Below are 52,740 nucleotides of genomic sequence, written 5' to 3'. Positions count from 1 at the left end.
TGGGCGGCGGCTTCCAGCTGACACTGGGGGCCGACATGCGGTTCGTGGCGCCCGACGCCAAGCTGGCGGTGCTGGAGATCAAGTGGGGCCTGGTGCCCGACATGGCCGGCATGGCCCTGCTACGCGGCCTGGTCCGCGACGACATCGCCCGCGACCTGGCCTACACCGGCCGGATCTTCTCGGGCGAGGAAGCCGCGCAATACGGCATCGCCACCCGCCTCTGCGCCGACCCCCGCGCCGAGGCCCTGGAAGCCGCCCGCGAGATCGCCGGCAAGAACCCCGCCGCCATCCGCGCCAACAAGCGGCTGCTCAACCTCATGGCCGATGGCGACCAGCACGCCATCCTGCTGGCCGAGAGCGTCGAGCAGGGCGCCTTGATCGGCTCGCCGGGCAATGTCGAGGCCGTGATGGCCAACATGGAAAAGCGCGCGCCGGTCTTCCAGGACTGATCTACACTGAGCCGGAATCGGGCCAGTCACGAACGGGCATGCGCACTTCCGAACTGAAGACCGCCGCCCTGGCCATGGCTCCCACCGTCTCGGCGGCGGCGGCTCTGGTCGGGGGCGGCCTGTTACTGGCCTCGGGCGCCACCCCGACCGATCCGGAACGGGTGGCCCTGCTGCTGCGCATCGGCGCCCCGGCGGTGGTCGAGGCCAGCCACTTCGTGTCGTCCCTGCTCGGGATCCTGTTGATCCTGCTGGCGTTCGGCCTGCGCGCCCGCCTCGGCGCCGCCTGGGCCGCCGCCGTCTGTTGCCTGGCGCTGGCGGCGGCGTTGGCTCCGTTCAAGGGCATCAACCTGGAGGAAACGGCGGTCCTGGTCGTCCTCCTGGCCCTGGTCGCCCCGTTCCGCGAAGCCTTCCCGCGCACCGCCCGCCTCAGCCGGATGGAGATCACCCCCGGCTGGCTGCTCTCCGCCGCCGCCGCGATCGGCGGCGCGGCCCTGCTGGGATGGTGGTCGTTCCGCAACACCGGCTACGGCGAGGGTCAGGTCTGGCGCGCCCTGTTCGACGCGGATGTGGAGCGGGCTATCCGCTCCTCGATCGGGGCGGGGGTGCTGCTGCTGGGCGTTGGCGTCTGGCGCCTGTTGGCCACCCCGGCCACGCCCGGCGTCGCGGGTGAGGACGACCCGGATTTCGCCCGCGTCCGCCACATCCTGGCCCATGCCGAGAGCGCCGAGCCGGAGTCCAACCTGGCCCTGCTGGGCGACAAGCGGTTCCTGTTCTCCGAAAGCGGCGAGAGCTTCCTGATGTTCGGTGTCCGGGGCAAAAGCTGGGTGTCGATGGGCCCGCCCGTGGGCCGCCGCGACGAGCACCTGGAGCTGCTCTGGCGGTTCCGCGAGATGGCCGACGCCCACGCCGCCCGTCCCGGTCTTTACGGCCTGGAACCGGAGGATTTGGCCGACGTCATCGAGCTCGGCTTCTTCATCCAGAAGACCGGCGAAAGCGCCCAGCTGCCGCTCGAAGGCTTCTCCCTGGCCGGCCGCCGGCGCGAGGTGCTGCGCCGCAATTGGCGCAAGGCCGGCGAGGCGGGGGCGACGTTCGAGGTCGTGCCGCCCGGCACGGCGCCGATGGACGAACTGCAGCGGATCTCCGACGCCTGGCTGGCAGACCACTCCGGCGGCGAGAAGAGCTTCTCCCTCGGCGGCTTCATTCCCCGCTATGTGGCCGAGTTCCCCATCGCCCTGGTTCGCGCCGAGGGCCGCATCGTCGCCTTCGCCACACTCTGGCCGACAGCGGCAAAGACCAGCCTGTCGATGGACCTGATGCGCTATGGCGCTGACGCGCCCAAGAACATCATGGATTTCCTGTTCGTCGAACTGCTGAACTGGGGCAAGGAGCAGGGCTACCTGGCCTTCGACTTCGGGGTCGCGCCTCTGGCCGGGCTCGACGACCGGCCGCTGGCGCCGATCATGAGCCGGGTCGGCCGGCTGCTCTTCGAGCGGGGCGAGGACTTCTACAATTTCCGTGGGGTGCGCCGGTACAAGGACAAGTACGACCCGCTATGGCGCCCGCGCTACGTGGCCTGTCCGCACAAGTGGCAGGCGCCCTTCCTGCTGGCCGATATCGGGCTGCTGTCCTCGGGCGGCCTGGTCGGCTTCACCCGTCGCCCGAGGCGGGAGGTCAACGACTGACCACGCCGCCGATCAGTGTCGCCAGATGCACGGCCATCATGGCCACCCCGGCCGCCGAAACGACCATGATGACCCGCCAGGGGATCATCCGCGGACCCTTCACCAGGTTCGGCGGCAACGAGCCCCGCCAGCCGGCGAAGAGGGTCATGGCGGCCAGTCCGGCCAGCAGCGACAGGGTCAGGGTCATCGACATGGGCCGCATGTGTAGCGGCCCGAGCCGCTACGCAAGGGGAGGGCGGCGATCGGCCTCGGCCCGGTGTTTTCAGGCCACGGTGCGACGCTCCGCCATCCGTCCGATCAACGATTTGTTAACCATGCCGGAGCGGAAGTTAACGGATGGGCGGCCCCTGCGGCCATCCGTCCACAGGATATCGCTGGCGACGCAAGATATAGCGTTAACCTCGCGTTTACACACAACGGCTCGCTGGCTAGCGTCCGAGTTCAGAGTGCCGGGAGATCGATTCGAATGACGGCGGGGGCGCCTTGGAGCGTTAAGGGCATCGACCCCAAAGCGCGCGAGATCGCCAAGGATCTCGCGCGTCGCTCCGGCATGACGCTCGGCGAATGGCTCAATCACATGATCGTTGAGGGCGAGCCGCCCGAGGCGGAGTCGTTCACGGAAGACTCCGGCGTCATTACCTACCCGCGCCAGGACGCGCCGCCACGGTACGAGGCCGTCCACCACCCCGCTGACGAGGTCGGCAAGGTGACCGAGGCCATCGAGCGGCTGACCGCCCGCATCGAGGCGGCCGAGCAGCGCTCGACCCTGGCCATCACCGGCATCGACCAGTCGGTGCGCGGGGCGCTGAGCCGGCTGGAGGGCGCCGAGCGTGAGCAGATCTCGGTGGCCGCCCGGTTCGAGGGCGCGGTCGATGAACTGCGCACCGAACAGGCTCGCGCGATCGAACGCCTGCGCCGCATTGAAGCGGAGTCCGCCGGGCCGCGCTCCGCCGAGGCCCTGCGTGCGCTGGAGGGCTCGGTCGGCAAGGTCGCCAATCAGGTCTATGACACCGAGGCCCGCAGCCGCGAGGCCATCGCCGCCCTGGAGGCCAAGGTCGCGGCGCTGGAAGCCGGTGGCGCGGCGCCCGACACCGCCGCCCTGGCCGACGAGGTCGCCGCCCGGGTCCTGGGCCGGCTGGAAGCCGCCGAGGCCCAGACCACCGAGGCCGTCCGCGATCTCGGCTTGAGCTTCGTCAAGCTCGACTCCCGCCTGCGCAAGGTCGAGGGGGCCGACAACACCGCGGCGCTGCAGACCCTGTCCCACAGCCTCAACAGCCGGCTCGAGCGGGTGCGCCAGGAGATGGCCGAGAGCCTGCGTCGCGCCTCGGACGGCGGCTTCGGCCGCGTCGAGCAGAAGCTTTCTGAGATGACCGCTCACGTCCATGCCGCCGAGCAGCGCTCGGCCATGGCGATCGAGCGGATGGGGCGGGAGATGGTCAGCATGGCCGACAATCTCAGTCGCCGGGTGCAGTCGGTAGAGGGGCGGAGTGCTCAGGCCGTCGAGCACGTCGGCAGCGAGGTTTCGCGCATCGCCGGTCTGGTCGAGCAACGGCTGGCCCACAACGACGGCAGCCAGGCTCAGGCGCTGGAACGCCTGGGGACCGAGATCGCCCGCATCACCGAGCGGCTGGCCGAGCGTATCGCCAATTCTGAGCGCCGCAGCGCCCAGGCCATCGACGATGTCGGCGAACAGGTCGCCCGTGTCACCGAGCGGATCAGCCAGCGCCAGGAGCGCGTCTCGACCGATCTCGCCGAGCGGATCCGCCAGAGCGAGGAGCGCACCGCCCGCCTGCTCGACGAGGCGCGCGAGAAGATCGACGCCAGCATGACCACCGCCACCCGGCGGATCGCCGACCAGGTGGCCCAGGCCCCCGCGCCGGCCGCGGCCCGCTGGGCCGAGCCGGCGATGGACCCCTTCGCGCCCGATCCTTTCCCGACCCGCGGCCAGGCCATCCCGGAAGAGACCTTCGAGCCGCGCGCCTTCGGCGCCCGCTTCGCCGGCCCGGCCGAACCGGGCTTCGAGACCCCCAAGTTCGATTCCGGCGACTTCCCGGCCCGGACCGAAAGCCCGGCGGTCTTCTCCGACCGCGACTTCGAGGCGGCCGACGGCTTTGACCCCGTCGACGATTTCCAGGCGAGCGACAACTTCGCGCCTCTGCACGACGAGGACGAGGAGGTCCCGGAGGCCCCCGAGCCGGTGTTCGACGCCGACCTCAACCGGGCGCTCAGCACCCGCGAGGTGATCGAGCAGGCCCGGGCCGCGGCCCGCAGCTCCGGCTCTCCCGAAGCCAAGCCGCCCCGCAAGGGCGGCCTGTTCGGCGGTCGCGCCAAGGCCCCGAAGAAGAAGGCCAGCTCGGCCATGGTCACCACCCTGGGCATCACCGCCCTGCTGGCCTGTGGCAGTCTGGTGGCGGTCGGCATGATCACCGGCGCTCCGGGCGGCGGCGAGATGGCCGAGCGGATCTCTCGCGGTCTGCAGATCCAGCAGGCTGACGAGAAGGAGATCATGACGGCCGAGGCGGACACCACGCCCGGCCTGCCTGCCGAACCTCGCGTGTCGATGGCCGTCGCCCCCGACATGGCCGGCGCGGCGACTGCGCCCGCTGCGACCGCGACGCCGTCGGCCGCGCCCGCCACGGCGGCCGAGCTGTTCAAGGATGCGGTCAAGCGGGTCGAGGCCCGCGATCCTTCGGGCCTGACCGACCTGCGCAAGGCGGCCAACCAGGGCCACGCCCCGGCCCAGTTCTACTTGGCCAAGCTGTACGAGAACGGCGAAGGCGGGGTCGCCAAGGACCTGGCGGCGGCCCGCCAGTGGACGGAGCGCGCGGCCCAGGGTGGCGACCGCCGCGCGATGCACAACCTCGGCCTTTTCTATTTCGAGGGGCAGGGCGGGGCGAAGAACCTGACCACGGCGGCCCAGTGGTTTCGCCGCGCGGCGGACCTGGGCCTGACCGACAGCCAATACAATCTCGGCATGATCTACGAGGAAGGTTTCGGGGTCACCCAGAACAACGCCGAGGCCTACAAGTGGTATCTGATCGCCGGCAAGGGCGGCGACGCCGAGGCCCGCAACAGCGCCGAACGCATCCGCGGCGCCCTGAGCCCCGAAGCCCGCAGTGGCGCCGAGCGGTCGGCCGGCGGTTACAGGGCGGCGGCGCCCAACCCCTCGGCCCAGAGCAAGCTGGCCGGCGGCCCGGCGGTCGGTTCGGCGGCCCAGGCGCAGCGGGCCCTCTCGCGTCTCGGCTATTACCAGGGGCCGCAGGACGGTAAGGCTTCGCCCGCCCTCGACGGCGCCGTGCGCGCCTACCAGCGTGACCAGGGCTTGGCGATCACCGGCCAGATGGACGCCCAGACGACGGCCCGACTGGCCATCTACGCCCAATAGTTCAATCGCCGCCCAGCATCGCCCAACTGAGCGGGTGCGCCCGATCCTTGCCAAGCGCCACGGCCAGGGGCGGGCGGGCAAATAGGCCGGCATAGGCGCGGTCGCGCAGGTTCAGGCCACCTGCATAGGCCCCGAAGGCCGGCAGGATGAGCCGCTCCCCATCGGTGGCGAAACAGCGCCGCCGCACAGCGCGGCCCCGGCCCACCAGGCGGGCGCAGGGGTGCAGGTGGCCGGCGACCTCTCCGGGTTGCTGGCCAGGCTCGGGTTCGTGGCGCAGGATCAGGGTTCCCACGGTCAGTTCGTCGGCCAACTCACCAGGCAGGGCGCGGGGCCCGTCGGCGTCGTGATTGCCGACCGCCCAGATCAGGGTGCGCCCGGTCGCCAGGGCGGCGATGCGATCGGCGTAGGACAGAGACAGGCGATCCTCGGCCTGACCATCGTGGAAACTGTCGCCGAGAAAGACCAAGGTCGCGGGCGAAACGGAGGCGACCTCCGCTTCCAGCCGGGTCAGGGTCTCGCCGGTGTCGTAGGGCGGCAGCAGCTGGCCGCGGGCGGCATAGGCGCTGCCCTTCTCGAAATGGAGGTCGGCCACGACCAGCATTCGCTCAACAGGCAGCCACAGGGCGCCGCTGTGCCGCATCACCACCGGATGGCCGTTGATCGCCATGGCGACCCCGCCGCAGGGGCTGGTGGCGAACAGCCGTTCCTTCAAGGCCTGGGCGTTCACGACAGGGCCTCGGCGATCAATTCGTCGGCGGCCTCGGCCAGGATCATGTCGGCGGCGTCCCCGCCGACCCGCTCCTTGCCGATCTCCAGCATGATGGGCACGGCGAAGGGCGAGACATGGTCGAGGCGCGAATGCAGGATGCTGCCCTTGATCCGCGTCAGCATCTGGCCGACGCGGGCGACGTCGATCATGCCGCTGGCGGCGTCGATCCGCGCGGTGCGCAGCAGCAGATGGTCGGGTTGGTGTCGGCGCAGCACGTCGTAGATCAGGTCAGTCGAAAAGGTCACCTGCCGCCCGGTCTTCTCTCCGCCGGGCATGCGTCGTTCGATGAGGCCGGAGATAAGGGCGCAGCCCTTGAACGACCGCTTCATCATGAAGCTCTCGTCCAGCCAGGCTTCGAGGTCGTCTCCGAGCATGTCCTCATCGAAGAGTGAGTCGAAATCGAGGTCATCCATCGGTTTCAGCGACCAGATCGCCAGGGCGTAGTCGTTGACCACGAACCCCAGCGGTCCGACCCGCATCCGGTCCAAACGCCGGGTCAGCAGCATGGCCAGGGTGGTATGGGCCAGGCGGCCGTCGAAGGGATAGCAGACCAGGAAGTGGCGCTTTCCGCGCGGATAGGTCTCCAACAGCATCTGGTCAGGTGTGGGGATCAGCGACTTGTCCTGCTGCACCGTCAGCCATTCGCAGACATCTGTCGGCAGGCTGGGCCAGGTCTCCGGATCGGACATCATCCGCCGCACCTTGGCGGCCAGGAAGGTGGAGATGGCGAACTTCGATCCGCCCCAGCTGGGAAGCTTGGGGTCCTTGTTTGGGGCGGGCGAAACCAGAGCGTCGGTGGCCGTGACGGCCTGCAGCTTCCACACCCCGCCGGCGAAGATGAAGGTGTCGCCGGGCTCCAGCATCTCCAGATAGCCCTCCTCGACCTCGCCGATCTTGCGGCCGGCCGTCCCGCCGCGTCCGGCCAGGCGGATGGCCAGCACGGCGGGAGAGACGATGGCCCCGACGTTCATCCGATGGCGCTGGGCGGTCTGGGCGTTGCGGACTGTCCAGCGGCCGTCCGCGTTTTTCACGATCCGGCGGAAGCGGTCGTAGGTGCGCAGGGCATAGCCGCCGGTCGAGACGAACTCGACCACCGCCTCGAAATCCTCCCAGGACAGGTCGCGGTAGGGGCCGGCGCTGCGGACCTCGTCATAGAGCTCCAGCATGTCGAACGGCTCGGACACCGCGCAGCCCATGACATGCTGGGCCAGCACATCGAGCGCGCCGATGCGTTGCGGCTCAGGGTCGAAGGCGTTCTCGGCAATGGCCTCGCGGGCCGCCTGGCACTCCAGCACCTCGAAACGGTTGGCCGGCACGAAGATGGCCTTGGAGGGCTCATCCAGCCGGTGGTTGGCCCGTCCGATCCGCTGTACCATCCGCGAGGCGCCCTTGGGCGCGGCCAGCTGGATGACGAGATCGACGTCGCCCCAGTCGATGCCGAGGTCGAGGGTGGAGGTGCACACCACGGCCCGCAGGTCGCCCCGCGCCATGGCCGACTCCACTTTGCGCCGCTGCTCCGCGGCGAGCGAGCCGTGGTGCAGGGCGATGGCCAGGCCGTCGTCGTTGAGCTTCCACAGTTCCTGGAAGGCGAACTCGGCCTGGAAGCGGGTGTTGACGAAGATCAGCGTGGTGTTGTGACGCTTGATGACCTCATAGACCTCGGCCATCGCATGCTGCGCTGTATGGCCCGCCCAGGGGACGCGGTCCTCAGAGATCAGGACTTCGACCTGGGGCAACGGGCCGGGAGGACCGCGTACCAACCGCACGGCCTCCGCGTCGGTCGGCGATAGCCAGCCGCGGATCATGTCCGGATCGTCGACCGTCGCCGACAGCCCGACCCGCCGCATCGCCGGGGCGAACTGCTGTAACCGCGCCAGATCGAGGGCCAGCAGGTCCCCGCGCTTGGACGGCCAGAGGGTGTGGATCTCGTCGAGCACCACGCAGCGCAGATCCTCGAAATACCGCCGCGCCCCTTCCCAGGCGCAGAATAGCGCCAGCTGCTCGGGCGTGGTCAGCAGGACGTCTGGCGGCTTGGCCCGCTGGCGCTGTTTGCGCGCCTCGCCGGTGTCACCGGTGCGGGACTCGGCGGTGATGTTCAGCCCCATCTGGGCGATGGGTGTCATCAGGTTGCGCTCGACATCCACCGCCAGCGCCTTCAGTGGCGAGATGTACAGGGTGTGCACCCCGCGCGGGCTGTTGGCCGGCGGCCGCTCGGTCAGCTCGATCAGGCTGGGCAGAAACCCGGCCAGCGTCTTGCCTCCGCCGGTCGGTGCGATCAGCAGGCTGTGCTGCCCCGCCCGCCCGGCCTCGACCATTTCGAGCTGATGCGCGCGCGGCGCCCAGCCGCGTGAGGCGAACCAGGCTTCAAAACGATCGGGGAGCGCGGTCAGCGCGGCGGCGGCCATCCAGACCCTATAGCATGTTCCCGTTCTGTTTCGAGAGGGCGTGATACTCAGCAGCGCGGGAGGGAATCATGGACAGGTTCGACGAAATTGCGGGCGAGACCGTGCTGTTCGCCGCCGCTGATGGCTCGCCGATCGCAGGCCCGACTGATGTGGCAGACCTTATCGGGGAGGCCTTCTCTCGGGAGGCGCGGACGATCGTGCTTCCAGTCGCGCGGCTTGATCCCCGGTTTCTAGTGCTGTCGAGCCGGATTGCCGGGGAGGTCATTCAGAAGTTCACCAACTATGGCTTTCGAGTGGTGATCCTCGGCGATGTCTCCACCGCGGCCGCCGGGAGCGAGCCGTTGCAGGCCTTCATCCGCGAGTCCAACCGCGGCGAGGGGCTGTGGTTCTTGGATGATGAGGCCGGCCTTCGCGCGAGACTGGAGCGATAGGGACGCGGAACCCTCCGTTCCGCTTTTGTTTACGGCCGAAACCCTCTAGAAAAACGCAGTGAACGCCCACTCCCCAATCCTCGATCTGGCGCCAGCGCTCGTGGTTCTGCCTGGGCCGCGTTGCGCCGTGGCCGATGCCGCCGGCGCGCGGGACCTGCGCGCTCCTGCGGCGCGGAATCTGGCGGAGGCCGGGCCGGTTCTGGTGGTGCACGCCGGGATCACGGCCAAGCGGTTGGGGCTGAACACGCCGCCTCGGGCGCGGGGCGTGTTCGATGCGCTGGAGCTGTTCGCCTTCGTGCGGCCGGCCCGGTTCACGGCGCCCTCGGCGGTGGGGCTGGCGCAGGCGCTGGGCCTGTCGGAGCCGAAGGGGGCGGCCGAGCAGGCGAGCACGCTGCGCGAGGCTTCTTCGATGCTGCTGGCGGAGCTGGGCGAACGGCCCTGGCCGTCGCGGGAGGAGGCGCTGAACCTGGCCGAGACCATGGACCGGGCCGGCTGGCCGAGCTGCTGCGTCAGTCGGGGCTGGACGAGGCGCGGCCGATGCAGGCGGTCTACGCCGCCGAGACCGCCCACGCCTTTGCGCCTCGCGAACATGAGGGCGAGCCGCGCATGGTGCTGGCCGAGGCGGGCACCGGCGTCGGCAAGACCCTGGGCTATCTGGCCCCCGCCTCCCTGTGGGCGCAGGAGAACGGGCCGGCGGTGTGGATCAGCACCTACACCCGCGCCCTGCAGCGGCAGATCGAGCGGGAGAGCGCGGCGGTCTATCCCGACCCGGCGGTGCGGGCCCGCAAGGCCGTGGTCCGCAAGGGTCGGGAGAACTACCTCTGTCTGCTGAATTTCCAGGAGATGGTTCAGACTGCGCAGCTGGGGAACGGCGACCTGATCGGCATGGGCCTAGCCGCCCGTTGGGTGCGGGCGACGCGGGACGGGGACATGACCGGCGGCGACTTTCCCGCCTGGCTGCCCAACCTGTTCGCCATCGCCCCGTCGGCCCAGGCCAGCGCCGCCAACCTGGTCGACCGGCGGGGCGAGTGCGTTCACGCCGCCTGTGGCCACTACCGCGCCTGTTATGTGGAAAAGGCCATCCGGGGGAGCCGCCGGGCCGACCTGGTGATCGCAAACCACGCCCTAGTGCTGACCCAGGCCGCGTTCGACGGGGCGCGGCGGGCGCGGGGCGGCAAGGCGGACGTCGAGACCGCGTCCCTGCGCCGCATCGTCTTCGACGAGGGCCACCACCTGTTCGACGCCGCCGACAGCGCCTTTTCGGCGGCGCTCAGCGGGGCGGAGGCGGCGGAGCTGCGCCGCTGGATCCGCGGGCCGGAGTCGCGTGGGCGGCGGGGCAGGGGGCTTGAGCATCGGCTGATGGACGTGCTCGGCGACCGGGAGGATGCGCGGCGGGCGTTGCAGGATGTGACCCGCGCAGCCGCCGTGCTGCCGGGCGAGGGCTGGTCGGGCCGGATCGCCCCGCCGAACGGGGAGATCAACCCCATCGGCCCGGTCGAGGCCTTCCTGGCGGCGGTGCTGGAGCAGCTGCGGGCCCGCAATAGCGAGCGGGGCGGGGCCGATATCGGCATGGAGTGCCAGGCCCGGCCGGCCATCGACAAGGTGCGCCAGACAGCGTCGGACGCGGCCTCGGCGCTGGCCAGCGTGGAGGCGCCGCTGCTGGCCCTGGCCAGGCACCTGGAGGATGTGCTCGACGCGGACGCCGACGAGCTGGGGACCGGCGAGCGGGCGCGGATCGAGGGGGCCTTGCGGGGGCTGGACCGGCGGGCGCGGATGACCCTTCCGGCCTGGCGCTCGATGCTGAAGGCCATCGAGGAGGACGCCGAGGACGACCCCGATTTCGTCGACTGGTTCGAGGCCACCTTCCTGTACGGCCGGGTCGTCGACGCCTCCAGCCGCCGCCACTGGGTGGACCCGACCGAGCCGCTGACCGCCGCCGTGCTGGCCCCGGCACACGGGGTGCTGGTGACCAGCGCCACCCTCACCGACCCGGCCTCGGACGACCCCTTCGCCCTGGCCGAGATGCGCACCGGCGGCGCCCGCCTGCCCGAACGGCCCAAGACGATCAAGGTCGCCTCGCCCTTCGACTACGCCAGCCAGGCGCGGGCCTTCGTGGTCACCGACGTGGCCAAGGACGACGCCCGCCAGGTGGCCGCCGCCATGCGCGAACTGTTCCTGGCGGCCGGCGGCGGCGGGGTGGGCCTGTTCACCGCCATCCGCCGGCTGCGCGCGGTGCACGACCTGATCGCCGGCCCGCTGGCCGACAAGGGCCTGGCCCTCTACGCCCAACACGTCGATCCCATCGAGGTCGGCGGACTGGTCGACATCTTCCGGGCCGAGCGCGACGCCTGCCTGCTGGGCACCGACGCGGTGCGGGACGGGGTGGACGTGCCCGGCCGCTCGCTGCGGCTGCTGGTCTTTGACCGCGCGCCATGGCCCAGGCCCGACATCCTGCACAAGGTGCGCCGCGCCCGGTTCGGCGGCAAGGGCTACGACGACGCGGTGGCGCGGAACCGCATAGCCCAGGCCTTCGGCCGCCTGATCCGCCGGGCCGACGACAAGGGCGTGTTCGTGATGTTGGATGCGGCTTCGCCGACCCGGCTGTTCGCGGGCTTGCCCGAGGGGGTGGAAATCCAGCGGGTCGGGCTGGTCGAGGCCATCGAAGCGACGACCGAGTTTCTGAAGGAATAGGCAAGCCGCCCCTCTAACTCCTCTCCCGAGAGGGAGAGGAGGGGGCCCGCGCCAAAGGCGTGGGAAGGAGAGGGTTTAGGGACGGTCAGGGATTGGCCACCAGCGTAAACCCTCTCCCTCCCACGCTGCTTCGCAACGCGGGCCCCTCCCTCTCCCTCAGGGAGAGGGACTATGTTGGGCCGACAACAGCTTTTCGGAGAGAGTCGTGACCCAGGACAGCTGGAACGCGGTGGACGCCTATTTCAACGGCGTGCTCGGGGCCGATGATGAGGCGCTGACCCACGCGCTGGAGGCCAGCCGCGCCGCTGGGTTGCCTGCCATCGCGGTGGCCCCCAACCAGGGAAAGTTGCTGATGATCCTGGCGCGCACGATCGGCGCCAAGGCGATCCTCGAGGTGGGAACGCTGGGCGGTTACAGCACCATCTGGCTGGCGCGGGGCCTGGGCAAGGGCGGCAGTGTCGTCAGCCTTGAGATCGATCCGCACCACGCGCAGGTGGCGCGAGACAGTATTACCTTCGCCGGTCTTTCCGAAGTGGTCGAGGTGCGGCAGGGGCCGGCGCTTGAGCTGCTGCCGCTGCTGGAGGCCGAGAGCGGGCCGCCGTTCGACCTGGTGTTCATCGACGCCGACAAGCCGTCCAACCCGGACTATTTCGCCTGGGCCCTGAAGATGACCCGGCCGGGCGGGCTGATCGTCGTGGACAATGTGGTGCGCGGCGGCGCGGTCGTGGACCCGGCCGGTGACGCGTCCGTCCAGGGTGTGCGGCGCCTCGCCGAAGCGGTGGCGGCGGAACCTCGGGTGACCGCCACGGCGCTGCAGACGTTAGGCGACAAGGGCTATGACGGGTTGATGGTCATCCGCGTCGAAACCTGAATGTCAGTGCAAAGACAAAGCGCCAAGTCTTTGACTCAAAACGGTCGTCATCCCGCGACGCTCCGCCGCTAGACCTCTCGCCGGGGCTGGAATCAGGAGAGACGCCATGGGACTGCCGCTGATCCATCCCGATCTGCCGATCGACGCCACGGCCGCGCCCGACGGCGCGCTCTGCGCCCGCGCAATGGTCCAGCGAGTGCGCTGGGGCACCGGCCTGACCCAGGAAGCCTTCGCCCGCACCTTCCGGCTGGACGCAGAGTCTCTGTGCGAGATCGAGGCCGGGCGAGCGCTGCCCGACGCGGCTCTGCTGGCCTATCTCCAGGTCATCGAATGGCGGCCCGAGGCGGTGCTGGACGCGCTGGACCAGGAGAGCCGGCCGACCTGAGCCGACGGTTGACATGCAACCAAATGGTTGCCTATAGTCCGCCTCGATGGAGACGGACGCAGTCTTTCGTGCCTTGGCCGACGCCAGTCGGCGGGCCTTGCTGGACCGGCTGTTTGCCCGCAACGGACAGACGCTGATGGAGCTCTGCGACGGCCTGGCGATGACCCGCCAGGCGGTCAGCAAGCATCTCGGCATCCTTGAGGAGGCCAACCTGGTCACCGCCGTCAAGCGGGGCAGGGAGAAGCTGCACTACCTCAACCCCGTCCCCATCGCGGAGATCGCCGATCGCTGGATCGGCAAGTTCGAGCGCGCCCAGGTCGTCGACCTGGTGGCGTTCAAGACCCAACTCGAGCGCCCGGAAGGGGAGACAGAATGAGCGACCCGGCCTTCGTCTATGTCATCTATATCCGCACCACGCCGCAGAAGCTGTGGGACGCCCTGATGGACCCCGACCTGCGTCCGAAATTCTGGTTCGGCCGGCGCTCGGAGAGCGACTGGAAGACCGGCTCCAAACATGTGCTCTACGCGCCGGACGGCAGTGTCGATTTTCAGGGCGAGGTGCTGGAGAGCGACCCGCCACGCCTGTTGCGCTACACCTTCGAGACGGCCTCGCCGACCACCACGGTGACCTATCTGCTGGAGCCGGTGCAGGACAGCGTGCGTTTGACGGTCACTCACGACGGCTTCCCGGACAACAGCCAGCAGCGCAAGGGCGTCAGCAACGGCTGGCCGTCGATCCTGTCGGCGCTGAAGAGCCTGCTGGAAACCGGCGAGCCGACGCCGCAGATCACTGGCTAGAGGAGGACGAGATGGTCGAGGTAAAGGCGCAGACGATGATCCGGGCTCCGGCCGATAAGGTTTTCGAGGCCTTCGTCGATCCCGAAGTCACCACCAGGTTCTGGTTCAGCAAGGCCAGCGGCCGGCTGGAGTCCGGCGCCGTGGTGCGGTGGGAATGGGAGATGTACGGCGCGGCGGACGACATCCACGTGCGGTCGCTTGAGCCCGGCAAGTCGCTGGTCTTCGACTGGGGCGGCGAGGATGGGCTGACCCGCGTCGAATGCACCCTCACCGAACTGGGCGATGGCCAGACCTTCGTCGAGGTGACCAACATCGGCTTCAAAGGCGACGCCGACTCCGTGATCGCCCAGGCGCTGGACAGCAACGGCGGCTTCACCACCGTGCTGTGCGCCGCCAAGGTTTGGCTGGAACACGGCATCAACGCCCGCCTGATCGAGGACAAGTATCCTCAGGCGTTGAGCGCCGATTGGAAAGGGCGGTAGGGGACAGGTTGCGCGCGAGCGCGCTACCTGTCCCCGGTTTGCGGAGGGTGTTGAAACATCCGCGCTCCAGCCGCCTGGAACGCTGGTGCTTCCGCCGGCGGCGCTGACCGGGGACAGGTAGCCCGTGCCGGGCAACCTGTCCCCCGCTTCACCCCTTCACACACACCACCTGCCGAAGCGTGTGGACGATTTCCACCAGGTCCGACTGCGCGGCCATGACGGCGTCGATGTCCTTGTAGGCCATCGGCGTCTCATCGATCACGCCTTCGTCCTTGCGGCACTCGACCCCGGCGGTCGCCTGGATGTGGTCGTCCAGGGTGAACCGCCGCTTGGCCTCGGCCCGGCTCATGGTCCGGCCCGCGCCGTGCGAGCAGCTGCAGAAGCTGTCCGGGTTACCCTTCCCCCGCACGATGAAGGATTTCGCCCCCATCGAACCGGGAATGATCCCCAGGTCGCCCTCCCGCGCCCGCACGGCGCCCTTGCGGGTCAGCCAGACGGTGTCGCCGAAGTGAGTCTCCTGTTCCACGTAGTTGTGGTGGCAGTTGACCGCGAGCTTCCCAAGCTGGAAGGCCGGCAGCTGTTCGCGCAAGGCGATCAGCACCCGGTCCATCATCAGCTGCCGGTTGGCCCGGGCGTAGTCCTGGGCCCACAGCACCGCCTCGACATAGTCGTCGAACAGGGGCTCGCCCTCCATGAAGAAGGCCAGGTCCTTGTCCGGCACCGCGTAGCCCAGTTCCCGCCGGGCGAGCTCCTCGCGGGCCCGCTCGATGAAGTACTGGCCAATGATGTTGCCGGTCCCCCGCGAGCCGGAGTGCAGCATCACCCAGACGGTGTCAGCCTCGTCGAGGCAGAGCTCGATGAAGTGGTTCCCGCCCCCCAGGGTCCCGAGCTGCCGCAGCAGCTTGTCGCCCCGGATCTTCGGGTGCTTGGCCAGGATGCGCTCCAGCCGCTCGGCCAAGCCCGAGGTGCGCAGCGCGGTCGAGGCGCTGGTCGGGCTGTCCTTGAAGTCCCCGCCCGGACCGTTGCCGACCGGCACCCGCCGCTCGATCTCCCGCCGCACAACGGCCAGGCTGTCGGGCAGCTGGTGGGCTTTCAGGCTGGTCTGCACCGCCATCATCCCGCAGCCGATATCGACCCCCACGGCCGCCGGGATGATCGCCCCCTTGGTGGGGATGACCGAACCCACGGTCGCGCCCCGACCGAAGTGGACGTCGGGCATGACGGCGATGTGGCTGTGGATGAACGGCAGGCTGGCGACATTGCGCAGCTGGTTGGCCGCGGCATGCTCCAGCGGCACCCCCGAGATCCAGGCCTTGATGGGCGAAGCCGCCCCTTCGATGTGTTCGAACCCGCTCATGGGGTTCTCCTCTTCTCGTTACGCTCCCTCCCGGCAGCGGCGCGAAGCGGTCTCCGGATACGAAGAACCCCTCCAGGCCGCGCCGGGAGGGGTTCTTTCGGACAATCCCAAGGATCGAAAATCCCTAGACCGAAGCATCCTCCCACGCGCGCGCGTCCTCGCGACCGGGCTGATAACCCAGGCTGCGATTGGCGGTCATGACGGTTGGGGCTTTGCGGGCCACGGTCTTTCTCCTTGAGGGCGCGGCGGATAGCAGCGTTCATCTTCGGGGCCAAACCGAATTTTCGCCAATCGCCGATCAGGACTGTCCTTTGTGGCGGATTTCCCACATCGTCAGGCGAGCATGGGAGCCACGGATGTCGCGTAAGCTGTTGGTCGGGTTGTTGGCCGTGTGTCTGGCGGTGGCCGGCGGAACGGCGGGCGCAAAACCGCTGCCGGCCGAGTCGCAGACGGTGCTCAAAGCCGGCAAGGCCTGGGTGAGGGTAGACCAGGTCGGCGAAGCGGTCGCGGTGTTCGCCGCCATCGATATCGCGGCAGCGCCGCAGAAGATCTGGCCGCTGCTGACCGATTGCGGCAGGGCAAAGAAGGAGAACCCCAACCTGACAGTCTGCCGGGTCGTGGAGAAGGGGCCGGGTTTTGAGGTCTGGGAGCATGTGACAAAGGCCTCCATGGGGGTCCCCGGCATCCGCAGTGTCTTCCGCACCGACTACACGCCCCATAGCCGGATCGTGTTCCGCAAGGCGGGCGGGGACCTGAAGGTGTTGCAGGGCGAATGGCGGCTGGAGCCGCTGTCCGACGGCAAGACCCGCCTGATCTACGAGTCCCGGTTCGCGATCGACCACGACTTCCCGCCAGCCCTGGTCCGGGCGGGGATCAAGTCTGGAACGGAGAAGTCGTTCCTCAAGCTGCGCAAGGAAGTCAGCGGGAAGTAGTCCAAACCCGGCGCAGGAAATCGCCCGGCGCCGCATCCGATCCGTCCGTGGGCTCGTATCTGCACAGGCGAGTCGGGGACGGAGACCACGCGATGCGACATGCACACCTGGCCACAGCACTGGCCCTGACCCTTGGCCTGACCAGCGTCGCGGCCGCTGCGCCGGTCCCCGCCTCCGCTGAAAAGACCCTGGCGGCAGGCAAGGCCTGGGTTACGGTCGCCCCAGCCGGCGAGGGCGCGTTCATTCACGGCGCCATCGATATCGCCGCGCCGCCGGCCAAGGTCTGGGCCGTTCTGACCGATTGCGCCCAGGCCAAGCGGATCATCGCCAACCTGACGGTCTGTCGGGTGGTCGAGAAGGGGCCGGGCTGGGACGTGCGCGAGCAGGTCAGCCAGGGCAACATGTTCGTGCCGACCATCCGCAATGTGGTGCGAGCCGACTACACGCCCCACAGCCGCATCGTCTTCCGCAAGACGGGCGGCGATCTGAAGGCCATGCAGGGCGAGTGGCGGCTTGAGCCGCGCGGCAAGGGCACGAGGGTGATTTACGTGAACCGGGTGGCGGCGGACATCAAGCTGCCGGCCGAGGTGGTGCGGCAGGGGATGAAGGCCGACTGCGGCAAGGTGCTGGTGAACCTGCGGCGCGCGGTGACGGGCAAATAGTCAGTGCTTGCCGCGATCCCGGCCGAAGTTGGGTTCGGGGCTTTCCTGGCCCAGCGCGATGACACCGCGGCGGATTTCGCGGGTCCGCGTGAACAGCTCATGCAGCTTCTCGGCTTCGCCCCAGCGGATGGCGCGACTGAGCGCCTGCAGGTCCTCGGTGAAGCGGCCGAGAATCTCCAGCACCGCCTCGCGGTTGGCCACGAAGATGTCGCGCCACATGGTCGGGTCGGAGGCGGCGATGCGGGTGAAATCGCGGAAGCCGCCGGCCGAATACTTCATCACCTCGGCCTGTGTGACCTCCTCCAGATCGGCGGCGGTGCCGACGATATTGTAGGCGATCAGGTGGGGCAGGTGGCTGGTCACGGCCAGGACCAGGTCGTGGTGCCGCTCGTCCATCTGTTCGACCTGGGCGCCCAGCGCCCGCCAGAAGCTGGCCAGCCGGGCGACGGCCAGGGCGTAAGCGTCGTCGTGGCGGGCGGCGATGGGGGTGAGGATGGTCCAGCGGTCCTGGAACAGCTCGGCGAAGCCGGCGTCTGGGCCCGACTGCTCGGTGCCGGCGATCGGGTGGCCGGGGATGATGTGAACGCCGGCGGGTGCGGTGGCCTGCATGGCCTCCGATACGCTGCCCTTGACCGAACCGACGTCGGAGATGGTGGCGCCGGCCTTCAGCGAAGGGGCGACGGCCGCCATGACATCGGCGATGGCCAGGACCGGGGTGGCGAAGATGACCAGGTCGGCGCCCTCGACCGCCTTGCCGAGGTCCGCTTCTACAGCGTCGGCGATTCCCAGCTCGGCGACGCGATCCAAGACCGTCCGGCGGGCGTCAGCCACGGTGATGTGGGCGGCGGCCTTGCTCTGGCGGGCGGCCCGGACCAGCGAAGAGCCGATCAGGCCACAGCCGATGACCGTCAGCCGATCGTAGATGGGCATCTGGGTCATTTGCCCATGAACTCCGCCAGGCCCTCGACCACGGCGCGGTTGTGCTCTTCCAGGCCGATGGTAATGCGCAGGTGGTCCGGCAGGCCGTAGTTGCCGACACCGCGGGTCAGCAGGCCCTTGGAGGCGAGAAAGGCCTCGGCCTCGACGGCGGTCTTGCCGGGCGTGGCCGGGAAGCCGACCAGCACGAAGTTGGCCGCGCTGGGCACGACGTCCAGGCCAAGTCCACTGATCTGCTGGGTCAGCCAGGGCCGCCATTGCTCGACCAGGGCCAGCGACCGCGCGGCGAACTCTTCGTCCGCCAGGGAGGCGACGGCGGCCAGCTGCGCGGGGATGTTGACGTTGAAGGGCAGGCGGATTCGATCGACCGCCTCGGCCATCTCGGCCGGCATATAGGCCCAGCCGACCCTCAGGGCGCCGAGCCCATGGATCTTGGAGAAGGTGCGGGTGACCACGATGTTGTGGGCGTTGCGGGCCATGCCCAGGCCGTCCTCGAAGCGCGGATCGGTGTTGAACTCGGCATAGGCGCCATCAAGCACCAGCACGACCGACGGGGGTAGGCCCTCGTGCAGGCGGCGGACTTCGTCGGCGCTGATCCAGGTGCCGGTCGGGTTGGCCGGATTGGCGAGGAAGATCAGGCGGGTGCGTTCGTCGACGGCCTCCAGCAGCGCGTCCACGTCGATGGTGAAGTTCTTCTCCGGCACATACTTCACCTCGCCCTGGCAGGCGCGGGTTCCGATGGCGTAGGCAGCGAAGCCGTGCGCGCCCTGGATCATATTGTCGCCGGGTTCGAGGAAGGTCTGGTTGAGCAGCTGGAAAATCTCGTCCGAGCCGCAGCCGAACAGCAGACGCTCAGGCTCCAGGCCAAACTTTTCCGAGACGGCGGCGCGCAGGATGTCGGCGCGGCCGGCAGGGTAGAGGTGCAGCTTCATGGCCGCTTCGGCATAGGCCTCCCGGGCCTTGGGCGAGCTGCCCAGGATGTTCTCGTTGGCCGACAGCTTGACCGGATCGACCACGCCCTCAGCGGCGGCCTTGCCGGGCTTGTAGGGGGCGATGTCCAGGATGCCGGGCTTGGGAACGGGACGGGGCGCGGCGAAACGGTCGGTCATGACGGGTCCTTGCAAGAGGCCCGCGTCTTACACGTCGAACGGCTCGGGTGCAGCCCCGATGACGCCGGAAAGCTTACCGGGCGCGCGGGCCAGGCGCTCGTCCTCGCGCTGGTAGAAGCCGGCCAGGCTGAACAGCTTCAGGCCGCCGGCCTGGGTGATCGGGGCGGCGGCGACGCCGTCACGGCTGAGCGCCTCGACGATAGCCGCGGCCGATTGTGGAGCGTCGGTGACCCAAAGGGTCTGGTCGGCGCCGGTGGGCTCGACCGGCACGTCGCCCACGGCGACGGCGGCCAGGGGGCCCCACTGGGTAAGGCAGGGCAGGGTGGCGAACACCCGCAGGTTCGGCTCAGCCAGCAGCCGGCCCCACCAGGCGGAGTCCGTGCTCAGGGCCAGGACCGCGACGCCGCCCAGGACCTTGGCCCCGGCCAGGGCCTCTTCCGGCTTGGCGACCAGGGTCATCGGCGGGGCGACCCCGAACCGCTGGCGGGCCACCTCGACCACCCGCGCCTCGGTCTTGCCGCCCCAGACGGTCAGCGAGAAGGGGCCCTGCCGGGCCAGGCTATCGGCGATCAGCTCGCGCCAGACGCGGACCACCAGGGCCGGGGTAGCCACGGCGCCCTCGCGGTGGATCTTCTTGCGGATGACCTGAGCTTCGCGGCCGGGACGCAGGCCGAACTTGCCGCCATCGCCCGCCGCGCGCTTGGCTTCGGCCACGGCGGCGGCCAGGGAGGCGCGCTCGTCGATCAGCTTCAACAGCTCGGCGTCGACCTGGTCGATGCGGGCCCGGACAGCCTCGAGGCTCGGCGGCGCTGGTGGTGTATCCCGACCCATTTGTTCCTCAAACTCGTGGTTCGGGCCTAAGGCCTTGCGGCCGGGGACGCAATAGGCGGCAAGCGGCGCAAGAATCTTGCGTCACTCGGTCGCTCACCATACGCGCGGCGACGGGCCGATTTCGAGCGGACCGATGAAAGCCTTGCCGTCGCGCAGTTGGACTTGCCCCTGCAGCGACTGGCCCGAACCGGTGAGGTCGCCGAGCGAGGCGTCGAGGCGGCCTTCCAGCCGGCCGTCTGGGCCGGGACGCAGGGTCCCGGTCCTGGCCGACAGGCGGGCGGCGCCGCCGCTGACCGAGGCGCGATCGACCTCGATCACCCCGCCGGCGCCGGCCCAGGCGCGGGCGGCGTTCTCCCAGCTCTGGCCATCGAAGGCGGAGATGCGGGTCAGGGTGAGGCCCAGGTCCATATCCACCAGCCCGTCCTCGGTGGCGCGGGCGGCCAGGCCCTGCAGCGCCATTTTCGCTCCGCCGACCCGCATCAGAAAGGCGCCCTGGTCGTTGGGGCCGGCGAGGACACGGACGTTCAGCTGTTTGGCAGAGGACAGGAAATAGGGACTGGCGCCGGCCTCGGGCGAGAAGGTCAGGTTGACGCCCTCGATGTCGATGCGGGGTGGGCGCTTGTCGAAGTCGGTGAGCGAGGCGCGCAGGGCCTGACCCTGGACGATCACCGCCCCGCCGTCAGGACGGGTGAAGGTGACCCCCTGGGGCGCGACCAGCACCCAGTTTCCGAGGGCGTAGATGAAGGCTTCGCCCTTGACCAGCGGGGCTGTCAGGGCCCAGCCGGAGGGTTCCGAGACCCGCAGGTTGGAGAGGTTGATGTTCAGGCGGAAGGGAAAGCCGCTGACGTCCCGTTTGCTCCACTCGAGGCGGTAGCCGTTATCGGCGAGCGTCTTGGCCGTCTGGTCCATTCGGCTGATCGCCTGATCCTTCAGCCAGAACCAGCCGGCGCACCAGCCCACCGCCAGGATCAGCACCAGGATGAACATTGGCCCGAATGGACCGCGGCGTTTGCGGGGCGGAGCGGGATCGGGCAGGGTCATTGGATAAGGGCGTTCTCTGCGGCGGCGTGGATTTGATGGATCAGGGTAGCGGCGGAGACCGCTGGGTCTTCGGATACGGATCGCTGATGTGGCGGCCGGGGTTCCCGTTTGTAGACCGAAAAGGCGCCGTTCTCCACGGGCGGAGAAGGGCGTTCTGCATCTATTCGGTGCACCATCGGGGGACGTATGAGCGGCCCGGACTGGTGTTGGGGCTTGCTCCCGGCGGAGCGGTGCGCGGCGCCGCCTATCGGGTGGCGGAGGCCGACTGGCCGGAGGTCTACGCCTATCTCCGCGAACGGGAGCAGCCGACGGAGACCTATGTCGAGGCCTGGCGCGAGGTGGCGCTGGATGGGGGCGGGCGGGAGCCGGCGTTGGTGTTCCTGTCGGACAAGGGCCATCCGCAGTGGGCAGGTGCGCTGAGCCTGGAACGGCAGGCGGAACTGATCAGCGGTGCGGTGGGGCTTTCCGGGCGGAACGAGGACTATCTCTCCGATCTTGTGGTGCATCTCCGGGCGGAAGGCATACGGGACGAGGGGATGGAGCGGCTGTTGACGTTGGTCGAGGGCGAGGGCCGCTAGAGCCCCTCGTCGAGCAGCCGCTGGCAGGCCGGTTCGATGGCGCCTTCGAGCTGGCGCATGAACTCGCCGCGCTTCAGGCCCGGCGGGATCGGCGGCAGGAATTCGAAGACGATGGTGCCCGGCTGCATGGTGATGCCGCGGGGAGCCCAGTGGACGCCGGTGTTGAGGGCCAGGGGGGTGACTGGCATCTCCAGCTCGCGATAAAGGGCGGCGATGCCGGGCTTGTAGTCGCCGACCTCACCGGGGTGGCGGCGGGTGCCTTCGGGGAAGATGACCAGCTGGCGCTGGTCGGTCATCCGGTCCTTGGAGTCTTTGACCAGCTTCTTCAGGGCCGCCGAATGGCCTTCGCGGTCGACAACGATCATCCGCGAGCGCAGGGCCCACCAGCCGAAGAACGGGATCCGCAGCAGCTCCTTCTTCAGCACGAAACAGCCGTCCGGCAGGATGCCGAGGGTGCCGAAGATGTCGAACATGCACTGGTGCTTGGCGGCGATCAGGGCGCCGCCCTTGGGCAGGTTTTCCCAGCCGCGCACCTCGACCTTCACATCGCAGATCACCCGCAACAGCCAGGTAACCACCCGGCTCCACACGGCCATGACCCCCATCGACCAGCTGCGGGGACCGAGCATCAGCGGCGACAGGCCGATCGCCGCGATGGCTGAGACCGAATAGAAGGCGGCCGTAAAGATTAGGGAGCGGAGGAGGTTCACTTCGCAATCTCTTTGCCGGCGGTCTTTTCGATCGGGGCGTCGGGCTTCTCGCGGAAGAGGCTCATCACCGACTCCTGGACCAGCACCGCCAGGTACTTGCAGTATTCGATGGTCATCCGCTGGATCTGGATCTTATCCCGCCACCAATGGGAGGCCTCGACCGCCTCGGACTTGATCGGATAGGCGATCAGCCGCAGGCCCGGCGTCTGGCCCTTAAGCTCAAGCATCGAGCGGGGCATATGGTAGTCGGCAGTGACCACGATGATCTGGGTGTAGCCATGCTTTCGGGCCCAGGCGGCGATCTCCTGAGCATTGCCCTTGGTGTCGTAGGCCTCGAAGCCGAGGTCGACGCAGCATTGGTAGATCGGCTTCCAGACGCCGATCCGCTCCATCAGCTCCTGGCGGGTCACCTCGCGGTTGACGCCGGAGACCAGCAGGCGCTTGCCCTTGCCCTCTTCCAGCAGGCGAACGGCGGCCTTGATCCGGTCGTTGGTGCCGGTCAACACCGCGACGGCGTCGGACACCGGCGGCTCTGCGGCCGGCGTGATGGTGTCGACCCGCCGCGCGAAGGCCAGCAGGCCGACGAACCAGACCAGAATCACAATCAGCAGCAGGGCGAGGCGGCGCATGGTGAATGTTCTAATGGGTTCCCGCGCCCGGAGGAAATGGGGGCCGTGCGGCCCGTGGGCCGAAGCGTTGCGAGTCTAGCAGGTCGAGGCGCCGGGAGCGATTAGAGTTCGTTCCTAACTAACGGAAAGACGGCCATTATCGGTGGGTGGCGGCGTAGTTCGAAGTAGGTCGGATGTGGACTGTGGCGTAGCCCAGTCCGTAGGGGCTTAGCCGGGATTGTGGGTCGCGATGTGCGGCCTTGTGCCCACGGCTATGCGGCGTCGTCGGGAGATGGCCAAACGGCCTCGGAATTTAACCCGGGTAAAATTATCCGAGGTCGCGGAGGATGGCGGCGGCGGAGAGGCGCGCGGCGACCGCAGCGGTGAGGGCGGCCAGGACCGGGACAGGCAGGACGGCCAGCAGGTCGATCCAGGCCAGGGGCAGGACGGGGGTGAGGCCCTGGCCGCCGCCGGCCAGGCGGGCGAGGGCGGCGAGGGCAGCCGCGGCTGTCGCCCCGAAGGCCCCGGCCATGCCGGCGGCCGTGGCGAAACGGGTCTGGAACAGGCGGGCGACGAACCCTGTCTCGGCGCCGGACAGGTGCAGCACCTCGATGACGTCGCGATGGGCGGCCAGGCCCGCGCGGGTGGCGAAGCCGATCACGGCTGCAGCCGCGGCGATGATCAGCAGGCAGACCGACAGGGCGAACCAGCGGGCGAAGCCGGCGGCGCGCTGGATGTCGGCGATCCAGACGCTGTGGTCATCAACGGTGGCCAGCACCCCGGCGGCCTTCAGGGCGCGGTCGAGGTCAGCGGCCTTGGCGGGGGCCTTGGGGTCGAGGTCGACGGTGACCAGGCGGGGCAGGGGCAGGTCGTCGATCATGGCGTCGCGGCCGAGCCAGGGCTCGAGCAGGGCCTCGGCCTTTTCCTTCTCCAGGGCGCGCGCCTCGGTGACGCCCTTGACGCCGCTGAGCGCCTCGGCGGCGCGGGCGGCGGCGGCGTCGGGGGTTTCGGCCCCGTGGGGCTGGATGACTACAGTGGCGCTTCCGGTCAGCTGGTTGGTCCAGCCGCGGGCTGCGCGGTCGGCGGCCAGGGCGCCGATGGCGGTCAGGCAAGCGAGGAAGCAGAGGACCGCGACGATGAACACCAACGCGCCGTCTCGCGCGTCGCGTCGGGGCAGCAGCGGGCCGGGGCGCCAGCGGGCGGGATCGAAGAAGGCGCCGGTGTCGCTCATGCCGCGCCGCCCCGGCCGTAGTGGATCATCCGGCCGTTATCGAGATGGAGCACCGGCTGGCCGCTGCGGGCGACGAGGTCCTCGTCGTGGGTGGCGATCAGCACGGTGGTGCCCAGGCGGTTGAGCTCGACGAACAGGCGCAGGATGCGCAGGGCGTGGCCCTGGTCGACGTTTCCGGTCGGCTCGTCGGCCAGCAGGATGTCGGGCCGGCCGACCACGGCGCGGGCGATGGCCAGCCGCTGCTTTTCGCCGCCGGAGAGGGTGGCGGGCAGGGCGTGCATGCGGCTCTTGAGGCCGACCCAGCTGAGCAGTTCGGCGACATCGGCGCGGTACTTGTCCGGCCGTCCGCCGGAAATGCGGAGGGGCAGGGCGCAGTTGTCGAAGGCGTTGAGGTGGTCGAGCAGCCGAAATTCCTGGAACACCACCCCGATCCGACGCCGCAGGAAGGGGCGGTCGGTGGCGGCGATCTGGTCGATGTCGCGGCCGAACATGTCGATCCGGCCGCGCGAGGCGCGTTCGGCCATGTAGATCAGCTTCAGCAGGCTGGACTTGCCCGCGCCCGAGGCGCCGGTGAGAAAGTGGAAGGAGCCGGCGGGGAGCTCGAAATTGATGTCCTTCAGCACCTCCGGCGAGCGCCCATAGCGCATGCCGACGCCCGAGAAACGCAGCACGGGGCCTGCGACGTCTTGCATCGAATAGGTGTCGTCGGTGGACATGGGAGCCGGAATCGGCGACCTCACATAGAGTTGCGGGAGCGGACCGATTCGGCGGCCATGATACTGACCTGTCCTGAGTGCGCTACCCGGTATTTCGTCGGCGACGATCAGGTCGGCGCGTCCGGCCGCACTGTCAAGTGCAAGGCCTGTGGACATCGCTGGACCGCCCGTGCGGAACCGGTCCTGGACCTTGATTTGAGCGACGAAGAGGGGGCGTTCGCCCGCGAACCGTCCACCTTGACGCCCGAGCCCACGCCGCTGGTCGAGCTGCCCGGCGAGGAGCTGCCCAAGGTATTCCGGGCCAAGGCCCAGACCGAGCGGCGGGTGCGTGAGGCGGCGACCACCGGCATCGTCTGGGCGGCCATGACCGGCATGCTGGTGGTGATCGGCGCCGGGGCCTATTTCGGGCGCGAGACGGTGGTGAACATCTGGCCCCGGACGGCGTCGGTCTATGCCGCGGTCAACGCGCCGGTGAACCGGGTGGGGCTGGAGATCGAGGACATCCGGGCCGAACCGGCGCTGCAGGACGGCCATGCGGCGCTGTCGGTGTCCGGGGTGATCCGCAATGTGCGGGCCGAGACGGTGACCGCGCCGCCGCTGCAGATCAGCCTGCTGAACGACAAGAACAAGCGGGTGATGGCCAAGATCGCCAGCGCCGCCGATCCCAGAATTCCGGCCGGGGAGACCCGTCATTTCGCCGTGGTGCTGGTCGATCCGCCCCGGACCGCCTCGGACGTGGAGGTGGCGTTTGTGCTCGACAAGGGCGCGGTGGCGCAGAAGCCGAAGAAGACGTCGGCGCCCAAGGCCGGGACCGAGGTGAAGGGGCCGTCGTTGCGCGGCAGCAAGAGCGCCGAGCCTGCGGAGGCGTCGGCGGCGGGTCATGTGGAAGAGGCCAAGCCGCTGGGGGCGCACGATCCGAACGCCCTGCCGGCTGCGGCCGAAGCGGAGGCGGGACATTGAGCGACGCGGCGCCGAAGGTGCTGATCTCCGAGGCGGAGATCGCCGAGCGGGTCGAGGCGCTGGCGCGCGAGATCGCGCCGAGGATCGATGACGAGACGGTGGCCGTCTGCCTGCTGACCGGGGGAATCTGGTTCGCGGCCGACCTGACGCGGGCCTTGGCCCGGCTGGGGCGGATGGTGCATTTCGACGCCCTGTGGCTGTCGTCCTACAAGGACGCGCGGGCGAGTTACGGCCGGTGCGAGGTGCGGGCTGACCTGCAGCGGCCGGTGCTGGGCCGCAAGACGCTGATCCTCGACGATGTGTTCGACACCGGCCTGTCGCTCAGCGAGGCGGCGCGGCTGACGCGGGACGCCGGGGCGGCGGAGGTGCTGACCGCGGTGTTCGCGAGGAAGCCCTGGCCGGAGAAGCGGGCGATGGAGCCGGACTTCGTGGCCTGGGAGGCGCCGGCGCGGTTCCTGGTCGGGTACGGGCTTGATGTGGCCGGGACGATGCGGGGACTGCCGTATATCGGGGCGATGGACTGAGGCTCAGGCGAGCCAGTTCTCGACCGTGAGGCCCGGGACGCGGCGGAATTCGCGTTCGTTGTCGGTGACCAGGATGCAGCCGAGCGCCATGGCGTGAGCCGCGATGAGCATGTCAAAGGCGCCTATGACAGCGCCAGCGATCTCAAGATCGGCGCGCAGGGCCCCATAGAGCTGGTCCGCAGGCGGCTCAAGCGCTTCGGTCGGAATGTCGGCCAGGACCTGGCCGAGTTGGGACAAGCGCGCGGGCGTCGGCCGGCGGAGGACGCCGTGCCGGAGTTCGGCCGCGCAGATAACGCTTGTGCACACCGCATCGTCATCCAGAAGCAGGACTTTTTGCCCCGCGGGGCCGATCGGATCGCGCATCAGGGCCGACAGGATATTGGTGTCGAGCAGGTAGCGGGGCACTAGAGATCGACAGGCTCGGGGGGCGGATCCTCAGGCAGTTCGAACCATTCTTCAGGCGGAAGCGGCTTCATCGAGAGGAGCGCTTCCCTGAACGTCCTTTTCTTGACCACGGGCTCGATCAACACGCCTTCGCCGACCTTGCGCAGGGTCACCTCCGTGCCCGGGAAACGCATGTCGCTGGGGATGCGCACCGATTGGCTGCGTCCGTTCAGGAACAGCTTTGCAAGGCGTACATCGGAGGCGTCGTCTGGCATAGGCCGGAGTATATGCCTCCGGCATCCGAAGGCAACGACCTGCCGCCACGTCATACTTGCCGCCCACGTCAACCGGCGACAGGCTGAACCCGTCCGGCCCGGCAGAGGCCGGCGGGAGGATGCCATGGCCTATGAAACCATCCTGAGCGAGCTCAAGGACGGGGTGCTGACCCTGACCCTGAACCGGCCGGAGCAGCTGAACGCCTATACCGCCCAGATGGGCATCGACCTGGCTGACGCCTTCGTGGCGGCGGATGAAGACGATGCGGTGCGGGTGATCGTGGTGACCGGGGCCGGGCGGCATTTCTGCGCCGGGGCGGACATGGGGTCGGGGTCGGATAGCTTTGGTGACGATGGGGATCGGCTGTTCGGCGCGCGCAAGGCGCCGGGGCCGAAGGGCGGGTTTGTCGGCGCCATCTTCGCCTGTCGCAAGCCCTCGATCGCGGCGATCAACGGCGGGGCGGTCGGGGTGGGGGTGACCATGACCCTGCCGATGGACATCCGCATCTGTTCGGACCGGGCCAAGTTCGGGTTCGTGTTCGCGCGGCGGGGGTTGGCGCCGGAGGCGGGGTCAGCGTGGTTCCTGCCCCGGCTGGTGGGCCTGCCGCAGGCGCTGCGGTGGTGCTACCGGGCCGATGTTTTCGGGGCGGAGGAGGCCTTGCGGGGCGGGCTGGTCAGCGAGGTGGTGGCGCCGGACGATCTGCTGGGGCGGGCGCAGGCGCTGGCGCGGGAGATCGCCGAGGAGACCTCGCCGGTGTCGATCGCCATGGTGCGGCAGCTGTTGTGGCGGTCGGCGGGGGAGCCGGACCTGTTCAAGGTGTTGGCCGTGGACGGGCCGGCCAACATGGCGATGGGGGCGAGCGCGGACGTGAAGGAGGGGGTGGCGGCGTTCCTGGAGAAGCGGAAGCCGGACTTTCCGGGGAAGGTTTCGAGCGATATGCCGCCGCAGTATCCGTGGTGGGACTAAGGGGAAACGTCAGCCGCGCTGCGGCCTGCCTGTCCCCGCCTGGTTGCCAGGCGCCGGGTAAGGGCTATGGTCAGGCCCGTGCTGCGGGGCGCCTTACATGAGACCCCTTCCTCTGGCGCTTGGCGCCTCGACGCTGATTGCATTTGCCGCAGCCATCGGCTTTGCGGCTTACGGCGAAGCCATCGGGTATCTGCCGCACCTGTTCATCGAGAGCGATTGGGTGGTCAAGGTTTCGGTCGCGGTGTCTTTGGCCGTACTCGTTTGGGCGACTAGGCTGCGGAATGCCTCGGGCGAGGCTAACCGCCGCCTGAACATAATTGCGATGCTGTCGGTCGGCCTCGGCCTGATGTTCTCGCTGCTTTTGTTCAACAACCCAGGGCTGGTCTGTGTCGACGAGACCAAGGTCGATATGCTCAAGGTGATGGGGTCCAAGTATGCACAGGACCTGATCCCCATCAGCTTCGGGCTGTTGACGGCCACGGTGGCAGCAGCGCGTGTCCGGCCGATGATGACCGGGACTTTACCGGCTCCAGAACCGACCGGAGCTTAAAGCCACCCTGCCGCCGTCTCGTCGGCCAGCATTTCCTCATAGGTCGGGCGGCGGCGGATGACGGCGAACTGGTCGCCGTGGACCAGGACTTCGGGGACCAGGGGGCGGCTGTTGTATTCGCTGGCCATGGCGGCGCCGTAGGCGCCGGCGCTCATGAAGGCGACGAGGGCGCCCGTGTCGAGGGGGGGCATCATCCGGTCGCGGGTGAAGGTGTCACCGGTTTCGCAGACGGGGCCGACCACGTCGAAGGGCTCGGGGACGGCGTTGGTGGCTGCGACCGGGCGGATGTCGTGGAACGCGTCGTACATCGCCGGGCGGAGGAGGTCATTCATGGCCGCGTCGAGGACCAGAAACTTGCGGCCCTCGGGGCGTTCGTGGCGGTGGAGCACCTGGGTCAGGAGGACGCCGGCGTTGGCGGCGATCATCCGGCCGGGTTCGAAGGCGAGCTGGACGTCCAGGCCGCTGACCACCCTGGCGACCATGGCGGCATAGTCGGCGGGGGAGGGGGGCTCGGGCATGTTGAAGTAGGGGACGCCCAGGCCGCCGCCGAGGTCGAGGCGCTCGACGGTCTGGCCGTCGGCGCGGAGCTGTTCGACCAGGCCGCGCATCTTGCTGAAGGCGGCTTCGAAGGGGGCGAGGTCAGTGATCTGGCTGCCGATGTGGCAGGCGACGCCGAGGGGGTTCAGGTGCGGGTGGGCGGCGGCCTTGGCGTAGAGGCGGCGGGCCTCGGCGAAGGAGACGCCGAACTTGTTGTCGGCCTTGCCGGTGGAGATCTTGGCGTGGGTGCCGGACTCGACGTCCGGGTTCACCCGGAAGACGACGGGGGCCTGGAGGGTCAGGCGTTCGGCGATGGCGGCGATCAGGTCGAGCTCGGGCTCGGACTCGACGTTGATCTCGGCGACGCCGGCGCGGAGGGCAAAGTCGATCTCCTCCGGGCGCTTGCCGACGCCGGAGAAGACGATGCGGCCAGCGGGGATGCCGGCGGCGAGGGCGCGGCGGATCTCGCCTTCGGAGACGGTGTCGGCGCCGGCGCCGAGCGCGCCGAGGACGCGCAGGACCGAGACGTTGCCGTTGGCCTTGACAGCGTAGGCGATCAGCGGCTCGCCCAGCTGCGGGTGGGCGCGTAGGGCCTCGCGGAAGACGTTGAAGTGCCGTTCCAGGGTGGCCTGGCTGTAGACGTAGACCGGCGTGCCGACGGCCCTGGCGATGGCCGCCAGGGGCACGTCTTCACAGTGGAGCTCGCCGAGGCGGGTCTCGAAGTGATTCATTTAGTTGGGCGGCTTGCCGAAGGGGTCGTTGGTCCCGGCGATCGGCTGCTGGCGGATGGTGGCGGCGCTGGAGGCCGGGTCGCGGACCTCCTGCAGGGAGCCGGCCTGGGACGGCTTGTTGGCCTTTTCGGAGGCGGCGCGCTTGGCCTGCTCCTCCTTGGCGCGCTCGGCCGGCGGGCGCTCGTCGGGGCCCCAAAGGGGGCCGGGACGCTCCGGTTCGCCAACACTGCCGCAGGCGGCGAGGGTGAGGGAGCCGAGAAGAATGAGGGCGGCGCGTTTCATGCGAGGACTTCCTTCCAACGCGCGATCTGGGCGCGGACCTGTTCGGGGGCCGTGCCGCCGTAGCTCTTGCGGCTGGCGGCGGAGGCGGCGGGGGTGAGCACTGAATAGACCCCTTCGGTGATGCGGGGGTCCAGCGCTTTCAACTCGTCGAGCGAAAGTTCGGGCAGATCGACGCCCAGCGTCTCGGCCCGCTTCACGGCCGCGCCGGTCAGGTGGTGGGCCTGGCGGAAGGGCAGGTCGAGCTCGCGGACCAGCCAGTCGGCCAGATCGGTGGCGGTGGAGAAGCCGGAGGCGGCGGCGGCGGCCATGCGGTCCCGGTTGGGTTCGAGGTCGGAGACCATCCCCGCCATGGCGCCCAGGGCCAGCTGAAGGGCGTCGAAGGCCTCGAAGGTCGGGGCCTTGTCCTCCTGCATGTCCTTCGAATAGGCCAGCGGCAGGCCCTTCATCACCACGGTCAGGCTGGTGAAGGCGGCGAGGATGCGGCCGACCTTGGCGCGGGAGAGTTCGGCGGCGTCGGGATTCTTCTTCTGCGGCATGATCGAGCTGCCGGTGGTGAAGGCGTCCGACAGGCGGATGAAGCCGAACTGAGGAGTCATCCAGATGACGATCTCCTCGGCCAGCCGCGACAGGTGGGTCGAGCAGATGGTGGCGGCGCTGAGGGCTTCCAGGGCGAAGTCGCGGCTGGAAACCGAGTCGAGGCTGTTGGCGGTGGGGGCGGCGAAGCCCAGGGCCGCTGCGGTCATCGCCCGGTCGATGGGGAAGGGCGAGCCGGCCAGGGCGGCGGCGCCGAGCGGGCATTCGTTCATCCGGGCGCGGGCGTCGCGGAAGCGGGAGGCGTCGCGGCCGAACATCTCGACATAGGCCATCAGGTGGTGGCCGAAGGTCACCGGCTGGGCCGGCTGTAGATGGGTGAAGCCGGGCATCAGGGTGTCGGCGTGCGGCTCGGCCTTGGCCAGCAGGGCCTGCTGCAGGTGGATGATCTGATCGACCGTGCGGTCGCAGGCCTCGCGCACCCAGAGGCGGAAGTCGAGGGCGATCTGGTCGTTGCGGCTGCGGGCGGTGTGCAGGCGGCCGGAGGGCTCCCCGATCAGCTCGGCCAGCCGGGCCTCCACATTCATGTGGATGTCCTCGAACTCCTCGCGGAAGGGGAAGACGCCTTCTTCCATCTCGCCTTCGATGGCCATCAATCCGCGCTGGATTTGCGCCTCATCCTCGCTAGATATCGCCCCCACGGCGGCCAGCATGGCGGCGTGGGCCTTGGAGCCCGCGAGGTCCTGGGCCGCCAGGCGGCGGTCGACGCCGATGGAGACGTTGATGGCCTGCATCAGCTCCGCCGGCTTGGCGGTGAAACGCCCGCCCCACATGGCTTGGCCTTTAGGGGCGTTGTTCGAGGAGTCGTCGGTCATATGAACGAAGTATCCAAGGCCGGTCGGCGGCCCGATGTGTTGCGGTGGGCGATTACGGTGGCGATCCTGGGAGGCGCGCTGGCGGTTCTATATGTCATCCTCAGCGCGGTCATCAAACCGAACGGCCCGACGAACCTGGCTGCCCTGAAAAGAGGCGGGCTGGAGCGGCTGGAAGTGGTGACGGCGCCCAAGCCGCAGCCGACGATGAGCTTCAAGGACGCGGCGGGGAAAGATGTCAGCCTGGCCGACTTCAAGGGCAAGGTGCTGATCGTCAACTTCTGGGCCACCTGGTGCGCGCCCTGCAAGGTGGAGATGCCGACGCTGTCGCGGCTGGCGGCCACCTATCGCGGCCAGGACGTGGCGGTGATCGCCATCAGCATCGACAAGGACGACAAGGACGGGGAGGCGCGGTTCTTCATCGGCAAGAACCGGCCGCTCGATTACTACCGCGACCCGGCCGGTTCGATGCCCTTCCTGCTCGACCCGCCGGCGCTGGGGATGCCGACGACGCTGGTCTATGACCGCAAGGGGGTGGAGCGGGCGCGCGTGGCCGGCGAGGCCGACTGGGCCAGCGGCGAGGCCATCGAGCTGGTGCGGGTGCTGCTGGCCGAGCCGAAGTGACGCCGGGCGAGATCGACGCGCTGGAGCGGATCGCCGACCGGGCCTGGTTGGCGGCGGAGCGGGCGACGCATGGGCCGTGGTTGCTCAACGCGGCGGACGGGTGGTCGGGGCGGTTGAACGCCTGCTGGCCGCTCGGGACGCCCGAGGGCGGGTTGGAGGCGGCGGTAGAGGCGGTCGAGGCCTGGTACCGGGACCGCAGCCTGAAGCCGCAATTCAAGCCGGCGGGGGAGACCGAGGCGCTGGAGGCGCTGCTGACCCGGCGGGGGTACCGGTTGCATACGCCGACGCAGATGATGATCGCGGAGATCGGCGCGGCCGGATCGCCGACGCGGGTGCGGGTTGCGGAAGAGGCCGACGCGGCGTTCGAGACGGTGTTTCTGGGAGCAGAGGAGAACGCAGCGGACGCGGCCGAGCGGATTGCTGCTTTCCGGCGGACTCCCCGGCCTAGGGTGTTCGCCACGATCGCGCTGAACGGCGCGCCGGTGGCCATCGGCGGCTGCGCGGTCGAGGGGGACTGGGCGGGGATCTTCGGGATGCGGACCCTGGCCGGGCATCGGCGGCAGGGGCTGGCGCGGGATATCGTGGCGGCGTTGCTGGCGGGGGCGAAGGCGGCCGGAGCCAGCCGCGCTTATCTGCAGGTCGAATCGCCCAATGCGCCGGCCATCGCGCTGTACGAAGGGTTCGGGTTCCGGCTGGCCTATCCCTATCGCTACTGGACACTCGACTGATCGGCTTTGGCCTGGTCTCGGGCGGAAGCCCATTGGGCGATGGCGACCCCGGCCAGGGCCAGCAGGGCGCCGAACCCCTGTAGCGGCGTCATGATCTCGGCAAAGATCATCCAGCCCAGGGCAGCGGCGACCGCAGGCTGGATCAGGACCACGACGCTGGCGGTGGGTGTCGGCAATCGGCCCAGCGCCCAGGCGATGGCCCCCTGGCCGGTGACGTGCACCACGGCGAGGCCCAGGCAGGCGCCCCAGCCGGCGAGGCTGGCGGGCAGGACGGGCTCGCCGAGCAGCAGCATGATGACGCCCAGGGCGGCGGCGGTGACCAGGCTGGACCAGAACATCACCGCCGTGGTCCCGAAGGTGGCGCGGGCCTGGCGGACGCAGAAGAAGTAGCCGGCGTAAAACAGGGCGGTGGCGGCGGAGAGGGCGTCGCCCAGCGGCGGATTGCTGCCCGGCGCGCCGGCGCCTCGGCCCTCGGCCATGGTCCAGGCGCCGATCAGGCCCAGGCCCATGCCGACCAGGAACAGGGCGCCCACCTTCTCGCGGAAGATCAGGAAGCCGGCGACGGTGACCACCAGCGGGGTGAGGTTGGCCAGCACTGTGGCGTTGGCCACCGAGGTCATGCCGATGCCGTAGTGCCAGAGGGCCAGGTCGCCGGCGAAGAACAGTCCGGCCAGCAGGATCGGCAGGTTGGGCTTCAGGGGGGCGGGTTTCCCGGGGCGGAACAGGAAGGGCGCCAACAACGGGAGGGCAAGGAACATCCGCCAGAAGCCAGCGGCGGCCGGGCCGGTCTCGGTCAGCCGCACGAAAATGGGGGCGAAGCCAATGGCGCAGGCCCCGGCCAGCAGGGCGATCAGCGGCAGCGCACGGCTGTTCACGAAAATCCGAGCTCCCGGCGCAGCGTCTCGGCGGTCACGCCGGCGGCGCGAATCTCCCGCAGGGTCTGCGCCCTGTCGCGCTTGGCGTAGCGCTTGCCGTTCGGTCCGACCAGCAGGGGATGGTGGCGGTAGGTCGGGGTGGGGAGATCGAGGAGGGTCTGGAGCAGGCGCTGGATATGGGTCGCCTCGAACAGGTCCTCGCCGCGGATGACCTCGGTGATCCCCTGCAGCGCGTCATCGACCACCACGGCGAGGTGGTAGGCGACGCCGACATCCTTGCGAGCCAGGACGATGTCGCCCGCGTTGGCGGGGTCGGCCTGGACCAGGCCGTGAGTGTGGTCCTGGAAGGTGAGGTTGCTGAAGCCGCCGAGCTGTTGTTGGGCGGCGGCGAGGGAGAGGCGCCAGGCGTAGGGCCGGCCGGCGGCGAGCTGGATGGCTTCTTCCTCCGCCGGAAGCGGGGCGCCGGTGAAGGGCAGGGGCAGCCCGTGAGGCGCGCTCTGAGCCTGGGCCGCAAGTTCCTTGCGGGTGCGGAAGCAGCGGTAGGCGAGGCCGGCGGCGCGGAGGGTGTCCAGGGCGACTTCGTAGGTGGCGAGATGATCGGACTGGCGGCGGACAGGGGATTCCCAGGTCAGTCCTAGCCACGCCAGGTCTTCGAGCAGGGCGGCTTCGTACTCAGGCCGGCAGCGGGTGGCGTCGATGTCCTCGATACGAAGCAGGAAGCGGCCGTTGGCGGCCCGGGCGGCGGCGTAGGCCGTCAGGGCGGAATAGGCGTGGCCCCGGTGGAGATAGCCGGTGGGCGAGGGGGCAAAGCGGGTGACGAAGGGTCGGGTCACCGGAATGGTTTAGCCGCACGCTTGCCCCGCCGATAGCGGGGTGGGGACTGGCTCGCCGCGTCAGCAGCGTCGAAGGTCGCGCGCAATAGGCTATCGGCGTGCCTGTCCCCGAAGCGGCGGCCTGTCGGGGACAGGTACGCCAGGTGACGATGAGGCAGGTCGGCGACGCGGGTGATGCGGCGAACCAGTCCCCTGGTCTTAGTTGTTCGCGGGCGCTTCGGAGATGTCTTCCAGGATCGCGCCGGCCTTGCGGGCGGAAGCTTCCTGAGCGACGTCGCCGAGGGAGACGATGCCGGTCAGGGCCTGTTTGTCGTCGACGATCAGGATGCGGCGGACCTGCTTGTCCTGCATCTGGAAGATCACATCGGCGATCGACGAATCCTCGCGGCAGGTCTGCACGTCGGTGGTCATGACTTCCGACACCGGGGTGTCGAAGCTGCGCTGTTCGCCGACGACGCGCAGGACGATGTCGCGATCGGTGATGATGCCCTTGATCTGGCCGTCCTCGACGACCGGGATGGCGCCGGTGTCGATGTCGTTCATCCGGCGGGCCACGTCGGCGACCGTGTCGGAGGGCTTGGCGACCTGCGGGTTGGCGGTCATCACTTCGGAAATCTGCATGGCGAAAGAGCCCCTTTGGCGGCTATCGAGAGCCTACCTAACGGGCCAGTCGGAGGCTGCGTTCCCTCAGGTCTTCCGGTTGAACATGCCGAGATGGCTGAGCACGGCCCGCAGGAAGCCCTCTTCGCCTCCGAACGCCTCTTTGAGGGGGGCGAACTGCTTGAACATGCTCATCTCGGCCAGGCCATGGCCGGCGCACCAGGCGGCGATGGTGGCCAGTTCGACATCCATGTCCGCGACCTCGTCGCCGGCCACCTGCTTGAATGCGCCGCGGACCAGGCAGTAGGCGCTGTCTTCCTTGTCCTGGATGCCTTCGGGCAGCATGTCCTTGTCGCGCGAGCAGTCGTACATCACCCGGTAGAGGGCGGGGTGGTCCTGCGAAAACTGCACGTAGGACACGCCGATCTCGGTCAGCATGCTGCCCATCTCGGCGGACGAGCGCGCCTTGGCGTCGGTCATCGCCACGCCAAGCGCTTCCCAGCCCACGTGAGCCACGGCGTCGAGCAGTTCGCCCTTGTCCTTGAAGTGGTGATAGGGCGCAGCCGGACTGACCCCGGCCTCCCGCGCCACGGCCCGCAGGCTGAGGGCCCCAGGCCCTTCCCGCTCCAGGATCCGGATGGCGGCGTCGACCAGGGCGCGGCGAAGATCGCCGTGGTGGTAGGGGCGGGTATCGGCAACAGCAGCGGTGCTCATTTGACCTGTATAAACTTTCATCCGAACGACGTAAAGATCATCTTGACAGCGCTTAGATGGGAGCCTATCTGAGCACTGTCCAGATCGGACAACCTCACCGAAGCCCCTCCCCGGGCCAAGTGGGGATGACAAGGGGGCTCCCGCACTGTCGGGGCCAAACTCAAAAGGTGTGTGTCATGCAAGTTTCCAACCTCGTCGCTTTCGAGCGCCTGTTCGACCGTTCGGTTTCCGTCTTCCTCGTGGGCCTGGGTCTGGTCCTGGCGGGCGGTATGGCGTTCGTCGGCGTTTAGAGCGAGCCGGGCGGCGGCCTGATCCCTCAGGTCGCCAACGCCCGGGAACAGTTTCTCGATCCAGCACAGAGACTTCAGGGACGCTTTCGAGCGTCCCTTTTCCTTTGTGCGCCTGTTGACCCGCGCCCACGGACCCGCCGAGGATCACGGAAAAAGGGGGGAGGGCGCGATGCTTCCATACGTTTTTCTGGCCTGTCTGCTGGACCCGGTTCTGTGGGGCCTGGTCACGATCGGTCTGGCGTTGACCCGTTGGCGACCGTCGATGCTGCTTGGCGCGGCGATCGTGGTGGGGTCGGCTTTGGCGGTCACCGGCATGCTGTTCGCCATGCGGGGCGAAAGCGATGTCGGGGCCTTCATGCTCTCGGCGGCGATCCGGGCCGCGGCGGCGGCGGCGATCGTCGGCCTCCAGCTGTTGGTCGCCCGGCTGATCCGGCGGGGCAGGACGGGCGCGCCTCGCTAGAGGGTTTTCACGCCGGTTCGCGGCGGCGTCTTGGACCTGTCGTCGATTTAGGTCATTTTCCCAGGGCTCTCGGGGATGTTGGCGATTCTCGAAATTGGCGGAAAGGCAGGCGGGTCTTCAGTCCGATTGCGTACTCCAAGATGCCGGCCCTCTGTTACGGAGGGGTCCTGTGATGCAGGTCGTCACGCACGCGCCCAATGGCTGGCCCGCCCTGGTGCTGAATGCCGACTATCGGCCGCTCAGCTATTATCCGCTGTCCGTCTGGCCCTGGCAGGACGTGATCAAAGCGGTGTTCCTCGACCGCGTCGATGTCATTTCCACCTATGACCAGGTGATCCGCAGCCCTTCGTTCGAGATGCGGCTGCCGAGCGTGGTGTCGCTCAAGCAATACGTTTCCCAGGATCGGCCGCCGGCCTTCACGCGGTTCAACCTGTTCCTGCGGGACGGGTTCACCTGCCAGTACTGCCCCTCGACGGACGACCTGACGTTCGACCATGTGCTGCCGCGTTCGCGAGGCGGGAGGACGACCTGGGAAAATATCGTCACGGCCTGCGCGCCCTGTAACCTGGCCAAGGGCGGGCGGACGCCGCGCGAGGCGCATATGCATCCCAGGAGGGCGCCGCGCCGGCCGTCGATGCATGAGCTGCAGGACCGTGGGCGAAAATTCCCGCCCGGCCATCTGCATGAAAGCTGGCTCGACTACCTCTACTGGGACATCGAGCTGGAGGCCTGAGCCAGCGCCGCTATGGCGTGGAAACGTCCGGCGGCGTCTTCGAGCCAGGCCAGACCCTTGATGATTTCCGCATGGTTCGACTGGCGCGAGCTGTTGAGCAGCTGGCGGCGCTTGGTGGCGTCGAAGGGGTGACCGCCCTTGGCGTAGCGGCTCATCAGGGGGCCTTGCACCACCATACGGACGGCCGCGGGGTCGGCCGGCTGGCCTAGGTGAGTCAGGGCCGATGTCAGGCCAGGCTCGGGGGCCGCCAGGAAGGTGTCGAAGTCGATCCAGTGGACCTGGCCGGGGTGCTCGTCGGCCGCGGCCTTAAGGGCCAGCATCTCGCAGGCCCAGACCATGGCGGTCCGCTCGCCCAGCGACATACGATGCAGTGTGAACGGCTCCGCGCCCAGTCGGCGGTGGAGGCGGGCGAGGGCGGTGGTGGCGGAGACCCGGACATCGCCGGTGGCCGGAGGGCTGACCAGTACGCCGGCGAGATAGGCCTCTGGCGTGACGGTCATCATCAGCGCGCGAGGGCGGCTGGAGCGGGAAAGCAGCGCGGGCGCCATCTCGCCGGCCCAGCTGGTGGCCTTGATCAGGGGAAGCTGACCGGGCCGATAGGTGCGCGACCAGAGTTTGAGGCAGAGGCTGAGCACGGCTTCGAACCGCTCGGCCGACCAAAGGCTTTCTGGTCGGTTCAGATGGCCGTGAAGCTGAGCCAGCAATGGCAGGGGCATCGGCTCTCGCAGGCTGAGCACCCCAGGAAACGCCCCTAGCAGCCGGGACATCAAGGTCGAGCCGACGTGGCCGATGTGGAAAATGAAGTCGCAGCGCTCCGGCAGGCCGCCGGTAAGGCCGGCGATCTCGTCCAGCCGGGCCCAGAGACCCGGCGTTTGGGGACCCATGATGCTGTCGTCGAGAAAGGCGGCCTGCGCATAGGCGGCCTCGTTCAATCGCACCAGATGGGCGGCCTCGTGTACCGGGTCCAGCCGGTGCAAGAGGATGTCGGGCGATGCGGCCAATGCTGGTCCGAGGCCCTCAAGCACCCGTGTTCCACCATTGAAATTGACGCCCAGTGACATATTGCCGCGCTACACCCTGCGCGGCCGTCAAACATTTCAGAACCGCAAAGAATCCCCGGATCGGGCAATCATGAACGAGACTTAATGTCCCGCCTGTCGGGGGCCAGACGTTTAGCCGCGGCTTCAATCACCTTCCGCCGTGTGGCGCGCAGGCGAGGGCGGGCGGCGCGTTCAAGGGCGACGTCATAGGCCTTTTCGCCATGCATGGCGCGCAGGTAGGCGATTTCCTCAAGCACATCGCGCTCGAAATCCTCCCGCCCTTGCCGGAACCGATCGAACACCCCGTCCTCCCCTCAGAGTCGACGAACATTGTTATGCCCATATCGCGGACGGGTCCACGATCCCTTCCTGTATCAATGGCTTGGCAAGGCCTGTCGGTTAGGTTTTCGACATGTCAGCCGCCGCGATCCCCGGACCTGTCGAAAAACGCCGCGTTCCGCGTCATCGCGCCTTGCTGGCAGGCAAGCTGGCCACCGAAGAGGCCAGCCTGACGATCGACTGTGTCATTCGAAACCTTAGTGCGAGCGGGGCGCTGGTCGAGACCACCTCGCCGCACCTGATTCCGAATGAACTCCATCTGCTTCAGGTTCGAGACGGCGTTGCCTGGGACGCCAGGGTAATCTGGCGGCGAGGCAACAAGGTCGGTCTTGAGCTGGGTGACCGGCACGACCTGAAGGATGTGACCGAGAGGTCCCTCCTGGCCCTGCGCCGGGTGTGGACGCACATGGCCGCCCGTTAGGGCCTGTCCCGGTACACCAGACCCGAAGACGCTCTGACTCAGCCCTCGAGGACGGCCGGCGGCAGCATGGGATCGGTTGCCGGGGCGGGACCGGGCTCGGTCGGCAGATCGGGATCGACAGCAGGCGGAACGGGATCAGTAGCCGGCGCGGGGCCGGGGGTCGGTTCGAAATCGGGGCCGGGATCGGACATGGGCTCTCCTTGTGTGAGGGCAACCTGTCAGCAACGGCGAGGTTCCTTCGGCGTCGGACGGATTCGGTTCTCCGCTGACTTCAGGGACGCTGTGGTTCCTTACGACCAAGCTTCGGCTGGTCAGGACCCCGAGCAGCGCGGTTGGCTTCCAGGATGGCCTCTGCGCGGGCGATTTCCTTGGCGGAGATCAGGCCCCAGCCGCTCGGGCGAAGGATTTCGAGGGGGGAGAAGCGGACCTTGTAGGTCATCTTCTCGCTGCCCGGCACCCAGTAGCCCAGGTAGACGTGCGGCAACTCGTTCATCGCCGCCTGGATCAGGTTGTCCAGGACGATGAAGGCGCCCAGGCTGCGCCGCTTCATGACCGCGCTGGGGTCGTAGAAGCTGTAGACCAGGCTCAGCCCATCCCCCATCACGTCGATCAGCACGCAGGCGACAAGGTCGCCCGGCCCCCGGTCCACCGAACGGGTGCGATACTCGACGATATGGGTTCTGACGGTGGTGTCCTCGACCATGGCCACATAGTCGGGCCAAGTCATCTCGGCCATGCCGCCGTCGGCGTGTCGGGTCAGCAGGTAGCGGCGCAGCAGGTCGAACTGTTCGGTCGTCGCCTCGGCCTCGACCACATGGCGGCGCAGGTCGTTGTTTCGCGAAAGCACCTTCCGCTCTGACCGGCTGAACAGATAGTCCTTCACCGGAATCCGGGCCGAGGTGCAGCTGGCGCAGGCCTCGCAGGCCGGGCGATAGGCGATGTTCTGGCTGCGGCGGAAGCCGCTCTGGGTCAGGCTGTCGTTGATGGCCGCCCCGTCGGCCTGGGGCAGGTGGGCGAACACCTTCCGCTCCTCGCGGCCGGGGAGATAAGGGCACGGCGACGCCGCGGTCAGAAAGAACCGCATCCTTCCCGAAGTTGGAAAATGCTGCGTCACGCTACTACTCGCCCACCCTTCGGCGCTCTCGCCCCTGCCCGGATTAGGGGCCAACGGAGGAAGCTGCGCAAGGGGCTCTGGCGTCGCATCATTGGTCCGGCGGCAGAACGGGTGCTTCGCGCAACAGGATGATCGAGATGCGGCGGTTGCCGGCATGCAGCGGGTCGTCCGCGTACAGCGGATCGGAATTGGCCTTGCCGCTGACCTGATAGATACGGTCGGCGCCGACCCCGGCGCCCTGCAGGATTTGACGGGCCTGGTCGGCGCGGGCCGCTGACAGCGACCAGTCGCCGGGCGATCGACTGCCGTCGGCGTTGGCGCTGGTGTGGCCGGAGATGGTGATCCGATTGGGCAGGCGGTCGACGATCTTGGCCACCGCCCGCAGCAGGATGCGCGCCCGGTCGTTGGGGGCGGCCAGCCCCTCCTTGAACATCGAGCGGCCGTCCTCGTCGACCAGCTGGATGCGCAGGCCCTCGGGCGTCTGGTCGATGATGATCTGTTTCGACAGCTCGGCCAGCTCGGGCATCTCCTGCAGCGACTGGCGCAGGCTCATGGCGGCGGAGGCGAAGGCGTCGTTCTCGCGCTTCTGGATTTCCTTGCGCAGCGCGTCCTCGCTGGCGTCCTCCAGGCTGCTGGCGCCGGTCTCGCTTTCGTTCTTGTCGGTCGGCTTGGCTTCCGGGTTCTGGTCCTGGACCACGTCCATCGAGCCGCTGGACTGGGCGCCGTCCTTGCCCAGCGCCGTGCCGCCCAGGATGCCGCCGGAACCGCTGGTCGTCTCGGACACGGACGCCGGGGCGAAATAGTTGGCGATGCCGCGCTGCTGGTCCGGGCTGGTCGTGTTGATCAGCCACATCAGCAGGAAGAAGGCCATCATGGCGGTGACGAAGTCGGCATAGGCCACCTTCCAGGCGCCGCCGTGGTGGCCGCCGCCCGAGACCTTCTTCACCTTCTTGATCAGGATCGGCCGGTCGCCCCCGATCGCCATGCTGCAAGCCCCGCTTAACCGTAGTTTCCGCAACCTCGCCGGGGCGCGTTAAGATGACGTTTCCTTTGTTCGGCAGGAGTCGCGTCACATCATGAAAGTCGCCTTCATCGGCCTGGGCGTCATGGGCTTTCCGATGGCCGGCCACTTGGCCCGCGCCGGCCATGAGGTCAGTGTCTTCAACCGCTCGCCTGACAAGGCCCGCCGCTGGGTCGAGACCCATGGCGGAAGGGCAGGGGACACGCCCGCCGCCACCGTGGAGCGCGCCGAACTGGTCGCCCTCTGCGTCGGCAACGACACGGATGTGCATGGCGTGGTGGCCGACATCCTGCCGGCCATGGCGGCGGATGGGATCATCGTCGATCACACCACCACCTCGGCCAAGCTGGCGGCGGAGATGGCCGAATTGGCCGCCGCATCTGGTCGGGCCTTCCTCGACGCCCCGGTCAGCGGCGGCCAGGCAGGGGCGGAGAATGGCCAGCTGACCATCATGGTCGGCGGGGACGAGGCCGCCCTCGCACGCGCCGAACCGGTGATCGGCGCCTATGCCAAGGCCATCAAGCGCATCGGTGGCCCCGGCCACGGCCAGCTGGCCAAGATGGCCAATCAGATCTGCATTGCGGGTGTCGTCCAGGGTCTGGCCGAGGCGGTGCATTTCTGCGACCGCGCCGGCGTCGATCCGACCGCGGTGTTCGAGGCGATCAGCAAGGGCGCGGCCCAGTCGTGGCAGATGGAAAACCGCTGGGCCACGATGGTGCAGGGGAAGTTCGACTTCGGCTTCGCGGTCGACTGGATGCGCAAGGACCTGGGCCTGGTGCTCGACGAGGCGGCCGACAAGGGCGCGCGGCTGGACATGACGAAGCTCGTCGATGGTTACTATGCCGAGGTTCAGGCGCTGGGCGGGAACCGGTGGGATACGTCCAGCCTGGTGGCGCGGCTGAAGGGGTAAGGCCCCGACACTCAGCCTTGAGGCAGGAGTCCTTTTGGATTACAATTGTGATCCTTATTGGGGGGCATTATGGCTCTTGGCATCCTGGTTTGGACACTCTGCCAGTCGCCGCTGCTCAGCGCCGGAGAGGTCGAGTTTATCGGGAAGCCGTCCGGCGATCAGGCCGCCGTTTTGCTTGGCAGGCGGCATCACCCTCCGCTCGGCAAGTTCATTCTGTTTTGCCAAGTGAACGCGGCGGGGCGAATGGAGCGCTGCCTTTTTCAGGCCGACGGCCGGATGACGGAGTATGAGGCAGGCGCCTTGAAGCTGGCCGGATACTTTCAGGTCGCCCCAATCTCGAAGTCCGGCGAGGTGGTCGCCGGTCGGTGGATCACGATCCCGATACGCTTGACGGATGTTGGAGAGGAGATCGAACCGGCGACCGATCCGGATCAGCCCTCCTCGTCCTCGTCCTCGTCTTCCGGCTTTGTTGCACCATAGATATCCAGTCCCAGCGGCAGATATCTATCCGCCAGCAGCCGGCTGGTTGCCGGACTGATTGAGACGCCCTCGTTCGGACCGTTGAGGAACAGGCCGCAGAAGACGTCGGCCCGATACCGCCCTGTCAGCTCGCGCCACACCGCCGGCTCGGCGGTCAGGGACGAGAACAGGTCGGCGATCTGCTCGTCCAGGTCCTCCGGCGAACGACTCGGCGCCTGCAGTCGCCAGCTGCCTTGTGTGGCGACCCGACCGCTGCTGACCTCGTCTCCGACCCGCGCCCAGTGAGTCGGCGGCGCCCCGAGCAGGCGGGTGATCTCGTCGGGCTCCAGGTCGTCGCCGTAGAAGCGAAGCGTCGCAACCGTCGTGCCGACCGGTCCCATGTCAGCCCAGCAGCCGACGCTGGATGAGGGGCTCCATCGCCGCCCAGTCGTCCGCCCACAGGTGCCGCTCGGGCGCGGTCGGGGCGTAGGGCCGCAGCCGGTCGTCGGCGATCATCTGGAACCGGACGACGTCCGGCGCATCCTCCGCCACCGATTCGAGATTGGGCAGCAGGTCGTCGATGAAGCCGACCGCTCTGCCGGTCCGCGCCGCCAGATCCCGCACCACCGGCCCCTTGAGGCCCGAATTGATGATCATCGGATAGTGCAGCCCGTGCGTCTCCAGCCAGCCCATTCTTGCGCTCCGCCCGTGGTCCGGCGCGTTCGTCAGGATCACGACGCTCATCTCGCCCGCCAGACGCGCCAGGGCCGCCGCCGCGCCGTCGACCGGCTGCAGGTCGTCGGCCCCGTGCTCGAAAAAGTCGTCGAACAGCTGCTTGCCGGTGGCCATGTCGATGCTGTCATTCTCACCGGCCCGGTAGATGTTCTGGAACAGGGCGAAGCGGTCGATCCGCATCTCGAACCCATGGCGGGCCACGAAGGTCTCGAACCCCCGCATGAAGTGGGCCAGCACCTCGTCGACATCGACGATCAGCAGCGGCCGGTCCGGGTGGACAGGGACGGCCAGGGCGGCCTCAGCGGGGGTCAGGGTTTTCAGCGTTGTCACGATTAGCTCAGGCTTAAGGATATTCGTGGCATCTGGCTGCAAGGAAATCGGCTCAACCCGAGTCTGTATCCAGCCAATCCGTACCGGGGTTCCAACGCTTGATGGCGAAGAAGGTCCTCATCGTCGAGGATAACGAGCTCAATATGAAGCTCTTCCACGACCTTCTCGACGCGCAAGGGTATGAAACCCTTCAGACGCGCGAGGGACTGTCGGCTCTGTCCCTGGCCCGCGAACATCGTCCCGACCTGATTCTAATGGACATCCAGCTGCCGGAGATTTCCGGGCTCGAGGTGACCAAGTGGCTGAAGGAAGACGACGACCTGGCCCACATCCCCGTGGTCGCGGTGACCGCGTTCGCCATGAAGGGCGACGAGGAACGCATTCGCGAAGGCGGCTGCGAGGCCTACATCTCCAAACCGATTTCGGTGTCCCACTTCCTGGACACCATCCGCCGCTTCCTGGGGTAGGGCGATGAGTGCGCGCATTCTTGTAGTCGACGACATCGAAGCCAACGTCCGCCTCCTCGAGGCGAAGCTGACGGCCGAGTACTACGAGGTGCTGACCGCCTGCGACGGTCCCACGGCCCTGGCCATCGCCGCCGCCGAAAAGCCCGACATCGTCCTGCTCGACGTCATGATGCCGGGCATGGACGGCTTCCAGGTCTGCAAGCGTCTGAAGGAAGATCCGGAGACCCGCCACATCCCCGTGGTGCTGGTTACCGCTCTGGATGGCCGCTCCGACCGAATCGAGGGGTTGGAGGCGGGCGCCGACGAGTTCCTGACCAAGCCGATTGACGACGTCATGCTGTTCGCGCGGGTCCGCAGCCTGACCCGCCTCAAGCTGGTCATCGACGAACTGCGCCAGCGCGAGGAATCTGGCCGCCGCATGGGGGTCATCGCGGGCGCGGCCTCGCGCCTGGGCGGTTCCGGCGGCCGGATCCTGATCGTCGACGACAATGAGCGCCAGTCGCAGCGGATCGCCACCGAACTGGCCATCGAGCATCGCCCGGTGGTCGAAAGCGACTATGACAAGGCGCTGGCAACGGCCCGTGGTCCGGTCGACATGGTCATCGTCAATGCGGCGGCGAGGGGCTTCGACGGTCTGCGCTTCTGCGCCGCCCTGCGGTCTGACGAGACCAGCCGCAACCTGCCGGTTCTGATCGTTGTCGATCCCGATGATCGGCCGCGCTTGGTCAAGGCCCTGGAGATCGGCGTCAACGACATCCTTTCTCGCCCCATCGATCCACAGGAGCTGTCGGCCCGCGCCCGCACCCAGATCAAGCGCAAGCGCTACACCGACTTCCTGCGCCAGAACCTCGACCACTCGCTGGAGCTGGCGGTCACCGACCAGCTGACCGGCCTGCACAACCGCCGCTACATGGAAGGGCAGCTCAATGCCCTGGTGAAGCGGGCGGCCATGGGGGGTGATCCGGTCGCCGCCCTGATGATCGACATCGACCACTTCAAGAAGATCAACGACAGCTTCGGCCACGATGTGGGCGACGAAGTGCTGCGCGAGTTCGCCGTGCGGCTGGCCACCAATGTCCGGGCGATCGATCTGCCCTGCCGCTACGGTGGCGAGGAGTTCACGGTGATCATGCCCGACACGCGCTTGGCCGACGCCGAGCGGATCGCCGAACGGATCCGCCTGCATGTGGCCGGCTCGCCCTTCCGGGTGGCCGGCGGGACCGAACTGCTGACCGTCACCATTTCTATCGGGGTGGCCAGCACGGTGACCGATCTCGACACGCCCGAGACCCTGCTGAAGCGCGCCGACGGCGCCGTCTACGAAGCCAAGCACGCCGGCCGCAACAGGGTTGTCGCCCGCGCGGCCTAATGTCTTAGTGTCGGTAACCGGTGTCGAGGCGACGCCGGAAGGCAGATTGTCCGAAAATCTTTTCAACCCAAATCGAGCAAGGACGACTGTATTTCGCGCTTACGTCGTTTATGACTTGCGAGGCTGTTTGAGAGTCGCTCTTACCTGGGCGAACAGGGTTTGAGGAAGCTGTATGGAAAGTCGAACCCATTCCGCTTGGTTGGCCCTGGGCCTGGCGCCGCTTGGCATCCTGCAGGTTGTGGCGCGGCAATACACCGGAAGGGCTGCCTGGCCTTACTGGATCGATGACATTGTCATCGCGGTGGGGCTCGGGATCGCGGGCCTCCTGGTGCTGCGGGAGACCACCAGCACCCGCGCCCGGGCGCTGAGCGCTGCCTGGGGCGCCATGCTGGTCGTCCTGTGGAGCTCGACCTTCCGCCATCTCGACAACGTTCCACTGGAGGCTGACGCCCCGCATCTGACGATCATGACTATCGGCATGACCGGGCTGATCATCCTGGCGGCGCTCGGCCTTGTCCTCAGCCTGCCGACCACCAAGCGCCCCTTCATCGGCACCCGCCCGCCGAAAGAGAAAAAGAAGGGCTGGTTCTAACCGGCCCTTCCGTATCCGACCCTTGCTCTGAACAGGATCCCGCACAGCAAAACGCCCGGCGGTAAGGCCGGGCGTTCGGGTCGTCAAACAGGCGGCGAAGCCTACTTGATCTTGCCTTCCTTGAACTCGACGTGCTTGCGCACGACCGGGTCGTACTTCTTCAGGACCATCTTTTCGGTCTTGGTGCGGGCGTTCTTCTTGGTGACGTAGAAGAAGCCGGTGTCCGCCGTGGAGTTCAGGCGGATCTTGATGGAAGCCGGTTTGGCCATAGCAATATCCTCATGGCCGCAGGGCCGAATTCTCGCGAGGCGCGGAACATACTCAGGGATCGCTGGAAGTCAACGGCTGTGGCGCATAGGCTGGCGGGATGAAGCATCTCCTCACCATCGCGGCCCTCGCCGCCTTCGCCGTCAGCTCCGCGGGCGCGGCCCAACCCGTCCCTGCGGACCAGTTCTTTGCCCAGCTGACCACCCTGTGCGGCAAGGCCTTCGAGGGCAAGGTGGTGACCACTGACCCGTTGGACAAGGATTTCGAAGGCAAGCGCCTTGTGATGAAGGTGGCCGTTTGCACCGATAAGGAAATCCGCATTCCCTTCGCCGTCGGCGAAGACCGCTCTCGCACCTGGGTGATCAGCCGAATCGAAATGGCCCGCCTGCGCCTCAAGCACGACCATCGTCATAAGGACGGAACCGAGGATGCCCTGTCCCAATACGGCGGCGACTCGGTCACCTTCGGCAGCGCCTTTCGCCAGGAATTTCCCGCCGACGCCTTCTCCAAGACCCTGTTCAAGGAAAAGGGCAACCCGGCTTCGGTGACCAACGTCTGGGCCGTCGAGGTCCATCCCGGCAAGACCTACGCCTACGAACTGCGCCGCGAAAATCGCTTCTTCCGCGTCGAATTCGACCTGACCAAGCCGCTGGCGGATTAGGCTCAGATCAGCGTCTTCAGCCGCGCCCTCCCATACCGATAGGTGAACAGGAACGGCGGGTCCCCCGCCATCAGTGCGTCGAGAATCGCCTCGGTGATGTCGAACAGCGGCAACTGGCGCGCCTCCGGCAGCGGCCGGAACGCCAGCTCCGACAGCTCGTCGCTGTCCGCCAGGATTCCGGTCACATCGGCCGCGTCGGCTTTGAAGAACCGGGCGTGAAACCGCACCGGGCTGTTGGTCGGCGTTATGGCCCGCGCGGCCAGGGTCAGGGGGGCTTCGTCGGGCAGGCTCAGGCCCGTTTCCTCGAACGTCTCCCGCACCGCCGCCGCCGCCAGGGCGCCTGCCAATCGCCCGGACGCATGGGTCAGCCGCGCGCACACCGGCGAGAGGGACCGCGGGGCAAGCCGGTCGACCGGATCGACCGCCCCGCCGGGAAATACGAACACATCCGGCGCGAACCGCGACTTGCGCGGCCGTTTGCCCATCAGCACCTGAGCCTTCGGCCCGGCGCCGCGCAGCAGGATCAGGCTGGCCGCATGCCGGGGACGGACCGGAGTCATAGGTAGTCCAGCCGCCGGGCGCCCTGCAGGAAGCGCATGAAGGGAGCCGGCCGCTCGGCGCCTTTCAGCCGTTCGGCGATCTCGGCCACCACGAAGCGGGTGATGTTGGGCAGGTCCAGCGCCAGCGCCTCGTCCAGATCGACCCAGGCGATCTCGTCCAGCTCGCCGCAGTCGGGCTGCCGATCCAGGCTGACCAGATGCTCGGCGTCGGCCATGAAGAACCGCGCGTCGAACCTCCGCGGCCGATAGGGCGGCGTGATTGCCCGTGCCACGAACTGCAGGGGCGCGAGGTCGGGCGCCGCCCCCTGGGCCAGAAACTCGCGCCAGGGCCCAACGCCCGGCCGCGTCGGCGCCGGCTTGGCCAGCAGCAGCCCCACCTCCTCGAACGTCTCCCGCACCGCCGCCATGGCCAGGGCGCGGGGCAGGGCAGGCGACTTGTGGCGCAGGGTCAGGGCCAATCTGGCCTCGACGCCGGGGCTCAGCTCGCTGGCCGACGGGGCGGTGAAATCCCCCCGGTCCACGCGCCCGCCGGGAAACACCCACTTGGACGGCATGAAGGCATGACCCTTGGCCCGCCGCCCCATCAACAGTCGCGGCTTCTTCGCATCCCGCCTCACCACAATCAGCGTCGCCGCGTGCCGCGGCCGGACTGCCTTGCCCTCCTCGCGCATCGCCCCGTCGCTGCGCGGGTCGTAGTTGGGGTCGAGGATCGGCTTTTCCATGCGCTCAGTTTAGGAGCGCCAGCGGCCGGCGAAAGTATGTCGTTGGGGAAGGTGCGTGCTTCGACACGCGGCCTGCGGCCGCTGCTCAGCATGACGTGGAAGTTTGAAGCGCCCACCCCGGTTCGTCATCCTGAGCAGCCCGCGCGAGCGGGCGTGTCGAAGGACGCAGGGAAGCCTACTCGTTCACCTGCATCGGCACGAGGATCAGGATGTCGAGGTCGCTGGTCGGGGTGTAGTTCTTCTTGGTCACCTCGAACCGCGTCGGGCCGATCTTGCGCACGCCGCTGGCGCAGAAGCTGACCAGGTTTTCCGCCGCCCCCTTGTCGACCACCAGGCGGAAGTCGCCGATCGGCTTGGCCCAGTTGGCCCCGGTCTTCAGCACATAGGCGATGCGCCGCTCGGTATAGCCGCTCATCGACCCCTCGGCCTTGGCCTGCCCTCGCTTCATGGCGGCCAGGAAGCTGGCGTCGACGCAGTACTTCTTGCGCTCGGCGTCGATGGAGGCCTGGAACTCCGCGTTGTCCGGAGCCGACATGCCCACGATGGTGTCGACGCTGCCACCCACCGCCGGCTTGTAGCGATGCTCGACCAGCAGCTCCTTCCCGGGCGGGAAGGTCTGGGTCCAGTAGAAGGTGGTCTTCAAGACCCAGGCCGGCTCCAGGTGCTTCTCCCAACCCTTGCCGGCGTCATATTCATTGAGCCAGACGAGCCCGAGCCTCGTCGCCTCCGCCTTGTCGGCGTCGCTCAGTTTCTCCAGGGCCGCCGAAGCCTCCGGCCGGTGCGCCGCCAGCGGCACGCCTCGCGCCGTCAGCCAGGCGGTGCGATCGACGCCGTTGACGAACGCCTTCTGCTCGACCTGCGCCTTCACCGGCACGCCGTCCACCTCGGTGTGGAAGGCCAGCAGGTTGGTCGCATCATCGGTCGGCAGGCCGTTGTCGCTCTCGAAGAAGCCCTCGCCGCCGATGTCCGGCATCGGGAAGGCGACCACGGTGCTCACCGGCGCGCTGCTGGTGTTCACGAACCGATAGCTGACCCGCACCTCGTCCTGGCTGATGTAGAGATCCTCCGACCGCATCTCGATGCTGTCGGTCTTCGTCAGGATCAGCCCGCCGGCCGCCAACTCGGCGGTGGAATCGTTGGCCAGGGCCGGGACCGTCAGGAGCCCGCCCAGAACCGCCGCCAGAATCAGTCGCTTCATCGCCGTTTCCCCCCGCCCTTGCCGGGCTTTCCTGGCGTCCGGGCCTTGCCCGGTCCGCCCATGCGCGGCGGTCCACCCCGGCCGCCGCCGCCCCCACCATCCCTGAACTTGCGCCGCACGCCAAGTCGCGGCTTCTGGGCGTTCGGATCGGCCGCCAGCGGCTCGCTCAGCATCTCGAACAGCAGCCCGCCGGTCACCGGCGTCGCCTCCCGCAGCCGAACCTCGACCCGCATCCCCAGCGGCCAGCGGGCGCCGGTGCGCTCCCCGACCAGGGCATGCATGCGTTCGTCATGCACGAAATACTCCTCGCCCAGGGTCGAGACCGGGACCAGCCCGTCGGCCCCCGTCTCGTCCAGCCGCACGAACAGCCCGAACCGGGTCACCCCCGTGATCCGCCCGGCGAACTCGGCCCCGACCCGGTCGGACAGGAAGGCCGCCACGTAGCGATCCGTGGCGTCCCGCTCGGCCGCCATGCTGCGCCGCTCGGCGAAGGTGATCCGCTCGGCGGTGTCCTTGATCTGGCTGATGTCGCCATCCGTCAGGCCATCGTCCCCCAGCCCCAGCGCCCGGATCAGCGCCCGGTGGACGATCAGGTCGGCATAGCGCCGGATCGGGCTGGTGAAGTGGGCGTACCGGGCCAGGTTCAGCCCGAAGTGGCCAATATTCTCACTGCTGTAGACGGCCTGCATCTGGCTGCGCAGCACCACCTCGTTGACGATCTCGGCGTGCGGCCCCTCTCGGGTCTCGGCCAGCAGCTTGTTGAACCGGTCGGTGCGCGGCGCCTCGCCCTTGTTCCAGGGGATGTCCAGCGTCTCCAGGAACTCGGCCAGCGACTGCACCTTCTCCATGCTGGGCGTGTCGTGGATCCGATAGATCAGCGGCGTCCGCTTCTGCTCCAGCGTCTCGGCGGCGCAGACGTTGGCCTGCACCATCATCTCCTCGATCAGCTGGTGGGCCTCCAGGCTCCGCCGCTTCTCGATCGACGCCACCTGGCCGTCGGGACTGATCCGGATGCGCCGCTCGTCGCTCTCGATGGCCAGGGGCGAGCGCGCCCGCCGGCCCTTCAGCATTACATGATAGGCCGCCCACAGCGGCTTCAGGATGCCGTCCATCAGGGCGCCGGTCTTCTCGTCCGCCAGCCCGTCGATGGCGTCCTGCGCCTGCTCGTAGCTGAGCTTCGCCGCCGACCGCATCAGCCCGCGAACGAACCGGTGGGACCGCTTTTTCCCGCTGGCGTCGAACACCATTCGCACGGCCATGCAGGCCCGGTTCTCGCCCTCGCGCAGGGAACACAGCCCCGCCGACAGCCGCTCCGGCAGCATCGGCTCCACCCGGTCGGGGAAGTAGGTGCTGTTGCCCTTGTCGCGCGCCTCCGAGTCCAGCGCCGTGCCGTGCCGCACATAGGCGGCCACATCGGCGATCGCGACCCAGACCACCCAGCCGCCCTCGTTCTTGGCGTCCGGATCGGGATGGGCGAACACCGCGTCGTCGTGGTCCCGCGCGTCCGCCGGGTCGATGGTGATCAGCGGCAGGTCACGCAGGTCCTCGCGGCCTTTCAGGGTCGGCTCCTTCGCCGCCTCGGCCTCTGCCTCCGCCGCCTCGCTGAACCCCGTCGGGATGCCGTGCGCATGGATGGCGATCAGCGAAGCCGCCCTGGGCTCATCCTCGCGACCGACCACCTCCAGCAGCTTGCCCTGCTTGGGCCCGTACCGCCCGCCGCCGCCGGGGACCAGCTGGGCCAGCACCAGGTCGCCGTCCTTCAGGTCACGCCCCTCGAACTCGGGCAGCACCAGGCTGTCCTTGCTCTTGCGGTCCACCGGCTCCACCCGAATCTCCCGCCGCGCCTTGCGCACGACGCCCAGCACCCGGTGCGAGCTCTGGCCCAGCCGCTTGATGACCCGCGCCTCGATCTCCCCGGTCTCCAGCCGTTCGAAGCGGACCAGCAGTTTGTCGCCCATCCCCGGCGCGCCCGCCGCCTTCTCCTGGCGATCCGGCGCCAGCCGGGCCAGCGGCGCGTCCTCGCCCTTGGTCAGGCGCACATAGAGGTCTCCGTCCGCATCCCGCTCGACCACCTCGGCCACGCCCACCGGCGGCAGGGCCCCGGCCTCGGCGAACCCGCGCCGCCCCCGCTTGCCCAGCGCCCCGGACGCCTCCAGCTCGCGCAGCATCTCGCGCAGCGCCCTTCGGTCGGCGCCCTTCAGCCCAAAATGCCGGGCGATGTCGGCCTTCCCCGCCTCGCCGGCGTCGCGCAGAAAGGCGATCAGGGTGTCCTTGTCGGGCAGGCCCTGGGGAATTTTCGGGGTTTTCGGAGTCTTCGGCTTGGCCATTGTCCTGGCATAACCCGCCGGACGCCGCCACGCACCTATTGCGTGATCCGCACCGTGTAACGCAGCGTCCGCCGCTCGCCCGGCGCCAGCACCACGGCCATCACCCGCCCGCCATCGCGGCTGACCGGCTTCACCGTCGCGTTGGTGATCTTGAACACCTGATAGCTCTGCATCACCCTCACCTCGAAGGCAGCCGGGGCGGCGGTGTGGTTCACCGCCTCGATGGCGTAGGTGAACTCCCGGTTCCGCTTGCCCTTGGTCACGTCGCTGACCAGCACCGGCGTCACCTCCACCTGCCGCGAACTGGCCAGGGTGAGGTCGAAGGGCGAGCCCACCGGGCTGTTTTCGAATTTGTAGCTGCCGGCGATCAGGGCGCCGTTCGGCGTTTCCTGGGTGATGGTGGCGTTGCCGCCCGGGATGGGCAGGCCCAGCCCGCTCGCCTTGCTATTTTTCATCCGCATCAACAGGTCGACCGCGAGCGGCCGGCCATCGGCCGAGAAGCTGGAACCCGGCCAAGTGGAGAACCGATAGACCCGGTCGAAGGCCACGCCCTCGGCCTTCATCATCAACAGCTGCTTGGTCTGGCGCGCCGCCACCGTGGTCGGGAAGGGCAGGGTGTAGAGCTTGTAGTCGCCTAGTTCCGACTGCTCGGCCTGTGGCGCGACGGCCGGCGGAGGCG

General features: G+C 68.5%; 60 protein-coding genes and 2 pseudogenes (1 of these 62 only partly in view). 28 read left to right on the top strand and 34 right to left on the bottom strand.

Going from position 1 to position 52,740, the window contains the following annotated elements; genetic code table 11:
- Both GVN21_RS15250 and GVN21_RS15245 read left to right on the top strand, forming a co-directional pair.
- Nucleotides 1-449 carry the 3' portion of a crotonase/enoyl-CoA hydratase family protein gene (locus GVN21_RS15250; RefSeq protein WP_166575611.1) on the top strand. The gene continues 355 nt to the left of window position 1, outside the view, so the window shows 449 of its 804 coding nt (coding positions 356-804); its start codon lies off the left edge, out of view; the stop codon is at nucleotides 447-449.
- A gap of 38 nt (nucleotides 450-487) precedes the next feature.
- Nucleotides 488-2,131 (top strand): bifunctional lysylphosphatidylglycerol flippase/synthetase MprF, encoded by a 1,644-nt coding sequence (locus tag GVN21_RS15245; RefSeq protein ID WP_166575610.1) that lies wholly within the window; start codon nucleotides 488-490, stop codon nucleotides 2,129-2,131.
- Here the strand turns inward: GVN21_RS15245 and GVN21_RS15240 are convergent.
- Complete coding sequence (locus tag GVN21_RS15240) at nucleotides 2,121-2,333, bottom strand: hypothetical protein (protein ID WP_240902962.1); 213 nt, start codon at nucleotides 2,331-2,333, stop codon at nucleotides 2,121-2,123. The genes GVN21_RS15245 and GVN21_RS15240 overlap by 11 nt on opposite strands.
- Before the next feature lie 264 nt (nucleotides 2,334-2,597).
- Between GVN21_RS15240 and GVN21_RS15235 the strand changes: the two genes are divergently transcribed.
- Nucleotides 2,598-5,516 carry a peptidoglycan-binding protein gene (locus tag GVN21_RS15235; RefSeq protein ID WP_166575609.1) on the top strand — a complete coding sequence of 973 codons (2,919 nt, stop codon included), beginning with the start codon at nucleotides 2,598-2,600 and terminating at the stop codon, nucleotides 5,514-5,516.
- 1 nt (nucleotide 5,517) lies between these two features.
- Here GVN21_RS15235 and pdeM read toward each other — a convergent pair whose 3' ends face one another.
- On the bottom strand, nucleotides 5,518-6,183 hold the full coding sequence (gene pdeM, locus GVN21_RS15230) for a ligase-associated DNA damage response endonuclease PdeM (protein WP_166575623.1): 666 nt from the start codon (nucleotides 6,181-6,183) through the stop codon (nucleotides 5,518-5,520).
- Nucleotides 6,184-6,239: 56 nt separating this feature from the next.
- Complete coding sequence (locus tag GVN21_RS15225) at nucleotides 6,240-8,690, bottom strand: ligase-associated DNA damage response DEXH box helicase (protein WP_166575608.1); 2,451 nt, start codon at nucleotides 8,688-8,690, stop codon at nucleotides 6,240-6,242.
- Nucleotides 8,691-8,758: 68 nt separating this feature from the next.
- Here GVN21_RS15225 and GVN21_RS15220 point away from each other — a divergent pair, with 68 nt between their 5' ends.
- The 7 genes and pseudogenes from GVN21_RS15220 (at nucleotide 8,759) to GVN21_RS15190 (ending at nucleotide 14,348) form a co-directional block, all read left to right on the top strand.
- On the top strand, nucleotides 8,759-9,121 hold the full coding sequence (locus tag GVN21_RS15220; RefSeq protein WP_166575607.1) for a DUF4180 domain-containing protein: 363 nt from the start codon (nucleotides 8,759-8,761) through the stop codon (nucleotides 9,119-9,121).
- A 58-nt stretch (nucleotides 9,122-9,179) separates the two neighbouring features.
- Nucleotides 9,180-11,812 (top strand): annotated as a pseudogene (locus tag GVN21_RS15215) (ATP-dependent DNA helicase).
- Between the two features lie 205 nt (nucleotides 11,813-12,017).
- Nucleotides 12,018-12,683 carry an O-methyltransferase gene (locus GVN21_RS15210; RefSeq protein ID WP_166575606.1) on the top strand — a complete coding sequence of 222 codons (666 nt, stop codon included), beginning with the start codon at nucleotides 12,018-12,020 and terminating at the stop codon, nucleotides 12,681-12,683.
- Between the two features lie 106 nt (nucleotides 12,684-12,789).
- Nucleotides 12,790-13,068, top strand: a complete 279-nt coding sequence (locus GVN21_RS15205; RefSeq protein ID WP_240902961.1) for a hypothetical protein — start codon at nucleotides 12,790-12,792, stop codon at nucleotides 13,066-13,068.
- A 46-nt stretch (nucleotides 13,069-13,114) separates the two neighbouring features.
- Nucleotides 13,115-13,444: a metalloregulator ArsR/SmtB family transcription factor gene (locus GVN21_RS15200; RefSeq protein WP_166575605.1), complete on the top strand. Its 330-nt coding sequence runs from the start codon at nucleotides 13,115-13,117 to the stop codon at nucleotides 13,442-13,444.
- Entirely contained in the window at nucleotides 13,441-13,866 is a 426-nt protein-coding gene (locus GVN21_RS15195) for an SRPBCC family protein (protein WP_166575604.1), read from the top strand. The genes GVN21_RS15200 and GVN21_RS15195 overlap by 4 nt, the downstream gene beginning before the upstream one ends.
- A gap of 11 nt (nucleotides 13,867-13,877) precedes the next feature.
- Nucleotides 13,878-14,348, top strand: a complete 471-nt coding sequence (locus GVN21_RS15190) for an SRPBCC family protein (protein ID WP_166575603.1) — start codon at nucleotides 13,878-13,880, stop codon at nucleotides 14,346-14,348.
- A gap of 148 nt (nucleotides 14,349-14,496) precedes the next feature.
- Here the strand turns inward: GVN21_RS15190 and GVN21_RS15185 are convergent, their stop codons facing one another.
- On the bottom strand, nucleotides 14,497-15,705 hold the full coding sequence (locus tag GVN21_RS15185; protein ID WP_166575602.1) for an RtcB family protein: 1,209 nt from the start codon (nucleotides 15,703-15,705) through the stop codon (nucleotides 14,497-14,499).
- Between the two features lie 356 nt (nucleotides 15,706-16,061).
- Between GVN21_RS15185 and GVN21_RS15180 the strand changes: the two genes are divergently transcribed.
- Nucleotides 16,062-16,637, top strand: coding sequence for an SRPBCC family protein (locus GVN21_RS15180; RefSeq protein ID WP_166575601.1), 576 nt, complete (start codon nucleotides 16,062-16,064; stop codon nucleotides 16,635-16,637).
- A gap of 92 nt (nucleotides 16,638-16,729) precedes the next feature.
- A complete protein-coding gene (locus GVN21_RS15175) occupies nucleotides 16,730-17,299 on the top strand; it encodes an SRPBCC family protein (protein ID WP_166575600.1) in 570 nt (189 codons plus the stop codon).
- Here the strand turns inward: GVN21_RS15175 and GVN21_RS15170 are convergent, their stop codons facing one another.
- The 4 genes from GVN21_RS15170 to GVN21_RS15155 all read right to left on the bottom strand — a co-directional run bounded on the left by GVN21_RS15170 (nucleotide 17,300) and on the right by GVN21_RS15155 (nucleotide 21,216).
- Nucleotides 17,300-18,238 (bottom strand): prephenate/arogenate dehydrogenase family protein, encoded by a 939-nt coding sequence (locus GVN21_RS15170; protein ID WP_346764274.1) that lies wholly within the window; start codon nucleotides 18,236-18,238, stop codon nucleotides 17,300-17,302.
- A complete protein-coding gene (gene hisC, locus GVN21_RS15165) occupies nucleotides 18,235-19,344 on the bottom strand; it encodes a histidinol-phosphate transaminase (RefSeq protein WP_166575599.1) in 1,110 nt (369 codons plus the stop codon). Before hisC ends, GVN21_RS15170 begins: the two co-directional genes overlap by 4 nt.
- Before the next feature lie 27 nt (nucleotides 19,345-19,371).
- Nucleotides 19,372-20,175, bottom strand: a complete 804-nt coding sequence (locus GVN21_RS15160; RefSeq protein ID WP_166575598.1) for a chorismate mutase — start codon at nucleotides 20,173-20,175, stop codon at nucleotides 19,372-19,374.
- A 93-nt stretch (nucleotides 20,176-20,268) separates the two neighbouring features.
- Nucleotides 20,269-21,216, bottom strand: coding sequence for a DUF2125 domain-containing protein (locus GVN21_RS15155; protein WP_166575597.1), 948 nt, complete (start codon nucleotides 21,214-21,216; stop codon nucleotides 20,269-20,271).
- Nucleotides 21,217-21,251: 35 nt separating this feature from the next.
- Here GVN21_RS15155 and GVN21_RS15150 point away from each other — a divergent pair, with 35 nt between their 5' ends.
- On the top strand, nucleotides 21,252-21,794 hold the full coding sequence (locus GVN21_RS15150) for a gamma-glutamylcyclotransferase (RefSeq protein ID WP_166575596.1): 543 nt from the start codon (nucleotides 21,252-21,254) through the stop codon (nucleotides 21,792-21,794).
- On the opposite strand, the gene GVN21_RS15145 is transcribed toward GVN21_RS15150, so the two are convergent.
- From GVN21_RS15145 to ftsE, 4 genes are all read right to left on the bottom strand, one after another.
- Nucleotides 21,791-22,504: a lysophospholipid acyltransferase family protein gene (locus GVN21_RS15145; protein WP_346764273.1), complete on the bottom strand. Its 714-nt coding sequence runs from the start codon at nucleotides 22,502-22,504 to the stop codon at nucleotides 21,791-21,793. The genes GVN21_RS15150 and GVN21_RS15145 overlap by 4 nt on opposite strands.
- On the bottom strand, nucleotides 22,501-23,133 hold the full coding sequence (locus tag GVN21_RS15140; protein ID WP_166575595.1) for a YdcF family protein: 633 nt from the start codon (nucleotides 23,131-23,133) through the stop codon (nucleotides 22,501-22,503). Before GVN21_RS15140 ends, GVN21_RS15145 begins: the two co-directional genes overlap by 4 nt.
- A gap of 307 nt (nucleotides 23,134-23,440) precedes the next feature.
- Nucleotides 23,441-24,343, bottom strand: a complete 903-nt coding sequence (locus GVN21_RS15135) for an ABC transporter permease (RefSeq protein ID WP_166575594.1) — start codon at nucleotides 24,341-24,343, stop codon at nucleotides 23,441-23,443.
- Nucleotides 24,340-25,035 (bottom strand): cell division ATP-binding protein FtsE, encoded by a 696-nt coding sequence (ftsE, locus tag GVN21_RS15130; RefSeq protein ID WP_166575619.1) that lies wholly within the window; start codon nucleotides 25,033-25,035, stop codon nucleotides 24,340-24,342. Before ftsE ends, GVN21_RS15135 begins: the two co-directional genes overlap by 4 nt.
- Nucleotides 25,036-25,116: 81 nt before the next feature.
- On the opposite strand from ftsE, the gene GVN21_RS15125 reads away from it, so the two are divergent.
- Entirely contained in the window at nucleotides 25,117-26,019 is a 903-nt protein-coding gene (locus tag GVN21_RS15125) for a DUF3426 domain-containing protein (RefSeq protein WP_166575593.1), read from the top strand.
- The gene (locus GVN21_RS15120; RefSeq protein WP_166575592.1) at nucleotides 26,016-26,543 is read left to right on the top strand and encodes a phosphoribosyltransferase family protein; all 528 of its coding nucleotides are present in this window, start codon (nucleotides 26,016-26,018) and stop codon (nucleotides 26,541-26,543) included. The genes GVN21_RS15125 and GVN21_RS15120 overlap by 4 nt, the downstream gene beginning before the upstream one ends.
- A gap of 3 nt (nucleotides 26,544-26,546) precedes the next feature.
- Here the strand turns inward: GVN21_RS15120 and GVN21_RS15115 are convergent, their stop codons facing one another.
- Nucleotides 26,547-26,948 carry a type II toxin-antitoxin system VapC family toxin gene (locus GVN21_RS15115; protein ID WP_166575591.1) on the bottom strand — a complete coding sequence of 134 codons (402 nt, stop codon included), beginning with the start codon at nucleotides 26,946-26,948 and terminating at the stop codon, nucleotides 26,547-26,549.
- Nucleotides 26,948-27,202, bottom strand: a complete 255-nt coding sequence (locus GVN21_RS15110; protein ID WP_166575590.1) for an AbrB/MazE/SpoVT family DNA-binding domain-containing protein — start codon at nucleotides 27,200-27,202, stop codon at nucleotides 26,948-26,950. Before GVN21_RS15110 ends, GVN21_RS15115 begins: the two co-directional genes overlap by 1 nt.
- Before the next feature lie 124 nt (nucleotides 27,203-27,326).
- On the opposite strand from GVN21_RS15110, the gene GVN21_RS15105 reads away from it, so the two are divergent.
- Both GVN21_RS15105 and GVN21_RS15100 read left to right on the top strand, forming a co-directional pair.
- Nucleotides 27,327-28,169 (top strand): enoyl-CoA hydratase-related protein, encoded by an 843-nt coding sequence (locus GVN21_RS15105; protein WP_166575589.1) that lies wholly within the window; start codon nucleotides 27,327-27,329, stop codon nucleotides 28,167-28,169.
- A 97-nt stretch (nucleotides 28,170-28,266) separates the two neighbouring features.
- Nucleotides 28,267-28,719, top strand: a complete 453-nt coding sequence (locus tag GVN21_RS15100) for a hypothetical protein (RefSeq protein WP_166575588.1) — start codon at nucleotides 28,267-28,269, stop codon at nucleotides 28,717-28,719.
- Here the strand turns inward: GVN21_RS15100 and lysA are convergent.
- From lysA to argH, 3 genes are read right to left on the bottom strand one after another with little or no spacing between them, the layout of a single operon-like run.
- Nucleotides 28,716-29,987, bottom strand: coding sequence for a diaminopimelate decarboxylase (gene lysA, locus GVN21_RS15095; RefSeq protein ID WP_166575587.1), 1,272 nt, complete (start codon nucleotides 29,985-29,987; stop codon nucleotides 28,716-28,718). The two genes, GVN21_RS15100 and lysA, sit on opposite strands and share 4 nt — an antisense overlap.
- Complete coding sequence (locus GVN21_RS15090; RefSeq protein WP_166575586.1) at nucleotides 29,988-30,269, bottom strand: hypothetical protein; 282 nt, start codon at nucleotides 30,267-30,269, stop codon at nucleotides 29,988-29,990.
- A complete protein-coding gene (argH, locus tag GVN21_RS15085) occupies nucleotides 30,266-31,675 on the bottom strand; it encodes an argininosuccinate lyase (protein ID WP_166575585.1) in 1,410 nt (469 codons plus the stop codon). Before argH ends, GVN21_RS15090 begins: the two co-directional genes overlap by 4 nt.
- On the opposite strand from argH, the gene GVN21_RS15080 reads away from it, so the two are divergent.
- Together GVN21_RS15080 and GVN21_RS15075 are read left to right on the top strand one after the other, a co-directional pair.
- Entirely contained in the window at nucleotides 31,676-32,296 is a 621-nt protein-coding gene (locus GVN21_RS15080; protein ID WP_166575584.1) for a TlpA disulfide reductase family protein, read from the top strand.
- Entirely contained in the window at nucleotides 32,293-33,024 is a 732-nt protein-coding gene (locus tag GVN21_RS15075; protein WP_346764272.1) for a GNAT family N-acetyltransferase, read from the top strand. The genes GVN21_RS15080 and GVN21_RS15075 overlap by 4 nt, the downstream gene beginning before the upstream one ends.
- Here the strand turns inward: GVN21_RS15075 and GVN21_RS15070 are convergent.
- From GVN21_RS15070 to GVN21_RS15055, 4 genes are all read right to left on the bottom strand, one after another.
- On the bottom strand, nucleotides 33,006-33,899 hold the full coding sequence (locus tag GVN21_RS15070; protein WP_346764271.1) for a DMT family transporter: 894 nt from the start codon (nucleotides 33,897-33,899) through the stop codon (nucleotides 33,006-33,008). The two genes, GVN21_RS15075 and GVN21_RS15070, sit on opposite strands and share 19 nt — an antisense overlap.
- Nucleotides 33,896-34,732, bottom strand: coding sequence for a tRNA glutamyl-Q(34) synthetase GluQRS (gluQRS, locus tag GVN21_RS15065; protein WP_166575583.1), 837 nt, complete (start codon nucleotides 34,730-34,732; stop codon nucleotides 33,896-33,898). The genes GVN21_RS15070 and gluQRS overlap by 4 nt, the downstream gene beginning before the upstream one ends.
- 198 nt (nucleotides 34,733-34,930) lie before the next feature.
- On the bottom strand, nucleotides 34,931-35,353 hold the full coding sequence (locus GVN21_RS15060; RefSeq protein ID WP_166575582.1) for a CBS domain-containing protein: 423 nt from the start codon (nucleotides 35,351-35,353) through the stop codon (nucleotides 34,931-34,933).
- Nucleotides 35,354-35,419: 66 nt separating this feature from the next.
- Nucleotides 35,420-36,046 carry a TetR/AcrR family transcriptional regulator gene (locus GVN21_RS15055; protein WP_166575581.1) on the bottom strand — a complete coding sequence of 209 codons (627 nt, stop codon included), beginning with the start codon at nucleotides 36,044-36,046 and terminating at the stop codon, nucleotides 35,420-35,422.
- Between the two features lie 459 nt (nucleotides 36,047-36,505).
- Between GVN21_RS15055 and GVN21_RS15050 the strand changes: the two genes are divergently transcribed.
- Together GVN21_RS15050 and GVN21_RS15045 are read left to right on the top strand one after the other, a co-directional pair.
- Complete coding sequence (locus GVN21_RS15050) at nucleotides 36,506-36,796, top strand: hypothetical protein (protein ID WP_166575580.1); 291 nt, start codon at nucleotides 36,506-36,508, stop codon at nucleotides 36,794-36,796.
- A 169-nt stretch (nucleotides 36,797-36,965) separates the two neighbouring features.
- Entirely contained in the window at nucleotides 36,966-37,529 is a 564-nt protein-coding gene (locus tag GVN21_RS15045) for an HNH endonuclease (RefSeq protein ID WP_346764270.1), read from the top strand.
- On the opposite strand, the gene GVN21_RS15040 is transcribed toward GVN21_RS15045, so the two are convergent.
- Both GVN21_RS15040 and GVN21_RS15035 read right to left on the bottom strand, forming a co-directional pair.
- Nucleotides 37,502-38,554: a hypothetical protein gene (locus GVN21_RS15040; protein ID WP_166575578.1), complete on the bottom strand. Its 1,053-nt coding sequence runs from the start codon at nucleotides 38,552-38,554 to the stop codon at nucleotides 37,502-37,504. The genes GVN21_RS15045 and GVN21_RS15040 overlap by 28 nt on opposite strands.
- 104 nt (nucleotides 38,555-38,658) lie before the next feature.
- Complete coding sequence (locus tag GVN21_RS15035; protein WP_166575577.1) at nucleotides 38,659-38,871, bottom strand: hypothetical protein; 213 nt, start codon at nucleotides 38,869-38,871, stop codon at nucleotides 38,659-38,661.
- Between the two features lie 110 nt (nucleotides 38,872-38,981).
- On the opposite strand from GVN21_RS15035, the gene GVN21_RS15030 reads away from it, so the two are divergent.
- A complete protein-coding gene (locus tag GVN21_RS15030) occupies nucleotides 38,982-39,329 on the top strand; it encodes a PilZ domain-containing protein (RefSeq protein WP_166575576.1) in 348 nt (115 codons plus the stop codon).
- Nucleotides 39,330-39,367: 38 nt separating this feature from the next.
- Here GVN21_RS15030 and GVN21_RS15025 read toward each other — a convergent pair whose 3' ends face one another.
- From GVN21_RS15025 to GVN21_RS15015, 3 genes are all read right to left on the bottom strand, one after another.
- Nucleotides 39,368-39,520 carry a hypothetical protein gene (locus GVN21_RS15025; RefSeq protein WP_166575575.1) on the bottom strand — a complete coding sequence of 51 codons (153 nt, stop codon included), beginning with the start codon at nucleotides 39,518-39,520 and terminating at the stop codon, nucleotides 39,368-39,370.
- 80 nt (nucleotides 39,521-39,600) lie between these two features.
- The gene (locus GVN21_RS15020; protein ID WP_166575574.1) at nucleotides 39,601-40,443 is read right to left on the bottom strand and encodes an arginyltransferase; all 843 of its coding nucleotides are present in this window, start codon (nucleotides 40,441-40,443) and stop codon (nucleotides 39,601-39,603) included.
- A gap of 88 nt (nucleotides 40,444-40,531) precedes the next feature.
- Nucleotides 40,532-41,428 carry a flagellar motor protein MotB gene (locus GVN21_RS15015; protein ID WP_166575573.1) on the bottom strand — a complete coding sequence of 299 codons (897 nt, stop codon included), beginning with the start codon at nucleotides 41,426-41,428 and terminating at the stop codon, nucleotides 40,532-40,534.
- A 91-nt stretch (nucleotides 41,429-41,519) separates the two neighbouring features.
- On the opposite strand from GVN21_RS15015, the gene GVN21_RS15010 reads away from it, so the two are divergent.
- Entirely contained in the window at nucleotides 41,520-42,374 is an 855-nt protein-coding gene (locus tag GVN21_RS15010; RefSeq protein WP_166575572.1) for an NAD(P)-dependent oxidoreductase, read from the top strand.
- A gap of 69 nt (nucleotides 42,375-42,443) precedes the next feature.
- The gene (locus tag GVN21_RS15005; RefSeq protein WP_166575571.1) at nucleotides 42,444-42,854 is read left to right on the top strand and encodes a hypothetical protein; all 411 of its coding nucleotides are present in this window, start codon (nucleotides 42,444-42,446) and stop codon (nucleotides 42,852-42,854) included.
- On the opposite strand, the gene GVN21_RS15000 is transcribed toward GVN21_RS15005, so the two are convergent.
- On the bottom strand, nucleotides 42,806-43,234 hold the full coding sequence (locus GVN21_RS15000; RefSeq protein WP_166575570.1) for a DUF4279 domain-containing protein: 429 nt from the start codon (nucleotides 43,232-43,234) through the stop codon (nucleotides 42,806-42,808). The genes GVN21_RS15005 and GVN21_RS15000 overlap by 49 nt on opposite strands.
- 1 nt (nucleotide 43,235) lies before the next feature.
- Nucleotides 43,236-43,889, bottom strand: a complete 654-nt coding sequence (locus tag GVN21_RS14995) for a hypothetical protein (RefSeq protein WP_240902963.1) — start codon at nucleotides 43,887-43,889, stop codon at nucleotides 43,236-43,238.
- A gap of 110 nt (nucleotides 43,890-43,999) precedes the next feature.
- Here GVN21_RS14995 and GVN21_RS14990 point away from each other — a divergent pair, with 110 nt between their 5' ends.
- The 3 genes from GVN21_RS14990 (at nucleotide 44,000) to GVN21_RS14980 (ending at nucleotide 46,326) form a co-directional block, all read left to right on the top strand.
- Entirely contained in the window at nucleotides 44,000-44,365 is a 366-nt protein-coding gene (locus tag GVN21_RS14990) for a response regulator (protein ID WP_166575569.1), read from the top strand.
- A 4-nt stretch (nucleotides 44,366-44,369) separates the two neighbouring features.
- Nucleotides 44,370-45,734, top strand: coding sequence for a PleD family two-component system response regulator (locus tag GVN21_RS14985; RefSeq protein ID WP_166575568.1), 1,365 nt, complete (start codon nucleotides 44,370-44,372; stop codon nucleotides 45,732-45,734).
- A 172-nt stretch (nucleotides 45,735-45,906) separates the two neighbouring features.
- Nucleotides 45,907-46,326, top strand: coding sequence for a hypothetical protein (locus tag GVN21_RS14980; protein WP_166575567.1), 420 nt, complete (start codon nucleotides 45,907-45,909; stop codon nucleotides 46,324-46,326).
- A 101-nt stretch (nucleotides 46,327-46,427) separates the two neighbouring features.
- Here the strand turns inward: GVN21_RS14980 and rpmG are convergent, their stop codons facing one another.
- Nucleotides 46,428-46,595: a 50S ribosomal protein L33 gene (rpmG, locus tag GVN21_RS14975; RefSeq protein ID WP_018079812.1), complete on the bottom strand. Its 168-nt coding sequence runs from the start codon at nucleotides 46,593-46,595 to the stop codon at nucleotides 46,428-46,430.
- A 98-nt stretch (nucleotides 46,596-46,693) separates the two neighbouring features.
- Between rpmG and GVN21_RS14970 the strand changes: the two genes are divergently transcribed.
- Complete coding sequence (locus GVN21_RS14970; protein WP_166575566.1) at nucleotides 46,694-47,254, top strand: hypothetical protein; 561 nt, start codon at nucleotides 46,694-46,696, stop codon at nucleotides 47,252-47,254.
- A gap of 2 nt (nucleotides 47,255-47,256) precedes the next feature.
- On the opposite strand, the gene GVN21_RS14965 is transcribed toward GVN21_RS14970, so the two are convergent.
- The 5 genes and pseudogenes from GVN21_RS14965 to GVN21_RS14945 all read right to left on the bottom strand — a co-directional run.
- Complete coding sequence (locus GVN21_RS14965; protein WP_166575565.1) at nucleotides 47,257-47,814, bottom strand: NUDIX hydrolase; 558 nt, start codon at nucleotides 47,812-47,814, stop codon at nucleotides 47,257-47,259.
- Nucleotides 47,811-48,536, bottom strand: a complete 726-nt coding sequence (locus GVN21_RS14960) for an NUDIX hydrolase (RefSeq protein WP_166575564.1) — start codon at nucleotides 48,534-48,536, stop codon at nucleotides 47,811-47,813. The genes GVN21_RS14965 and GVN21_RS14960 overlap by 4 nt, the downstream gene beginning before the upstream one ends.
- 175 nt (nucleotides 48,537-48,711) lie before the next feature.
- Nucleotides 48,712-49,734 carry a DUF4424 domain-containing protein gene (locus tag GVN21_RS14955; protein WP_166575563.1) on the bottom strand — a complete coding sequence of 341 codons (1,023 nt, stop codon included), beginning with the start codon at nucleotides 49,732-49,734 and terminating at the stop codon, nucleotides 48,712-48,714.
- Nucleotides 49,731-52,061 carry a ribonuclease R gene (rnr, locus tag GVN21_RS14950; RefSeq protein ID WP_166575562.1) on the bottom strand — a complete coding sequence of 777 codons (2,331 nt, stop codon included), beginning with the start codon at nucleotides 52,059-52,061 and terminating at the stop codon, nucleotides 49,731-49,733. Before rnr ends, GVN21_RS14955 begins: the two co-directional genes overlap by 4 nt.
- A gap of 35 nt (nucleotides 52,062-52,096) precedes the next feature.
- Nucleotides 52,097-52,740: pseudogene (locus tag GVN21_RS14945) on the bottom strand (hypothetical protein); the annotation flags it as partial.

The sequence above is a fragment of the Caulobacter sp. SLTY genome (genome assembly GCF_009905535.1).
In the GTDB taxonomy this organism is placed as follows: domain Bacteria; phylum Pseudomonadota; class Alphaproteobacteria; order Caulobacterales; family Caulobacteraceae; genus Caulobacter.
The sequence above is the reverse complement of the archived record's forward strand: the minus strand, read 5'-3'. Positions and strand labels throughout refer to the sequence as shown.

What these genes read in the sequence shown, in the direction of transcription:
- GVN21_RS15245 (WP_166575610.1), top strand. Translation starts at nt 488, where the DNA reads ATGCGCACTTCCGAACTGAAGACCGCCGCCCTGGCCATGGCTCCCACC.
- GVN21_RS15240 (WP_240902962.1), bottom strand. Translation starts at nt 2,333, where the DNA reads ATGCGGCCCATGTCGATGACCCTGACCCTGTCGCTGCTGGCCGGACTG.
- GVN21_RS15235 (WP_166575609.1), top strand. Translation starts at nt 2,598, where the DNA reads ATGACGGCGGGGGCGCCTTGGAGCGTTAAGGGCATCGACCCCAAAGCG.
- pdeM (WP_166575623.1), bottom strand. Translation starts at nt 6,183, where the DNA reads ATGGCGATCAACGGCCATCCGGTGGTGATGCGGCACAGCGGCGCCCTG.
- GVN21_RS15225 (WP_166575608.1), bottom strand. Translation starts at nt 8,690, where the DNA reads ATGGCCGCCGCCGCGCTGACCGCGCTCCCCGATCGTTTTGAAGCCTGG.
- GVN21_RS15220 (WP_166575607.1), top strand. Translation starts at nt 8,759, where the DNA reads ATGGACAGGTTCGACGAAATTGCGGGCGAGACCGTGCTGTTCGCCGCC.
- GVN21_RS15205 (WP_240902961.1), top strand. Translation starts at nt 12,790, where the DNA reads ATGGGACTGCCGCTGATCCATCCCGATCTGCCGATCGACGCCACGGCC.
- GVN21_RS15200 (WP_166575605.1), top strand. Translation starts at nt 13,115, where the DNA reads ATGGAGACGGACGCAGTCTTTCGTGCCTTGGCCGACGCCAGTCGGCGG.
- GVN21_RS15195 (WP_166575604.1), top strand. Translation starts at nt 13,441, where the DNA reads ATGAGCGACCCGGCCTTCGTCTATGTCATCTATATCCGCACCACGCCG.
- GVN21_RS15190 (WP_166575603.1), top strand. Translation starts at nt 13,878, where the DNA reads ATGGTCGAGGTAAAGGCGCAGACGATGATCCGGGCTCCGGCCGATAAG.
- GVN21_RS15185 (WP_166575602.1), bottom strand. Translation starts at nt 15,705, where the DNA reads ATGAGCGGGTTCGAACACATCGAAGGGGCGGCTTCGCCCATCAAGGCC.
- GVN21_RS15180 (WP_166575601.1), top strand. Translation starts at nt 16,062, where the DNA reads ATGTCGCGTAAGCTGTTGGTCGGGTTGTTGGCCGTGTGTCTGGCGGTG.
- GVN21_RS15175 (WP_166575600.1), top strand. Translation starts at nt 16,730, where the DNA reads ATGCGACATGCACACCTGGCCACAGCACTGGCCCTGACCCTTGGCCTG.
- GVN21_RS15170 (WP_346764274.1), bottom strand. Translation starts at nt 18,238, where the DNA reads ATGACCCAGATGCCCATCTACGATCGGCTGACGGTCATCGGCTGTGGC.
- hisC (WP_166575599.1), bottom strand. Translation starts at nt 19,344, where the DNA reads ATGACCGACCGTTTCGCCGCGCCCCGTCCCGTTCCCAAGCCCGGCATC.
- GVN21_RS15160 (WP_166575598.1), bottom strand. Translation starts at nt 20,175, where the DNA reads ATGGGTCGGGATACACCACCAGCGCCGCCGAGCCTCGAGGCTGTCCGG.
- GVN21_RS15155 (WP_166575597.1), bottom strand. Translation starts at nt 21,216, where the DNA reads ATGACCCTGCCCGATCCCGCTCCGCCCCGCAAACGCCGCGGTCCATTC.
- GVN21_RS15150 (WP_166575596.1), top strand. Translation starts at nt 21,252, where the DNA reads ATGGATCAGGGTAGCGGCGGAGACCGCTGGGTCTTCGGATACGGATCG.
- GVN21_RS15140 (WP_166575595.1), bottom strand. Translation starts at nt 23,133, where the DNA reads ATGCGCCGCCTCGCCCTGCTGCTGATTGTGATTCTGGTCTGGTTCGTC.
- GVN21_RS15135 (WP_166575594.1), bottom strand. Translation starts at nt 24,343, where the DNA reads ATGAGCGACACCGGCGCCTTCTTCGATCCCGCCCGCTGGCGCCCCGGC.
- ftsE (WP_166575619.1), bottom strand. Translation starts at nt 25,035, where the DNA reads ATGCAAGACGTCGCAGGCCCCGTGCTGCGTTTCTCGGGCGTCGGCATG.
- GVN21_RS15125 (WP_166575593.1), top strand. Translation starts at nt 25,117, where the DNA reads ATGATACTGACCTGTCCTGAGTGCGCTACCCGGTATTTCGTCGGCGAC.
- GVN21_RS15110 (WP_166575590.1), bottom strand. Translation starts at nt 27,202, where the DNA reads ATGCCAGACGACGCCTCCGATGTACGCCTTGCAAAGCTGTTCCTGAAC.
- GVN21_RS15105 (WP_166575589.1), top strand. Translation starts at nt 27,327, where the DNA reads ATGGCCTATGAAACCATCCTGAGCGAGCTCAAGGACGGGGTGCTGACC.
- GVN21_RS15100 (WP_166575588.1), top strand. Translation starts at nt 28,267, where the DNA reads ATGAGACCCCTTCCTCTGGCGCTTGGCGCCTCGACGCTGATTGCATTT.
- lysA (WP_166575587.1), bottom strand. Translation starts at nt 29,987, where the DNA reads ATGAATCACTTCGAGACCCGCCTCGGCGAGCTCCACTGTGAAGACGTG.
- GVN21_RS15090 (WP_166575586.1), bottom strand. Translation starts at nt 30,269, where the DNA reads ATGAAACGCGCCGCCCTCATTCTTCTCGGCTCCCTCACCCTCGCCGCC.
- argH (WP_166575585.1), bottom strand. Translation starts at nt 31,675, where the DNA reads ATGACCGACGACTCCTCGAACAACGCCCCTAAAGGCCAAGCCATGTGG.
- GVN21_RS15080 (WP_166575584.1), top strand. Translation starts at nt 31,676, where the DNA reads ATGAACGAAGTATCCAAGGCCGGTCGGCGGCCCGATGTGTTGCGGTGG.
- GVN21_RS15060 (WP_166575582.1), bottom strand. Translation starts at nt 35,353, where the DNA reads ATGCAGATTTCCGAAGTGATGACCGCCAACCCGCAGGTCGCCAAGCCC.
- GVN21_RS15055 (WP_166575581.1), bottom strand. Translation starts at nt 36,046, where the DNA reads ATGAGCACCGCTGCTGTTGCCGATACCCGCCCCTACCACCACGGCGAT.
- GVN21_RS15050 (WP_166575580.1), top strand. Translation starts at nt 36,506, where the DNA reads ATGCTTCCATACGTTTTTCTGGCCTGTCTGCTGGACCCGGTTCTGTGG.
- GVN21_RS15030 (WP_166575576.1), top strand. Translation starts at nt 38,982, where the DNA reads ATGTCAGCCGCCGCGATCCCCGGACCTGTCGAAAAACGCCGCGTTCCG.
- GVN21_RS15025 (WP_166575575.1), bottom strand. Translation starts at nt 39,520, where the DNA reads ATGTCCGATCCCGGCCCCGATTTCGAACCGACCCCCGGCCCCGCGCCG.
- GVN21_RS15015 (WP_166575573.1), bottom strand. Translation starts at nt 41,428, where the DNA reads ATGGCGATCGGGGGCGACCGGCCGATCCTGATCAAGAAGGTGAAGAAG.
- GVN21_RS15010 (WP_166575572.1), top strand. Translation starts at nt 41,520, where the DNA reads ATGAAAGTCGCCTTCATCGGCCTGGGCGTCATGGGCTTTCCGATGGCC.
- GVN21_RS15005 (WP_166575571.1), top strand. Translation starts at nt 42,444, where the DNA reads ATGGCTCTTGGCATCCTGGTTTGGACACTCTGCCAGTCGCCGCTGCTC.
- GVN21_RS15000 (WP_166575570.1), bottom strand. Translation starts at nt 43,234, where the DNA reads ATGGGACCGGTCGGCACGACGGTTGCGACGCTTCGCTTCTACGGCGAC.
- GVN21_RS14990 (WP_166575569.1), top strand. Translation starts at nt 44,000, where the DNA reads ATGGCGAAGAAGGTCCTCATCGTCGAGGATAACGAGCTCAATATGAAG.
- GVN21_RS14985 (WP_166575568.1), top strand. Translation starts at nt 44,370, where the DNA reads ATGAGTGCGCGCATTCTTGTAGTCGACGACATCGAAGCCAACGTCCGC.
- GVN21_RS14980 (WP_166575567.1), top strand. Translation starts at nt 45,907, where the DNA reads ATGGAAAGTCGAACCCATTCCGCTTGGTTGGCCCTGGGCCTGGCGCCG.
- rpmG (WP_018079812.1), bottom strand. Translation starts at nt 46,595, where the DNA reads ATGGCCAAACCGGCTTCCATCAAGATCCGCCTGAACTCCACGGCGGAC.
- GVN21_RS14970 (WP_166575566.1), top strand. Translation starts at nt 46,694, where the DNA reads ATGAAGCATCTCCTCACCATCGCGGCCCTCGCCGCCTTCGCCGTCAGC.
- GVN21_RS14965 (WP_166575565.1), bottom strand. Translation starts at nt 47,814, where the DNA reads ATGACTCCGGTCCGTCCCCGGCATGCGGCCAGCCTGATCCTGCTGCGC.
- GVN21_RS14960 (WP_166575564.1), bottom strand. Translation starts at nt 48,536, where the DNA reads ATGGAAAAGCCGATCCTCGACCCCAACTACGACCCGCGCAGCGACGGG.
- GVN21_RS14955 (WP_166575563.1), bottom strand. Translation starts at nt 49,734, where the DNA reads ATGAAGCGACTGATTCTGGCGGCGGTTCTGGGCGGGCTCCTGACGGTC.
- rnr (WP_166575562.1), bottom strand. Translation starts at nt 52,061, where the DNA reads ATGGCCAAGCCGAAGACTCCGAAAACCCCGAAAATTCCCCAGGGCCTG.